General features: G+C 63.9%; 52 protein-coding genes (1 of these 52 cut by a window edge). 18 read left to right on the top strand and 34 right to left on the bottom strand.

Going from position 1 to position 56,914, the window contains the following annotated elements; translation table 11 throughout:
- The 10 genes from EPK82_RS10715 to EPK82_RS10670 form a co-directional block, all read left to right on the top strand.
- Positions 1 to 813 carry the 3' portion of a LysR substrate-binding domain-containing protein gene (locus tag EPK82_RS10715; RefSeq protein WP_134676554.1) on the top strand. 48 nt of this gene lie to the left of the window's left edge, so 813 of the gene's 861 nt are visible here — the last part of the coding sequence; its start codon lies off the left edge, out of view; the stop codon is at positions 811 to 813.
- A gap of 61 nt (positions 814 to 874) precedes the next feature.
- Positions 875 to 1,387, top strand: coding sequence for an RNA polymerase sigma factor (locus EPK82_RS10710; RefSeq protein ID WP_037055535.1), 513 nt, complete (start codon positions 875 to 877; stop codon positions 1,385 to 1,387).
- Between the two features lie 98 nt (positions 1,388 to 1,485).
- A complete protein-coding gene (locus tag EPK82_RS10705) occupies positions 1,486 to 2,454 on the top strand; it encodes a FecR family protein (protein ID WP_134676682.1) in 969 nt (322 codons plus the stop codon).
- A 179-nt stretch (positions 2,455 to 2,633) separates the two neighbouring features.
- Positions 2,634 to 5,351 carry a TonB-dependent receptor gene (locus tag EPK82_RS10700; protein ID WP_244229929.1) on the top strand — a complete coding sequence of 906 codons (2,718 nt, stop codon included), beginning with the start codon at positions 2,634 to 2,636 and terminating at the stop codon, positions 5,349 to 5,351.
- 53 nt (positions 5,352 to 5,404) lie between these two features.
- On the top strand, positions 5,405 to 6,079 hold the full coding sequence (locus EPK82_RS10695; RefSeq protein ID WP_341870005.1) for a heme acquisition protein HasA: 675 nt from the start codon (positions 5,405 to 5,407) through the stop codon (positions 6,077 to 6,079).
- A 166-nt stretch (positions 6,080 to 6,245) separates the two neighbouring features.
- On the top strand, positions 6,246 to 8,003 hold the full coding sequence (locus EPK82_RS10690; protein WP_134676680.1) for a type I secretion system permease/ATPase: 1,758 nt from the start codon (positions 6,246 to 6,248) through the stop codon (positions 8,001 to 8,003).
- Positions 8,000 to 9,316 (top strand): HlyD family type I secretion periplasmic adaptor subunit, encoded by a 1,317-nt coding sequence (locus EPK82_RS10685; RefSeq protein ID WP_134676552.1) that lies wholly within the window; start codon positions 8,000 to 8,002, stop codon positions 9,314 to 9,316. The genes EPK82_RS10690 and EPK82_RS10685 overlap by 4 nt, the downstream gene beginning before the upstream one ends.
- Before the next feature lie 2 nt (positions 9,317 to 9,318).
- On the top strand, positions 9,319 to 10,638 hold the full coding sequence (locus EPK82_RS10680; protein WP_134676551.1) for a TolC family outer membrane protein: 1,320 nt from the start codon (positions 9,319 to 9,321) through the stop codon (positions 10,636 to 10,638).
- A gap of 52 nt (positions 10,639 to 10,690) precedes the next feature.
- Positions 10,691 to 11,281, top strand: coding sequence for a biliverdin-producing heme oxygenase (locus tag EPK82_RS10675; protein WP_037055528.1), 591 nt, complete (start codon positions 10,691 to 10,693; stop codon positions 11,279 to 11,281).
- Entirely contained in the window at positions 11,274 to 11,669 is a 396-nt protein-coding gene (locus EPK82_RS10670; protein ID WP_134676550.1) for a YbaN family protein, read from the top strand. The genes EPK82_RS10675 and EPK82_RS10670 overlap by 8 nt, the downstream gene beginning before the upstream one ends.
- A gap of 159 nt (positions 11,670 to 11,828) precedes the next feature.
- Here the strand turns inward: EPK82_RS10670 and EPK82_RS10665 are convergent, their stop codons facing one another.
- From EPK82_RS10665 to zur, 7 genes are all read right to left on the bottom strand, one after another.
- Positions 11,829 to 12,599 (bottom strand): MetQ/NlpA family ABC transporter substrate-binding protein, encoded by a 771-nt coding sequence (locus tag EPK82_RS10665; protein WP_037055526.1) that lies wholly within the window; start codon positions 12,597 to 12,599, stop codon positions 11,829 to 11,831.
- 64 nt (positions 12,600 to 12,663) lie between these two features.
- Positions 12,664 to 13,332, bottom strand: a complete 669-nt coding sequence (locus EPK82_RS10660; RefSeq protein ID WP_037055525.1) for a methionine ABC transporter permease — start codon at positions 13,330 to 13,332, stop codon at positions 12,664 to 12,666.
- The gene (locus EPK82_RS10655; protein ID WP_134676549.1) at positions 13,332 to 14,339 is read right to left on the bottom strand and encodes a methionine ABC transporter ATP-binding protein; all 1,008 of its coding nucleotides are present in this window, start codon (positions 14,337 to 14,339) and stop codon (positions 13,332 to 13,334) included. Before EPK82_RS10655 ends, EPK82_RS10660 begins: the two co-directional genes overlap by 1 nt.
- A 181-nt stretch (positions 14,340 to 14,520) precedes the next feature.
- Positions 14,521 to 15,360, bottom strand: coding sequence for a PA5502 family lipoprotein (locus EPK82_RS10650; protein WP_134676548.1), 840 nt, complete (start codon positions 15,358 to 15,360; stop codon positions 14,521 to 14,523).
- Positions 15,361 to 15,477: 117 nt separating this feature from the next.
- Positions 15,478 to 16,266 (bottom strand): zinc ABC transporter permease subunit ZnuB, encoded by a 789-nt coding sequence (gene znuB / locus EPK82_RS10645; protein WP_037055522.1) that lies wholly within the window; start codon positions 16,264 to 16,266, stop codon positions 15,478 to 15,480.
- Positions 16,266 to 17,054: a zinc ABC transporter ATP-binding protein ZnuC gene (znuC, locus tag EPK82_RS10640; RefSeq protein WP_037055521.1), complete on the bottom strand. Its 789-nt coding sequence runs from the start codon at positions 17,052 to 17,054 to the stop codon at positions 16,266 to 16,268. The genes znuB and znuC overlap by 1 nt, the downstream gene beginning before the upstream one ends.
- Entirely contained in the window at positions 17,051 to 17,536 is a 486-nt protein-coding gene (gene zur / locus EPK82_RS10635) for a zinc uptake transcriptional repressor Zur (RefSeq protein WP_037055519.1), read from the bottom strand. The genes znuC and zur overlap by 4 nt, the downstream gene beginning before the upstream one ends.
- 266 nt (positions 17,537 to 17,802) lie before the next feature.
- Between zur and znuA the strand changes: the two genes are divergently transcribed.
- The 3 genes from znuA (at position 17,803) to EPK82_RS10620 (ending at position 21,416) form a co-directional block, all read left to right on the top strand.
- Positions 17,803 to 18,729: a zinc ABC transporter substrate-binding protein ZnuA gene (znuA, locus tag EPK82_RS10630; RefSeq protein WP_134676547.1), complete on the top strand. Its 927-nt coding sequence runs from the start codon at positions 17,803 to 17,805 to the stop codon at positions 18,727 to 18,729.
- 267 nt (positions 18,730 to 18,996) lie between these two features.
- Positions 18,997 to 20,250, top strand: coding sequence for an MFS transporter (locus EPK82_RS10625; protein ID WP_134676546.1), 1,254 nt, complete (start codon positions 18,997 to 18,999; stop codon positions 20,248 to 20,250).
- 173 nt (positions 20,251 to 20,423) lie between these two features.
- Positions 20,424 to 21,416, top strand: coding sequence for a formylglycine-generating enzyme family protein (locus EPK82_RS10620; protein WP_134676545.1), 993 nt, complete (start codon positions 20,424 to 20,426; stop codon positions 21,414 to 21,416).
- A gap of 254 nt (positions 21,417 to 21,670) precedes the next feature.
- On the opposite strand, the gene EPK82_RS10615 is transcribed toward EPK82_RS10620, so the two are convergent.
- The 13 genes from EPK82_RS10615 to zwf form a co-directional block, all read right to left on the bottom strand.
- The gene (locus EPK82_RS10615) at positions 21,671 to 22,831 is read right to left on the bottom strand and encodes a DUF6708 domain-containing protein (protein ID WP_134676544.1); all 1,161 of its coding nucleotides are present in this window, start codon (positions 22,829 to 22,831) and stop codon (positions 21,671 to 21,673) included.
- Positions 22,824 to 23,462, bottom strand: a complete 639-nt coding sequence (locus tag EPK82_RS10610) for a hypothetical protein (RefSeq protein WP_167494335.1) — start codon at positions 23,460 to 23,462, stop codon at positions 22,824 to 22,826. Before EPK82_RS10610 ends, EPK82_RS10615 begins: the two co-directional genes overlap by 8 nt.
- A 138-nt stretch (positions 23,463 to 23,600) precedes the next feature.
- Complete coding sequence (locus EPK82_RS10605) at positions 23,601 to 24,248, bottom strand: hypothetical protein (protein ID WP_134676542.1); 648 nt, start codon at positions 24,246 to 24,248, stop codon at positions 23,601 to 23,603.
- 100 nt (positions 24,249 to 24,348) lie between these two features.
- The gene (locus EPK82_RS10600; RefSeq protein ID WP_134676541.1) at positions 24,349 to 24,828 is read right to left on the bottom strand and encodes a hypothetical protein; all 480 of its coding nucleotides are present in this window, start codon (positions 24,826 to 24,828) and stop codon (positions 24,349 to 24,351) included.
- A 168-nt stretch (positions 24,829 to 24,996) separates the two neighbouring features.
- On the bottom strand, positions 24,997 to 25,746 hold the full coding sequence (locus EPK82_RS10595; RefSeq protein ID WP_134676540.1) for a hypothetical protein: 750 nt from the start codon (positions 25,744 to 25,746) through the stop codon (positions 24,997 to 24,999).
- Between the two features lies 1 nt (position 25,747).
- Positions 25,748 to 26,563, bottom strand: coding sequence for a hypothetical protein (locus EPK82_RS10590; protein WP_134676539.1), 816 nt, complete (start codon positions 26,561 to 26,563; stop codon positions 25,748 to 25,750).
- A 70-nt stretch (positions 26,564 to 26,633) separates the two neighbouring features.
- The gene (locus EPK82_RS10585) at positions 26,634 to 27,398 is read right to left on the bottom strand and encodes a hypothetical protein (protein ID WP_134676538.1); all 765 of its coding nucleotides are present in this window, start codon (positions 27,396 to 27,398) and stop codon (positions 26,634 to 26,636) included.
- Positions 27,399 to 27,510: 112 nt separating this feature from the next.
- A complete protein-coding gene (locus tag EPK82_RS10580) occupies positions 27,511 to 28,260 on the bottom strand; it encodes a hypothetical protein (protein WP_134676537.1) in 750 nt (249 codons plus the stop codon).
- 2 nt (positions 28,261 to 28,262) lie between these two features.
- The gene (locus EPK82_RS10575) at positions 28,263 to 31,685 is read right to left on the bottom strand and encodes a T6SS effector BTH_I2691 family protein (protein ID WP_134676536.1); all 3,423 of its coding nucleotides are present in this window, start codon (positions 31,683 to 31,685) and stop codon (positions 28,263 to 28,265) included.
- A gap of 18 nt (positions 31,686 to 31,703) precedes the next feature.
- Positions 31,704 to 32,537: a DUF4123 domain-containing protein gene (locus EPK82_RS10570; RefSeq protein WP_134676535.1), complete on the bottom strand. Its 834-nt coding sequence runs from the start codon at positions 32,535 to 32,537 to the stop codon at positions 31,704 to 31,706.
- Positions 32,537 to 34,579: a type VI secretion system Vgr family protein gene (gene tssI, locus EPK82_RS10565; protein ID WP_134676534.1), complete on the bottom strand. Its 2,043-nt coding sequence runs from the start codon at positions 34,577 to 34,579 to the stop codon at positions 32,537 to 32,539. Before tssI ends, EPK82_RS10570 begins: the two co-directional genes overlap by 1 nt.
- Before the next feature lie 188 nt (positions 34,580 to 34,767).
- Positions 34,768 to 35,286 carry an Hcp family type VI secretion system effector gene (locus tag EPK82_RS10560; RefSeq protein ID WP_003241180.1) on the bottom strand — a complete coding sequence of 173 codons (519 nt, stop codon included), beginning with the start codon at positions 35,284 to 35,286 and terminating at the stop codon, positions 34,768 to 34,770.
- Between the two features lie 283 nt (positions 35,287 to 35,569).
- Positions 35,570 to 37,012 (bottom strand): glucose-6-phosphate dehydrogenase, encoded by a 1,443-nt coding sequence (zwf, locus tag EPK82_RS10555; RefSeq protein WP_134676533.1) that lies wholly within the window; start codon positions 37,010 to 37,012, stop codon positions 35,570 to 35,572.
- Between the two features lie 202 nt (positions 37,013 to 37,214).
- Here zwf and hexR point away from each other — a divergent pair, with 202 nt between their 5' ends.
- The 3 genes from hexR (at position 37,215) to EPK82_RS10540 (ending at position 39,624) form a co-directional block, all read left to right on the top strand.
- Entirely contained in the window at positions 37,215 to 38,081 is an 867-nt protein-coding gene (hexR, locus tag EPK82_RS10550; RefSeq protein ID WP_037054469.1) for a transcriptional regulator HexR, read from the top strand.
- A gap of 247 nt (positions 38,082 to 38,328) precedes the next feature.
- Entirely contained in the window at positions 38,329 to 38,514 is a 186-nt protein-coding gene (locus EPK82_RS10545) for a PA3496 family putative envelope integrity protein (RefSeq protein ID WP_037054482.1), read from the top strand.
- A 102-nt stretch (positions 38,515 to 38,616) separates the two neighbouring features.
- A complete protein-coding gene (locus EPK82_RS10540) occupies positions 38,617 to 39,624 on the top strand; it encodes an Ldh family oxidoreductase (protein ID WP_134676532.1) in 1,008 nt (335 codons plus the stop codon).
- 89 nt (positions 39,625 to 39,713) lie between these two features.
- On the opposite strand, the gene EPK82_RS10535 is transcribed toward EPK82_RS10540, so the two are convergent.
- The 14 genes from EPK82_RS10535 to EPK82_RS10470 form a co-directional block, all read right to left on the bottom strand.
- On the bottom strand, positions 39,714 to 41,297 hold the full coding sequence (locus tag EPK82_RS10535; RefSeq protein ID WP_134676531.1) for an aldehyde dehydrogenase (NADP(+)): 1,584 nt from the start codon (positions 41,295 to 41,297) through the stop codon (positions 39,714 to 39,716).
- Positions 41,298 to 41,376: 79 nt separating this feature from the next.
- Positions 41,377 to 42,312 carry a dihydrodipicolinate synthase family protein gene (locus tag EPK82_RS10530; RefSeq protein ID WP_047587070.1) on the bottom strand — a complete coding sequence of 312 codons (936 nt, stop codon included), beginning with the start codon at positions 42,310 to 42,312 and terminating at the stop codon, positions 41,377 to 41,379.
- 141 nt (positions 42,313 to 42,453) lie between these two features.
- Positions 42,454 to 43,491 (bottom strand): trans-3-hydroxy-L-proline dehydratase, encoded by a 1,038-nt coding sequence (locus EPK82_RS10525; RefSeq protein WP_037054489.1) that lies wholly within the window; start codon positions 43,489 to 43,491, stop codon positions 42,454 to 42,456.
- A 12-nt stretch (positions 43,492 to 43,503) separates the two neighbouring features.
- Positions 43,504 to 44,226: an amino acid ABC transporter ATP-binding protein gene (locus EPK82_RS10520; RefSeq protein ID WP_037054492.1), complete on the bottom strand. Its 723-nt coding sequence runs from the start codon at positions 44,224 to 44,226 to the stop codon at positions 43,504 to 43,506.
- Positions 44,219 to 44,869: an amino acid ABC transporter permease gene (locus tag EPK82_RS10515; protein WP_037054493.1), complete on the bottom strand. Its 651-nt coding sequence runs from the start codon at positions 44,867 to 44,869 to the stop codon at positions 44,219 to 44,221. Before EPK82_RS10515 ends, EPK82_RS10520 begins: the two co-directional genes overlap by 8 nt.
- 13 nt (positions 44,870 to 44,882) lie before the next feature.
- Complete coding sequence (locus EPK82_RS10510) at positions 44,883 to 45,548, bottom strand: amino acid ABC transporter permease (RefSeq protein ID WP_037054495.1); 666 nt, start codon at positions 45,546 to 45,548, stop codon at positions 44,883 to 44,885.
- Between the two features lie 3 nt (positions 45,549 to 45,551).
- The gene (lhpI, locus tag EPK82_RS10505) at positions 45,552 to 47,327 is read right to left on the bottom strand and encodes a cis-3-hydroxy-L-proline dehydratase (RefSeq protein WP_394346198.1); all 1,776 of its coding nucleotides are present in this window, start codon (positions 47,325 to 47,327) and stop codon (positions 45,552 to 45,554) included.
- A gap of 22 nt (positions 47,328 to 47,349) precedes the next feature.
- Positions 47,350 to 48,168, bottom strand: a complete 819-nt coding sequence (locus EPK82_RS10500; protein ID WP_037054498.1) for an ABC transporter substrate-binding protein — start codon at positions 48,166 to 48,168, stop codon at positions 47,350 to 47,352.
- A 249-nt stretch (positions 48,169 to 48,417) separates the two neighbouring features.
- Positions 48,418 to 49,170, bottom strand: coding sequence for an AraC family transcriptional regulator (locus tag EPK82_RS10495; protein WP_051800625.1), 753 nt, complete (start codon positions 49,168 to 49,170; stop codon positions 48,418 to 48,420).
- Positions 49,171 to 49,240: 70 nt separating this feature from the next.
- Positions 49,241 to 50,476, bottom strand: a complete 1,236-nt coding sequence (locus EPK82_RS10490; RefSeq protein ID WP_134676529.1) for an NAD(P)/FAD-dependent oxidoreductase — start codon at positions 50,474 to 50,476, stop codon at positions 49,241 to 49,243.
- Positions 50,473 to 50,709, bottom strand: coding sequence for a (2Fe-2S)-binding protein (locus EPK82_RS10485; protein WP_037054509.1), 237 nt, complete (start codon positions 50,707 to 50,709; stop codon positions 50,473 to 50,475). Before EPK82_RS10485 ends, EPK82_RS10490 begins: the two co-directional genes overlap by 4 nt.
- Complete coding sequence (locus EPK82_RS10480) at positions 50,702 to 51,811, bottom strand: NAD(P)/FAD-dependent oxidoreductase (protein ID WP_134676528.1); 1,110 nt, start codon at positions 51,809 to 51,811, stop codon at positions 50,702 to 50,704. The genes EPK82_RS10485 and EPK82_RS10480 overlap by 8 nt, the downstream gene beginning before the upstream one ends.
- Entirely contained in the window at positions 51,808 to 52,743 is a 936-nt protein-coding gene (locus EPK82_RS10475; RefSeq protein ID WP_134676527.1) for a 4-hydroxyproline epimerase, read from the bottom strand. Before EPK82_RS10475 ends, EPK82_RS10480 begins: the two co-directional genes overlap by 4 nt.
- 133 nt (positions 52,744 to 52,876) lie before the next feature.
- Positions 52,877 to 53,548 (bottom strand): GntR family transcriptional regulator, encoded by a 672-nt coding sequence (locus EPK82_RS10470; RefSeq protein ID WP_037054516.1) that lies wholly within the window; start codon positions 53,546 to 53,548, stop codon positions 52,877 to 52,879.
- A 247-nt stretch (positions 53,549 to 53,795) separates the two neighbouring features.
- Here EPK82_RS10470 and EPK82_RS10465 point away from each other — a divergent pair, with 247 nt between their 5' ends.
- Both EPK82_RS10465 and EPK82_RS10460 read left to right on the top strand, forming a co-directional pair.
- A complete protein-coding gene (locus tag EPK82_RS10465; RefSeq protein ID WP_037054519.1) occupies positions 53,796 to 54,254 on the top strand; it encodes a (2Fe-2S)-binding protein in 459 nt (152 codons plus the stop codon).
- Between the two features lie 168 nt (positions 54,255 to 54,422).
- Positions 54,423 to 56,660 (top strand): xanthine dehydrogenase family protein molybdopterin-binding subunit, encoded by a 2,238-nt coding sequence (locus tag EPK82_RS10460; protein WP_134676526.1) that lies wholly within the window; start codon positions 54,423 to 54,425, stop codon positions 56,658 to 56,660.
- Positions 56,661 to 56,914: the final 254 nt, after the last annotated feature.

Here is a 56,914-nt window from a genome sequence, read left to right as displayed (position 1 = left end):
TTCGCCGCGGCCGGCCAGCAGGTCGGCCTCACCCAGTCGGCGGTCAGCGCCCAGATGCGTGTGCTCGAACAGCAGCTCGGCGTGCGCCTGTTCGACCGCAGCGGCCGCAGTGCGGTGCTCAATGCCGCCGGCCGGCATGCCTTGCCGTTGGCCGAGCAGATGCTCGCCCTGTACGGGCAGATGGCCCTGCCGCCAGGGGCTGGCGACTGTGTCGGCGAGTTGCGCGTCGGCGCCATCGCCACCCTGCAGACCGGCCTGCTGGCCGAGGCGCTGCCGCGTTTTCGCCAGCTGGCGCCACGGGTCGAGCTGAAGCTGGTGCCGGGTGTCTCGCTACAGCTGTTCAGTCAGCTCGATGCCGGCGAGCTGGACCTGGCCTTGCTGATCAGGCCGCCGTTCGCCTTGCCCAAGGAGATTCTCGAAGTGCCGCTGGCGCGCGAACCTTTCGTGCTCGTCGCCCCTTTGCACGTCGAGGGGGATGACCCGCTGCGGCTGCTGGCCGAGCAACCGTTCGTGCGTTACGACCGGACCTCGTTCGGCGGCCGCCAGGTCAGCCGCTTCCTGCGAGAGCAACGCCTGACGGTGCATGAGGCGCTGGAGCTGGACGAACTGGAAGCCATCGTGCGCCTGGTGGAAAACGGCATGGGGGTGTCGCTGGTGCCGCGTGCCGGCCTGTGGCTGCAGCGCCCGACCCGCCTGCGGGTGATCGAGCTGGGCGCGTTGACCTTCCACCGCGAACTGGTCGCCTTGTTGCGCCGGGCACAGCGCCAGCCGGCACTGGACTGTCTGCTGAGCTGCCTCGAGTCGATAAATTGAAAATGCTTCTCAATAAAAATAAGATGCCGCTTTCCTATCGCCCAAGACCAGGGATGCACGATTGTCGGACTTGGATCTCAAAGGCCTGTTCCAGAAGCACGCCAAGACCCTGCACAGCTTTCTGCTGCGCAAGAGTCGCGACCCGCAACTGGCCGCCGATCTCACTCAGGAGAGCTTTCTGCGTCTGGCCGAGCAGAGCGGCGGCGAGCGCATCGACAATTCGCCGGCCTACCTCTACCGTACGGCCAGCAACCTGCTGATCGACCACCAGCGCCAGCAGATTCGGCGCAGGACCGACCTGCTCGGTGATGACCTGTTGCATGAAATCGAGGCCGAAGGCAGCTCGCTGGACGACATCACCGCCGCGCGCCAGCGTATCGAGCGCCTGCAGGAGGCCGTCGCCGAGCTGCCGGCGCGGACTCAGGAGATCTTTCGCCTCAACCGCATCGAGGGCCTGACCCACGCCCAGGTGGCGCGTCAGCTGGAGATCTCCGACAGTTCGGTGCAGAAGCACCTGGCACGCGCCCTGGCGCATGTGATGGAGCGCGTGCTCGAGGTGGACGAACAGGCATGACGATGGTTTACGGTAAAACCCCGCGTCGCACGTCATTACTTGAAACGGGTATCAGCCGCCCGCTCCGCAGCGACCTATAACGAGAATCCAGAGTGAGCGTGATTAGCCAAGATCCGCAGCAGCGGAGCATCCGTGAGGCCGCCGCCGAATGGGCGGTGCTGCTCGCTGACGATGCACTCGACGACGCCCGGGCCGAGGCGCTGCAGCATTGGTTGCAGGCCGATGTCCGGCATGCCGAGGCGCTGGCGTTCGCCCAGCGTACCTGGGCGGCCCTGGCGGGTCTGCCGGTCGACAGGCCCCGGCAGCATCGGGCGCCGCCAGTAGCCTCTGCCAGGCCCCAGCATCCCGTGCGCAAGGCGCGCCTGCGGCGTTGGGGCGCGGCGGCCTGCCTGGCGCTGCTGCTCGGTGGCCTGGGGCTGAGCCAGCGCGACCGCCTGTTGCTGCCGCTCATGGCCGACCATCGCACCGCCAGCGGCGAGGTGCGCAGCCTGACATTGGCCGATGGCAGCGAGGTGATCCTCGACAGTGCCAGTGCCATCCGCCTGGACTACTCCGCGACCCGGCGGCGGGTGGAGCTGCTGGCCGGTGCCGCCATATTCCAGGTGGCGCCGCAGGCGGATCGGCCGTTCGTCGTCGAGGCGTCCGGCGGGACGGCACGCGCCCTGGGCACGCGCTTCCTGGTGCGGCGCGAGGCTGACGAAGGCGCTCTGGTCGGTGTGCTGGAGCACGCCGTGCAGGTCAGTGCCGGCGGCCAGCAGCAGCGTCTGGAAGAAGGGGACAGCGTGCATTACGACGCCTCGGGCATCAGCGACGTGGCGCTCGACCTGCAGCGTGTCACCAGCTGGCAGCGTGGCTTGCTGGTGTTCGACCGCGTGCCGCTGGCGCAAGTGGTCGAACAGCTCAACCGCTATCGCAGCGGACACATTCTCCTCGGCAGCGAGGCGCTGGCACAGCGCGAGGTGAGCGGGGTTTTCCGCCTGGACGCACTCGACGATGCCCTGGCCACCCTGGCGCGGGAAATGCACCTGCAGCGGGCAGAAATGCTGGGCATCAGCCTGATCTACTGAGGCGCAGCGAGGCGCTCCGACAGGTCCGGCAGAAAAATTTTCACGATTTCCTTACTGAGTTTCTCCGGGTTGCGCGTCTTTGTTGGTAGTGATTTTCATTATCAATAAAGAAAGCCCTGGGGTTAGTCGTGAGTCGTCGTCGTTCTGCAGCATCACCTGCTCTCCGTCATCCTTCATCCGTGTTGCTCAGTGGTGTCGCGCTGGGCGTGGCCCTGGCCTTGAACGGCGCCGCGCTGGCGGCCGAAGCCGTGGCCGAGGCGCGCTCGACCCAGCACGAGGTGATGGCATTCGACATCCCCGCGCAACCGCTGGACCGCGCTGCCCTGGCCTTCGCCGAGCAGGCGGGGGTGCAGGTGTTCTTCGACAGCGCACGCCTGCAGGGCTTCGCCAGTACCGCGCTGAGCGGGCGCTACCCGCTCGACGAGGCGCTGCGTCGCCTGCTCGGCAGTGCGCCGGTGGATTACCGCTTCGACGGCCTGCGTCAGGTCACCCTGACCCGCCGTGCGCTGCGCGATGAACAGACGCTGCAGCTGCAGTCGACCACGGTGCAGGGGCGCCAGCTCAGTCAGCGCCAGGAAACCTACCTGCAGCCACGCTCGGTCGCGGTGATCGACCGGCAGCAGATCGACAGCCGTCCGCCGCGTCATGCCGCCGACATGCTGGAAGAAACCTCCGGCGTCTACACCGCAGTCAGCCAGCGCGATCCGGGCCTCTCGGTGAATATCCGTGGCGTGCAGGACTACGGCAGGGTGAACATGAACATCGACGGCATGCGCCAGAACTTCAGCGTCAACGGCCATCAGCAACGCAACGGCGTGATGTTCATCGACCCCGAGCTGATCTCCAGCGTGGAGATCGACAAGGGCACCAGCGCGGGCATGGGCGGCGCCGGTGTGCTGGGCGGGATCGCCTCGTTCAGCACGGTCGATGCACGCGAATTCCTCGGTGAAGGCAAGGAGTTCGGTGGACGCCTGCGCGCCGGCCATGGCATCGGCGAACTGGGCAATGGTACCTATTTCAACGGCAGTGCCCTGTTCGCCTTCGGCAACGAGCTCGGCGATGTCCTGCTTGGCGTCAGTGAGCGTCACTTCGGTGATTACCGCGCCGGCACCAATGACAAGGACAACCTGGGCACCCAGATAAACCTGCGCCAATTCTATCCAACTGCCTGGGAGAATTGGCTGAACTCGGAGGTCGGTGAAATGGACAGCGTGACCCGCTCACGCCTGTTCAAGTTGGGCCTGAATCTGCCAGCAGATCAGCGTCTGCAACTGAGCTACATGGAGTACGACACCGACAGCAAGGATGCATGGGTCTACCGCAACAGCGATGGGCGGAGCATTTACTACCGTCGCAATGGCAAGAGCGATGTGATCGCCCGCAACACCGCCCTGGACTACAGCTACAACCCTGACGACGACCTGATCGACTTCAAGGCCAAGCTCTACTACGTCAGCACCCGCCAGGACCGCTGGAATGCCGCCAGTACGGCCAGCCAGAACAGCGGCAACTGGTACCCGGACTATACGGACAGCTACCGCACCGATACCTGGGGCCTGCAGTTGCAGAACACCTCGCGCTTCTACCTGGGGGACGCGCACCAGTTCGCCGTCACCTATGGCAGTGAAGCGTTCCGCGACACCTTCTCCCCCGAAACCACACGCACACCATCGACCTATGAGACGGCCTATCCCTATATCAAAGGGGCTACACCCGAGGGCGAGCGCACCATGGCCAGTCTGTTCGGCCAGGTGCTCTACGATTACGACGGCTGGCTGACTGTCGATGCCGGGTTGCGCTACGACCGCTATCGCCTCGAGGGCGATACCGGGCTGACGGTGTGGATGCTGCCCGATGGTCAGTTCACTGTCAGCAACAATGTCGAGCGCTCGCTGGTATTCGACGTGGATCGTGAGGAAGGACGCTTCTCGCCGACCTTGGGTGTCGCGATCAAGCCGGGGCTGGACTGGCTGCAGCTCTATACGCGCTGGGGCAAGGGCTGGCGTCCGCCGGCGGTGACCGAGGCTTTCATGTCTGGCCGTCCCCATGGTGGAGGTGGCTCGGAACAGGTATATCCCAATCCCTTCCTCGAGGCGGAGCGCTCTCACAACTGGGAAGTGGGTTTCAATGTATTCAAAGAGTCCCTGTTGCGTGATGGCGATCGTCTGGGCATCAAGGTGGCCTACTTCGATACCCGTATCGACAACTTTTCCTTCATGGATATCAACGTCAGCGTACCGGGCCGTACGGTTGGCGGTATCGGCCTTGGGCGCTCGGCCTATCAGAACAACCAGGAGCAAACCCGCTTTCGCGGTGTCGAGTACAACCTCGATTACGACGCTGGCAGCTACTACGGTCGCCTCAGCTACACCCACATGATCGGCAGCAACGACTTCTGCTCGAAGGAGTTCTACATGGGGGGCGCGCTAGAGCGTGTACAGATAGGTACTGTGCCCGGTTTCATTCAGGTCGGGCCGATTCAGATTCCGGTGCAGCTCCCGCTCTACGAGGCGCAGCCCAATGACGCGCTGAACGATCTGGTCACCTGTAGCCAGATCATGGGCAACGCGTCCTATATGCCAGCTGACCGCGGCTCGCTGACCCTGGGCATGCGCTTTCTCGACCAGCGTCTGGACGTAGGCGCGCGCCTGCGTTACAGCGCCGGCAATGGCGAAAACCTCACCAACCACACCTATGCGCAGATCGACCAGGCGCTCTGGCCGCAATACGAGGTTTATGACCTTTACGCCAGCTACTGGATGACCAGCAGTCTGAACCTGGCGCTGTCGATGGAAAACGTCACCGACCAGGCCTACTTCGTCGCCATGGGTGATGCCAACAACCTGTCCCTGGCACGTGGCCGCACCCTCACCGGGATGCTCGAGTACCGCTTCTGAACGGCTCCGGCCAGGGGGCCGGGGCAAGGCTTTGCCCGTTTTGGGCAAAGGCGATGGTGCCCCAGGCACCAGCGTCCATCACTCCATGTACAAGAGGATTTGTCATGAGCGTTTCCGTTACCTATGACCCGATTTTCGGTAGCTCCACCATTAGTGACTACTTGGCTTTTTGGGCGACAGGTTTTGATACTGGTGGCCACGGATATACCAATACTGGAGGTTTTAACGGTGGAAATGGTCTGCTTGAGGGTGATCAATATGCAGCTATTGGGTCTCTTGGCTCGGATTACGCTTTTGTAGCTAGCAGTAATGCCAGCGATGGCTTGCATTATGTATACGACACCTTTCTGCATCCAAGTGATAATGCAAACCACTACTTATGGGGGCAGTTGGACAATATCTCGCTGGGTGAGGTGCTCGGTGGTGGTTGGGGCAGCGACTTCAGCCTGAGCAACTACGTGGTCACCTTCAGCGGGCTGGACCTGTCCGCTGCATTCGGCGCCGGCCGCGTCGGCAACGAAGTACACGAAACGATCTTCGGCCTGATGCAGGGCGACACCGCGCCTCTGGAGTCGGTCCTGGACGATCTGTTCGCCGCTTACGGCGTCTCCACCGACGACACCTTCGACGTGGTCGCCGCTGCCCTGGCAGCCGGTCCGCTGAGCACTGGCTCGGCCGAAACGGTTGGCGTACCGGAGCTGGCCGACGACCTGGCCCTGGCGGCCTGATCGGGCGGAGATGAAAAAGGCGGCGGGGAGATCGCTCTCCCGGCCGCCGGCAACGACCGCCGTGGTGCTGGCCTGAACAACTCGCGCCACGGTGGTCGCACGAATTCTCGACAAGCGCGGCCTGCTGCGTCAATCACGGCAGGCGGCGTTCCTGGGGCTCGAAGGCATGCAACCCTCCAATGAAATCCTCGCCGCGCTGGCGTCCTGCCGGCGTGGCTTCGTCAGCATCGGCGCGTTCAGCGCGGTGATCAACCTGCTGATGCTGGCCCCGGCGTTGTACATGCTGCAGGTCTACGACCGCGTGCTGGCCTCGGGCAACCACATGACCCTGGCCATGCTGACGCTGATGGTGCTCGGCCTGTATGCCTTCATGGGCCTGCTGGAATGGGTGCGCAGCCTGGTGGTGATCCGTCTCGGCGCGCAGGTCGACCAGCAGCTGGGCGGTCGCGTCTACGACGCCACCTTCGATGCCAGCCTGCGGGTCGCGCGCGGCAGCAGCGCGCAGCCGCTGAACGATCTGACCAGCCTGCGCCAGTTCGCCACCGGCAATGCGCTGTTCGCCCTGTTCGATGCGCCCTGGTTCCCGCTCTATCTGGTGGTGCTGTTTCTCTTCCATCCCTGGCTCGGCTGGCTGGCGCTGGGCGGTGCCGCGCTGTTGCTGGTGCTGAGCTGGGCCAACCAGTGGCTGACCCGTGCGCCCCTGGCCGAGGCCGGGCAACTGGCGATCCATTCGACCCAGGCGGCCAGTGCCCATCTGCGCAACGCCGAAGCCACCGAAGCCATGGGCATGCTGACGCGCCTGCGCCAGCGCTGGCAGGCCGAGCACGGGCGCTTTCTGCAGTTGCAGAATCGCGCCAGCGAGCAGGGTTCGGTCTTTGCCGCGGCCTCGAAGGGCGTGCGCCTGGCCCTGCAATCGCTGATGCTCGGCCTGGGCGCGTTGCTCGCCGTGGATGGGCAGATCACGCCGGGGATGATGATCGCCGGCTCCATCCTCAGCGGCCGCGTGCTCGGTCCGCTGGATCAGCTGATCGGCGCCTGGAAGCAGTGGAGCGGTGCGCAGCAGGCCTACCAGCGCCTGCGTGACCTGCTCCAGGCGCAGCCGCCGCGTGCCAGCGGCATGAGCCTGCCGGCGCCGCGTGGCGAGCTGCGCGTGGAGCAGCTGTCGGCCTGTGCGCCGGGGGCGCGCACGCCGGTGCTGGCGGGGGTCAGCTTCGCCCTGGAGCCGGGCCAGCGTCTGGTCGTGCTGGGGCCGTCCGGTTGCGGCAAATCCAGCCTGGCGCGCCTGCTGGTGGCGGCGCAGGTGCCGCTGGCGGGCAAGGTGCGTCTGGACGGCGCCGACCTGCAGCAATGGGACAAGCAGGCGCTTGGCCCGTACCTCGGCTACCTGCCGCAGGACGTGCAGCTGTTCGCCGGCAGCATCGCCGAGAACATCGCCCGCTTCACCGAGGTCGAGGCGGACAAGGTGATCGCTGCCGCGCAGATGGCCGGCGTGCACGAACTGATCCTGCGCCTGCCGCAGGGTTACGACACACGCCTGGGCGAAGGTGGCGCCGGGCTGTCTGGTGGGCAGAAGCAACGCATCGGCCTGGCCCGGGCGGTTTACGGCCTGCCGGCGCTGATCGTCCTCGACGAACCCGACGCCAACCTCGACGAGGCCGGCGAGCAGTCGCTGCTGGCTGCGCTCGATCGCCTGCGCGAGCAGGGGCGCACGCTGGTGCTGGTCAGTCATCGCCAGGCGTTGCTCAAGGGCGCCGATCAGTTGCTGGTGCTGCGCGCCGGGCAGATGCAGGCCTTCGGCCCGGCCGCACGGGTGTTGCAGGATCTGCAGCAGAGCGCCCGTTCCGCCGCGCAGACCGCCCCGGTGCGGCGGGTCGCGCCGGCGCTGAGCATCAGCTACGGCGCCCAGCCGGGAGGCCAGCAATGAGTGCCCCGGCTCCTGTGCAGGGGTTGCATGCGGTCGATGCCGGGGCACCGACTCGCCTGGGCTGGTGGCTGTTGCTGGTCGGCTTCGGCGGCTTCCTCGCCTGGGCCGCGCTGGCGCCGCTGGATCGCGGCGTGCCGGTCAGTGGCACGGTGATGGTCAGCGGCAATCGCCAGGCGGTGCAGCACCCCGTCGGCGGTACGGTGCGGCGCATCCTGGCCCGCGACGGCGACTCGGTGCAGGCCGGCCAGGCGCTGCTGGAGCTGGACGACCAGGCATTGCGGGCCCAGGCCGAGGCATTGCGCGCGCAGCTGATCGGCAGTCGCGCCAGTGCCGACCGCCTGGCCGCCGAGCGTGACGCGGCCGAGCACATCGACTTCGATCCCTGGCTGCTGGCGCGCGGTGATGATGCGCTGGTCAGTGCCAGCCTGGAATTACAACGGCAGCTGTTCGCCAGCCGCCAGCAGGCGCTGCGCCTGGAGCTCGAGGGGCTGGCGCAGAACCTCGCCGGCAGCGAAGCGCAGCTGGGTGGCCTGCGCGCGCTGCGCAGCAGCAAGCAGGCGCAGTTGCAGGTACTCGACGAACAACTGCTGGGCCTGCGCGAGCTGGCTGCCGAGCAGTACATCCCGCGCAATCGCCTGCTCGATGTCGAGCGCCAGCGTGCCGAGCTGCTCGGGCTGGTGGCGGACGACAGCGGCCGTATCGGCCAGTTGCAGCGGCAGATCGCCGAGTTGCGCCTGCGCGCCGGCCAGCGCCGCGAAGCCTTCCAGGAGCAGGTCCGCAGTCAGCTGGCCGAGGCGCAGGTTCGCAGCGAAGAACTGCGTCATCGCCTGGCGGGCCTGGAGGTCGAACTGCAGCAGCTGGTGCTGCGTGCGCCGGCGGCGGGCCAGGTGGTGGGCCTCAGCGTGTTCACCGAGGGTGGCGTGGTGGCGCCGGGGCAGGCGCTGATGGAGATCGTCCCTGAGCATCAGCCACTGCTGGTCGAGGGCCGGCTGAGCCCGGCGCTGGTGGACAAGGTCCACGCCGGCCTGCCGGTGGAGCTGCTGTTCAGCGCCTTCGAGCAGAGCACCACGCCACGGGTGCCGGGCACGGTGCAACTGGTCTCGGCCGATCGCCTGGAGGACGAGCGCAGCGGCGATGCCTACTACGCCGTGCGCATCCGCGTGGATGACGCAGGCATGCAGCAGCTCGGCGGCCTGCGCATCCGTCCCGGCATGCCGGTGGAAGCCTTCGTACGCACGGGCGAGCGCTCGTTGCTCAACTACCTGTTCAAGCCGCTGCTCGATCGTACCCACCTGGCCCTGGCGGAAGACTGAGCATGCGCGTGATCTGTTTCCTGCTGCTGTCCTGCCTGGCGCTGCCGGTGCAGGCCCTGGCGCTGCTCGATGCCTACGCCCTGGCGCTGCGCAACGACCCGAGCTTCCAGGCGGCCATCGCCGAGCGTGACGCCGGCCTGGAGGAACGCGCGGTCGGTCGTGCCGGGCTGCTGCCCAGGTTGTCGTGGAGCTACAGCAACCAGCGCAACGAATCGGAGGTGAGTGCGGGTGGGCAGCGCGTCGACCGCGACTATCGCAGCTACGCCTCGGTGCTGAGTCTGCAGCAGCCGTTGTTCGACTACGCCGCCTGGGCCGACTATCGCCAGGGCGTGGCGCGCGCCCTGCTGGCCGATGAGCGCTTCCGTGCACGCAGCCAGGAGCTGGCGGTGCGCCTGTTCGAAGCCTACAGCCAGGCACAGCTCAGCGACGAGCGCATCCAGCTGGCGCGCGCCCAGCGCCGTGCACTGGTCGAGCGCCTGCGCCTCAATCGACACCTGCTCCAGGCCGGCGAGGGCACCCGGACCGATGAACTGGAAACCGAGGCGCGCCTGGCCCTGGCCGAGGCCGAGCTGATCCAGGCGCGGGATGACCTCGATGTCGCCTTGCGCACGCTGGAGAGCATCGTCGGCGAGCCTCTGGACCGTGCCGATCTGCTGCCACTGGCCGACGACTTCACCGTGCAACCGCTGCAACCGGCGCGCTTCGAGGCCTGGCGCGATCTGGCCATCGCCGGCAATGCCGAACTGGCGGCGCAGCGCCAGGCCGTCGAGGTGGCCGCAAGAACGATCGACAGGCAGCGTGCCGGGCACCTGCCGACCCTGAGCCTGGTGGCCAGCAACCGTCTGACCAGCTCCGACTCGGAGAGCAGCTACAACCAGAAGTACGACACCGACAGCATCGGCATCCAGGTCAGCTTGCCGCTGTTCGCCGGTGGCGGCGTGTCGGCGGCGACCCGCCAGGCGACGGCGGCTCACCTGCAGGCCGGCTTCGAATTGGATGCGCAGCGTGCCGACGTGCTGACGCGCCTGCGTCAGCAATTCAACCTGTGCAGCAGCGCGCAGGCGCGGTTGCGCGCCTACCGGCTGGCCGTGGCGTCTGCGCAGACCCTGGTCGAGGCCACGCGCAAGAGCGTGGCCGGTGGCGAGCGGGTAAACCTCGATGTGCTGGACGCCGAACAGCAGCTGTATGGCGCCCGGCGCGACCTGGCCGAAGCGCGTCATGGCTACCTGCGCGCCTGGTTGCAACTGCGCCAGTTGAGCGGCGTGCTGGCCGCCGCCGACCTGGAGCGCCTGGCCGGCTATTTCGTCGACGCCGATTACTGAATGAAACCGACTGATTCGTCTTTACCTAACCGAACCATTCAGGGCTACCGCCATGACCGCACCTTCGCAACTTTCCCACCCGCTGCGCTCGCAGCGTCTCAACGCCATCACCCACGAGCCGCACAGCCGCCTCGATCAGCTGGTCAAGAGTCATGATCCGTTCGCCAGCCCGGAGCGTTTCGCTCATTTCGTGGCGGCGCAGTACCTGTTCCAGCGCGACCTGCAGGCGCTCTACAGCGATCCCGAGCTGACCCGGCTGATCGCCGACCTGCCGCAGCGCTGCCGTGTCGAGCAGGCCAGGCTGGATCTCGCCGACCTGCAACGTGACCTGCCGCAGGGCGATGAGCGCATTCGTGGCCAGGCCATGGGCACCGGCGAGGCGCTGGCCTGGCTGTTCGTTTCCGAAGGCTCCAAGCTCGGTGCGGCCTTTCTGCTCAAGCGCATGCCGGCGCTGGGTCTGAGCGAGACCTTCGGCGCCCGTCACCTGGCCGAACCGGAAGGCGGCCGGGCGCAGGGCTGGAAGGCTTTCACGGCGGTGCTCGACAGCATCGAACTGGACGCCGAGCAGGAACGCCAGGCCGAAGTGGCGGCGATTGCGGCCTTCGAACGCTTCACCGAGCACCTGGAGCGCTGCTTTGCCTGACGCCAGCTTGCAGCCCGGCTGGCAGCGCTGGCTGTGGCTGCTGCTGGCCTACCTGAGCATCGGCATGGCCATGCTCGGGGTGATCCTGCCGGGGCTGCCGACCACCGAGTTCGTCCTGCTGGCGGCGTGGGCGGCCTCGCGCAGCTCGCCGCGCCTGGCCGCCTGGCTGGAGAACCATCGGGTGTTCGGCCCGCTGTTGCGCGACTGGAAGAACGGCGGCCTGGTCGCCCGGCGCACCAAGTGGCTGGCCAGCCTGAGCATGCTGGTAGCGCTGGGGATCATGATCCTGACGGTCGAGCACCGGCCTTCGGTGCTGTTCGCTGCGGCCGGCATGAGTTGCGGCGCGCTGTTCATCTGGACCCGCCCGGAGAAGCCCAGGGCTGCCTAGCGAGTAGCCCAGGTGCACTTCGGGTTGGCGGCGAGAAGGGCCCCGGATTTCATCCGGGCTACGCCGCTGGTACGGCGTCCCCCCTTCTGCTGACCCCAATAAAAATGCCGCGTGGCTGGACGGCCACGCGGCATCGGGTACGACGGGTACGATCAGCGATCAGAACGCCGGTACGACAGCGCCCTTGTACTTCTCTTCGATGAACTGCTTGACCTCGGCGCTGTGCAGGGCCTTGACCAGCTTCTGCACGGCCTCGGCGTCCTTGTTGTCGGCGCGGGTCACCAGGATGTTGACGTACGGCGAGTCGCTGCCTTCGATGGCCAGGGCGTCCTGGGTCGGGTTCAGCTTGGCTTCCAGGGCGTAGTTGGTGTTGATCAGGGCGAGGTCGACCTGGCTCAGCACGCGCGGCAGGGTGGCCGCTTCCAGTTCACGCACCTTGATCGCCTTCGGGTTCTCGACGATGTCCTTCGGCGTGGCGAGGATGCCGGCGTCCGCCTTGAGCTTGATCACACCGGCCTTCTGCAGCAGCAGCAGGGCACGGCCGCCGTTGGTGGCGTCGTTGGGGATGGCCACGGTGGCGCCCTGCGGCAGTTCGCTCAGATTCTTGATCTTGCTGGAGTAGGCGCCGAAGGGCTCTACGTGCACGCCGGCGACGCTGACCAGATCGGTCTTGCGGCTGGCATTGAACTCGTCCAGGTACGGCTGGTGCTGGAAGAAGTTGGCGTCCAGGTTGCCCTGCTGCACCTGCAGGTTGGGCTGCACGTAGTCGGTGAACACCCGCACCTTCAGCTCCACACCTTCTTTGGCCAGCGCCGGTTTGACGAACTCGAGGATCTCCGCGTGCGGCACCGGGGTGGCGGCGACGTTGAGGGTTTCGGCCTGGGCCGAGAAGGCCGCGCAGGCAGCCAGGGCAGTCAGCAGTTTCTTCATTTCGAGGTTCCTTTTGGGAAGGTTGGCGCGGGTCTCGCGGGTGGCGAGTCGCCGCTTTTCATCATTACTTGCGAGAAAAGTGCACCACCAGGCGGTCACCGACCATCTGCAGCACCTGCACCAGAATCAGCAGCAGTACCACGGTCACGGCCATCACGTCGGGCTGGTAGCGCTGGTAGCCGTAGCGCACGGCCAGGTCACCCAGGCCGCCGCCGCCGACCAGGCCGCTCATGGCGGTGTAGCCGACCAGGGTGATCGCGGTGACGGTGGTGGCGGCGAGCAGGCCGGGTAGGGCCTCGGGCAGCAGCGCGCGGGTGATGATCTGCCAGGTGCTGGCGCCCATGGCCTGGGTCGCCTCGATGATGCCGCGCTCCACTTCGCGCAGCGCGGTTTCCACCAGGCGGGCGAAGAACGGCGTGGCGCCGACCACCAGTGGCGGGATGGCCCCGGCGACCCCCAGCGAGGTGCCGACCACCAGCTCGGTGACGGGCAGCATCAGGATCAGCAGGATGACGAAGGGCACCGAGCGCAGGACGTTGACCACCAGCGACAGCACGCCATACAGGGCCTTCTGCTCGAACAGCTGGCGCGGGCCAGTGAGGAACAGCAGCACGCCGAGCGGCAGGCCGAGCAGCACGGTGAACAGCATCGAGCCGAGCAGCATGTTCAGGGTGTCGATACTGGCCTGCCAGATTTCCGGCCAGAAGACGTTGGGCAGCAGTTGTTCGAGCATCAGCGCAGTACCTCCAGATGCACATCGGCGGCTGCGAAGCGCGCCAGCGCGGCGTCGATGTCGCCACCGGTCAGGGCCAGGGTGAGCTGGCCGTAGGGGGTGTCCTTGATGCGGTCGATGCGCCCGGCGAGGATGCTGTAGTCCACCCCGGTCTCGCGGGCCACGGTGCCCAGCAGTGGCGCGTAGGTGGCGTCGCCCTGGAAGGTCAGGCGCAGGATGCGGCCTTCGACATGGGCGAAGTCATCGCGCTGTTCGGCCTCGTCGACATGCTCGGACTCCTGTACGAAGCGCCGTGTGGTCGAGTGCTGCGGGTGCAGGAACACCTCGGCCACCGGGCCTTCTTCGACGATGACGCCGGCATCCATCACCGCCACGCGGTCGCAGACGCGGCGAATCACGTCCATTTCATGGGTGATCAGCACGATGGTCAGGCCCAGCTCGCGGTTGATTTCGGCCAGCAGGTGCAGCACGGCGGTGGTGGTCTGCGGGTCGAGGGCGCTGGTGGCTTCGTCGCACAGCAGGATCTTCGGCCGGGTGCTCAGCGCGCGGGCGATGCCGACGCGCTGCTTCTGCCCGCCGGAGAGCTGCGCCGGGTATTTCTTCGCATGCTCCTGCAGGCCGACGCGGGCCAGCAGTTCGGCAACACGGGCATCGATCTCGGCACGGCTCAGCTCGCCGGCCAGGCGCAGCGGCATGGCGATGTTGTCGGCGACGGTCTTCGAGGACAGCAGGTTGAAGTGCTGGAAAATCATCCCGACCTGCTGGCGGAAGCGGCGCAGGCCATTGGCGTCGAGCGCAGTGACGTCGACATCGTCGATCTCGATGCGCCCGCCGGTGGGCTCCTCGAGGCGGTTGATCAGGCGCAGCAGGGTGCTCTTGCCGGCGCCGGAGTGGCCGATGATGCCGAACACCTGGCCGCGTCCGATCTGCAGCGTGGTGGGCTGCAACGCCGGAATCTCGCGGCCCGCGACGCGGTAAGCCTTGTGGACGGATTGAAACTGGATCACACGAACGACCTTTTGGGTGTGTTCAAGGGCGGGCTACGGGGTTGTCGAGCCGGCCGTCGGGCGCCGGGTGGGCGCAAAAGGGCGCTAGTTTACCCGGCGGTGTTTAGGCCGAGAAAATCTTTGTTGGCCTATGGTTATTACAAAATGGCATTACCTGCAGCGCAGAAGCCGGCGTGCGGCACTACTTGCGCTGCGGGCTCAACAGCAGACGCGGCACCTGCTGCGGCACGATCTTCTGGCTCAGTCGCGGGCGGAAGGTCGGGTCTAGCTTCTTGATCCGTGCCGAGAGCAGCGCCGCGACCCAGGGATAGTCCTTGGCCTCGCGTACTTCGATGCGCACCGCACAGTGAAAGGTCACGACATCGGCTGCGACGCTGTCGAGCAGGCGGCGCAGGTTTTCGTTGTCCTGGTTGTCCAGCATAGGCAGGGCGACGCTGCTGGTGGTGGCGTCGAGGTCGATCAGGCGTGCCTTGGGTGCGCGCTCGACGACCGGCTCCACGGCAGGTTCGGTGACTGCAGCGGCGGCGGCCTTGAGCTGACGCTCGGCCGTCAGGCGCTGCTGGCGCAGCTGTTCCTGACGCTGCGCATCGAGCCTGGCCGCCGCCTCCCGCGCCTGCTGTTCGGCGGCGTTCTGGCGGGCCTCTCGTGCGCGGTCGATGGCCTGGTTCAGGTCATGGCTCAGCGACGGTGCCTGCGGCAGCAGGCTGCGTGCCTGGCCCAGCGCCTGCGCGGCGCGATCCAGATCACCCTGTTGCAGCGCCTCGCGGCCCTGTTCCATGTAGGCATCGGCCAACTGGCGCTGGTATTGCTCCAGGCGCGTGTCACCGCTGGCGCGACGCTGCAGGGCATCGAGCTGGCTGCGCGCGTCGTCGAGCCGCTCCTCGGCCAGGCTCACGTCAAGCTGGCGGAAGGCGCTGACCAGTTCATCGACCGGCAGCACGTTGTGCGATGGCGTGTTCTGGCAGCCGGCCAGCAGCAGAACCAGAACCAGGGGAAGACCACGAAAAGCGAACGACTTCATGACTACGCGTCTCGAGTTGTGCAAAAAACGCGCAATCATACAGGTTTGCGGTGCCGATTTCACGCCGCTCGCTATACCGTTCCCCCGGATGGCGCTCTGCTTACGCGGCGCGCGCCATCATCCGTTGCGCTTGGGCAGGGCGAAGCTGGCCAGGAACAGTCCGGCAGCGCTGACCACGATGGACGGCCCGGCTGGCGTGTCCTGGTACCAGGACAGCGTCAGGCCGCAGCACACCGCCAGCAGGCCGAGCAGGCTGGCGCCGATGGCCATCTGTTCCGGCGTGCGCGCATGACGCTGGGCGGCGGCGGCGGGAATGATCAGCAGCGAGGTGATCAGCAGGACGCCGACGACCTTCATCGCCACGGCGATCACCACCGCGATCAGCAGCATCAGGGCCAGGCGAATCGCCGCCACCGGCAGGCCTTCGACGCGCGCCAGCTCTTCGTGCACGGTAATCGCCAGCAGGGGGCGCCACAGCCAGGCCAGCAGCGCCAGCACCAGTGCGCTGCCGCCGACGATCCAGGCCAGGTCGCTGTGGCTGACCGCCAGCAGGTCGCCGAACAGGTAGCTCATCAGGTCGATACGCACGTCATGCATGAAGCTCAGCGCCACCAGGCCCAGCGACAGGGTGCTGTGGGCGAGGATGCCGAGCAGGGTGTCGGAGGCCAGTGGCTGGCGCTGTTGCAGGGTGACCAGCAGCACGGCCAGCAGCACGCAGCCGACGGTCACCGTCAGGGTCGGGCTGACGTCGAGCATCAGGCCCAGCGCCACGCCGAGCAGGGCGGCATGGGACAGGGTGTCGCCAAAGTAGGCCATGCGCCGCCAGACCACGAAGGAGCCAAGCGGGCCGGCCACCAGGGCCAGCGCCAGGCCGGCGAGCAGGGCGTTGAGGAGGAAATCGGGCATCAGTGTTTGCAACCTGGACCGTGAACGTGAGCCGGGCCATGGATGGTCAGGCCCGCCTTGACCACGCCGCCATGCAGGTCGTGATCATGGTCGTGATGGTGGTGGTAGACGGCCAGGCTCTTGGCGTCCTGGCCGAACAGTTCGATGAAGGCCGGGTCGCCACTGACCTGTTCCGGGTGCCCGGAGCAGCATACGTGACGGTTGAGGCAGACCACCTGGTCGGTGGCGCTCATCACCAGGTGCAGGTCGTGCGAGACCATCAGCACGCCACAGCCATAGCGTTCACGCAGCTGCGAGATCAGCCGGTACAGCTCGGCCTGGCCGGCCACGTCGACACCCTGCACGGGCTCGTCGAGCACCAGCAGCTGTGGCTCGCGCAGCAGCGCCCGGGCCAGCAGCACGCGCTGCATCTCGCCGCCGGAGATGCTCTGCAGCGGGCTGTCGATCACCTGTTCGGCGCCGACCTCGGCCAGCGCCGCGAGGGCGCGCTTGCGGTCCACCCCCGGCACCAGGCGCAGGAAACGCAGCACTGACAGCGGCAGGGTGGCATCGACATGCAGCTTCTGCGGCATGTAGCCGATGCGCAGGCGTGGCGCACGGCGGACCTTGCCCCGGTCCGGCTGCAGAAGGCCGAGCACGACGCGCACCAGGGTGGTCTTGCCGGCGCCGTTGGGGCCGATCAGGGTGACGATCTCGCCAGGTCTAACGCTGAGCTGAACGTCGTCCAGCACGGCCTGGCCGTTGAAACCGACGGCCACGCCCTGCAGCTGGATCAGCGCGTCGCTCATCGTTCGTCCTTGCAGCCGGCGCAGAGGCCGACCACTTCCACGGTCTGGCTTTCCACCGCGAAACCGACGCCTGCGGCGCCGTCGACGATCGCCTGGCTGATGGCCGGCTGTTCCAGCTCGGTCGCGGCATGGCACACCCGGCAGATCAGGAACTGGCCCTGGTGGGCATGCTCAGGATGGCTGCAGCCGACGAAGGCGTTGAGCGACGCAATGCGATGCACCAGGCCGTTCTCCAGGAGGAAATCCAGCGCGCGATAAACGGTAGGCGGCGCGGCACGGCGGCCATCTTCCTCGCTGAGTACGCCGAGGATGTCGTAGGCGCCGAGAGGCTTGTGGCTGGCCCATACCAGCTCCAGCACGCGCTTGCGCAGGGTGGTGAGGCGCAGGCCCTGGCGGGCACAGATGGCTTCGGCCTCAGCCAGGGCATGACTGACGCAGCGGGAGTGATCATGGGGGCGCGAGGCCAGTGGCGTGTCGGTCATGGGCAAGGACGGCGCTGGTAGGAGACGTTATTATATTACTCGCTCAGTGCGTCTCTAAAAACCACCTGCGTTGCCATTGCTGCGTTGAAAACAGGCCCAGGATGCTCATTTACCGCAGGTAAACTGCATCTTCTCGCCTGCCGGATTCGCTGGCGCTCAGCCTTCGGGCCAGCCTTTGGCTGATACGTCCGTTGGTCTTGCGCCTTGCGCTGGCTACCGCGCTCAGGTTTGCAGAGATGTCCACCCATCCAATCCGAGTATGTCCCGTGTCGCGTCTTATCTGTCTTATCGCCCTGTTCTTCGTCGCCAGCGCCCAGGCCGAGGTGCGTGTCCTGACCAGCATCAAACCGCTGCAATTGATCGCAGCGGCCGTGCAGGATGGCGTTGGCGCGCCCGAGGTGCTGCTGCCGTCCGGCGCCTCGCCGCACCACTACGCGTTGCGTCCTTCCGACGTGCGCCGGGTGCGCGATGCCGATCTGCTCTACTGGGTGGGCGCGGACCTGGAGAATTTCCTGCCGCGCGTGCTGAACAATCGCCAGAAACCGCAGGTGGCCGTGCAGGATCTGCCAGGCATGGCCCTGCGTCACTTCGGCGACAGCCACGAGGAGCATGCTGGGCACGGGGAGGATCACGCCGATGAGGACCTCGGGCATGACCACGACCACCGTCCGGGCAGCCTGGATGCCCATCTGTGGCTGTCACCGGTCAATGCCAGGGTAATCGCGGCGCGCATGGCAGCCGACCTGAGCGCGCTGGACGCGGCCAATGCGGCGCGCTATGCCGCCAATCTGCAGGCATTCGAACAGCGCCTGGATGCGCTCGACGGGCGCATTCGTCCGCAACTGGCGGCGCTGCAGGGCAAGCCCTATTTCGTCTTCCACGAGGCCTTCGACTATTTCGAGGCAGCGTATGGCCTCAAGCATGCCGGCGTATTCAGCGTGCTGACCGAAGTGCAGCCAGGGGCGCGGCATGTCGCGGCGATGCGCGAGCGTCTGCAGGCTGCGGGGCCCAGTTGCGTGTTCAGCGAGCCACCGCTGCGCCCGCGCCTGGCGGAAACCCTCACCGCCGGCCTGCCGGTCAGACTGGCCGAGCTGGATGCACTGGGCGGCACCTTGCCGGTCGATGCCACGGCCTACCCACTGCTGCTGGAAAACCTGGCCAACGGCCTGAGCGAGTGCCTGAACAGCCTGTAGGGTGGAGCGCGCTGCAGCGCTCTACCGGATAAACGCCGGCCCGAGCCCTTGATGGTGGATGAAAAAGGCGTCATCCACCCTACGCACAGGAAGATCCGCCGGGGCTTGCGCGAGCGACGCCCCGGATTGCCTCCGGGCTGCGGGCTGGCAAGGCTGTTGTGGGAGGGGCTTCAGCCGCGACGCCCGCGCTACGAACTGTAACCACCGCTGCGTTGCCGCTCGCAGGCGCAAACCACTAGGCTTGCGCTTTTGCCGCGAGCGCCTGCCATGTCGCCATCCGCCCCTCGCCCTTCCAATGCCACGCTGGTGCTGCTGGCGTCGCTGTATTGCGCGCAGGGCCTGCCCTCCGGGCTGATCGCCCACTCGCTGCCGGTGCTGTTGCGTCAGCATGGTGTCGACCTGGCGCTGATCGGCCTGCTCAAGCTGCTGGCGTTGCCCTGGCTGCTCAAGGTGCTGTGGGCGCCCTGGGTCGACCGGCTGGCTTCACCCCGCCTCGGCCACCATCGTGGCTGGATCCTGCCACTGCAGAGCGCTGTCGTGGCCTGCCTGGCCGCGCTGGCGCTGCTCGCGCCGCAGACCCTGTTCGGCTCCGGCCTGTGGCTGTTGCTCGGCCTGCTCGTGCTGATCAACCTGCTGGCGGCTACCCAGGACGTCGCCACCGACGGCCTGACCGTGCGCCTGCTGCCGGAGCGCTGGCGCGGCCTGGGCAACAGCCTGCAGGTGGGCGGCTACAAGGTCGGCATGATCGTCAGCGGCAGCGGCCTGCTGCTGGTGATCGACCCGCTGGGCTGGAACCTGGCGCTCGGCCTGCTGGCCGGGCTGGTCCTGCTGATGAGTGTGCCGATCCTGCTGTTTCCCGAGCGTCGGCTCCTGCCTTTCCAGCCCGCCCTGGCAGAAAGCGCCCTCGGCCCGCGTCTGCTGTTGAACCATTATCGCGGCCTGCTGGCACAGCCCGGCATGCTGCTGTGGCTGGCGGTGGTGCTGACCTTCAAGCTGGGCGACTCGCTCGGCTCGCCGATGATCAAACCGATGCTGGTGGACCAGGGCTGGAGTACCGCCCAGCTGGGCCAGCTGACCCTGATCGGCAGCCTGGCTGGCATCGGTGGCGCCCTGCTCGGCGGCCTGCTCTACGCCCGCATCGGCGTGCTGCGGGCATTGATCCTGTTCGGCGCCCTGCAGGCGCTCGGCATCGCTGCGCTGGCCTTGCTGGTGGGGCAGGGCGCCAACACCGGGCTGGTGTATGCCGTGACCCTGTTCGAGCAGGTGGCCGACGGCATGTCCACCGTCGCCCTGTTCGCTGCCATGATGCGCATGTGCCGCCCCGAACACGAAGGCGCCGACTTCACCCTGCAGGCGTCGGCGCAGGTACTGCTGTCCGGTTTCGTCGGGGCCGGCAGTGGCGTGTTGGCCAAGGGAGTGGGGTATGAGGGGTTGTTTGTCGGCGCAGGCGGATTGGGATTGCTGGTTTTGCTCCTGGTATCCACGCTTGCCCGCCAGCAGACTCGGAAAGTTCAGAACTAGTTGGCATAGTTTCAGTCACAGGCTCGCTTACGTTTTGATATGACGAGCTCCTCATAGCTGAGACTTGAGCCTGGCGTCGCATGCCCTGCGCTAGGTAAGGTCGTACGCAGAGTTAGAAGTGTTTTCTGACGGGCCTGCCTGGTTGGCCAACGTAATCTGACAAGGACGTTGCCATGAACAAGCGACTGATACCCCTCCTTTTATCACCCATGTTGCTGGTTGGCTGCCAGGCGCAGTCGCAGTCCTTGCCCAAAAGCGAAAAGCTTAGCCCGGAAAAGGTTGCTGCCATCACCGAGCGCATCGATGCGCAGTATCCCAAGCTCTCGTCTGAAGTGCGCCGCCAGATTCTTGGGGCGGTGGTGCGCTCGCTGGATGAGATGGTGTTTATCGAGGGTGGTGAGTTCGAGATGGGCGACTTTGGCGCGCCCTGCGATTTCGACCAGACCAATATGGGTACCTGGCCCTATGGCTACGAGCCGGATGAGCTGTGCCCAATTACCCCCGCGTTCGACGATGACTATCTACATCAGGTGCGTTTGAGTAGCTACTACCTGGCGAGCTACCAGACTCGATTGGGGGATTTTGATTTGTTCCGCACCAGCCAGGGCTTACCTTTGTTCGATGCGGAGTATCGAAATAGGAAAGATCTAGCTGGTGAATTTGATCCGAACAAGCCTGCTCCACCCAAAGAATGGCAGGAGTCCAAAGACTATTGTCTGTGGTTGGGTCAGCTCAGTGGCTATCCAGTTGACTTGCCGACCGAGGCACAATGGGAATATGCCGCCCGTAATCGTGGGCAGTACGTGCAATTCCCTACGGATACAGGAAGCCTGGACTATGGGCGTAATATCCCTCGTGATGAAGACACAGATATACATCCCGTTGGACAGTTCTCCCCGAATCCACTGGGTCTATACGATATGGCTGGTAACGCCACCGACTGGGTCAATGACTGGTATGACCCTGATTACTACAGAAATTCGCCTGCTGATAATCCGCAAGGGCCAACTTCAGGCGCCCAGAAAATCCGTCGAGGGTCAAACTACTTTGAGTCAGGTTGGCAGTCTGCGAATACAGTTCGACGCTGGGCAGATAAGCCAGAGCAGGACGGATATTATCTAGGAACCAGTTTCCGTTGCGCTATTCAGTTCGACCAGAAACTTTAAGAGACAAGGGTTCCCTATTGGGAACTCTTGCTTTTTAGGCTAGCCCAGTCGAACTGCTTACTGGGTCTCGCTGCGATCAGAGCGTCACGCTTGTGCCACGCGTTGGTGAGTGTCCAAGCCAGCATCACAGTTGGGCTGGCGTCCATTGAGCCTGGAAGACCGCGTACCGCCAGTGGATTCCCCACTCCGGTAAACACTCGTATCGGCCGCTACTTGGGCTGATGGTATTCATCGGACCTGCCTAAATCAGGGATCTAGTGGTCTGGCCTTCCAGCTGACGCATCGCGGGCATTTCTGGGCTCTTGCGGGTCGCTTGCCCTGGTCTCGGCAGCAGCACGGCTGCGGGCTCTTTTGCCCTTGCCTTTGGTTTTTACCGGCGCGGCATCCGACGGGCTCTGGAACGCAACCAAAGGACTCTTGAAATATTCGGGGAAGCTCAAGCCTGTGGCGAACGCCGCCTCGATCGCGGCGCTTTGGCTTAGCAGTTCTTCGCTGGGCTTGGCCCATTGTTCGGTTGGGAGGTTTTTTGACCATTCACGCACGGCTTTGGGAAAGCCGGCCTTGGGCAGGTGCTCGAACCATTCGGCGATATGGCAGGGAATGGTCCAGCCAGTGAATAATTGCAACAGCCACCAACCGCCATAGCTGATAAAACCATGGCATTCCTTGTAGGTGTCGCGCGCGAAGTAGAAGTACTCCAGCGTGCCTTCTTCATGTTCCCGTTGTGGCGCTGGAGGCAATGCGGTGGGGCCCTGCTCCATATACACGCGCAGTGCTTCCCACTCGCTGACAGCGAGCATCAGGCTGGCATGAGCGTGTGTGACCCAATGCATCTGCTCGTTGGTCGTGTCATGGAAACCCAAGCGTAAACGGAACTGTTGAGTGGCCGAATACTGGGTAATGACCTGCTCGACGGCCACGCAGGCAATCACTTCTTCCCAAAGGATAAAGACCGGCTTGCCCTTGGCGGGCACATAGCAGACTTCGCGGCGTTGGCGGTTGAAGCGGATGGGAGGGGTACGGGTTTCTTTATATGCAGCGTAGACAATGATGCTGCCGAACATAGCGAAAAAAAATGATAGGAGTAGTAACGAGTAAACCAGATACTGCCCTGCATAGCTCCAGAAGCGCGAGCTCACTCCAACTTGTAACCATGCTCCGAGTAAGGCGCTGAATACGAGAACTAACGATAATAGGAGCAATGTTCCTATCGTCACTCTGACAGCAAACTCCCTGGTTCCACCGCCCGCTGCAAAATCCAGATAGCACTCATTGACTTCACGGTGCATCTGCTGGGCGCTAAAAGGTACCTGGCCAGCCGGTAATGGTTTGGGCGCCAGATACAGGGTTTCGAAGCCCAGTTGATGTTCGCTGTCGCCAGCTCTTGGCAGTCGCTCGTACTTGTCCTCAGCCATGTAGATGCTCCGGGGTAATGGGCGTCCAGCTCAATCGGGTAGCACTGGGCGCCGGGCTGGGGTGCGTGGCGGTGATGGGCTTGCTGCGTATGGCGATATCCAGCGGGACGCGGTAATGCAGATAGCCAGTGGCGGCATCGAGCGGTTGACTGGCCATTTCCGGCTGATAGACCAGACGCAGTTTCAATAGGCTTTGCCCATCCAGCCAGTCTTCCGGCAGGCGTAGATCCAGTGCCAGCGGCTCGGTTTCCGCCAGGCAGATACCCTCTCGCAGTTGCACGCCAGCATCCTCGGCGGGGGCATTGCCTTGTTGCAGTTCGACAGTCCAATGCAGTGGGTGGTTCTGCAAGCTGGTCAGACGACTGCCAGGCAAACTCAGGCGCAGGGTACGCCAGCTATCGCCCGTGCTGGCATCCTTGACCATGCCAAGGTCTTGTATCACAGGTTGCAGCGTGGCTTCGGCCAGTAATTGGTAATGGCGCTCAAGGTCCCACTGAGGGCTCTCCTCCACGCCCCAGCAACAGTGCAACATCCAGCGTTGCAGGCTATCAAGGTGGTGATAGTTGTAAACCGTCTCACCAACGATTTGCAGAGCCGTAAAGGCTAGCCCCCAAGGACTCAAACGTGCCATGTACGTCATGAAGCGCGGGCGCGGCCTGAGTAACAGCCTGCAGATGGGCGGGTACATCTTCAGCTGCAGCGGCCTGCTGCTGGTGATCGACCCGCAGGACTGGATCCTTTCCGTCGGCAGTTTTGTGTCCTTCAGTCATTACACTTCTCCGCGTAGGCGCCTCTCACGCTCTTCGAGCCGCTCGCGTCGTCTCGCTGGACTGAAGGGCGGGTCGCCAATAGTACTCATTGGTGGTATGAGAATGTGTTGTGTGGCAGGCAGTTTAGCGACCCTGTTCAAAACAGAGTACACCGACTCCGCACTGCGCTTGGTGTCGATAAGCAGGTGAGGCTTTTCGCCGTATGGCACTTTCATTTTGATGATGTACTTACGAACCCATGTGGTGCCGTATCGGCCCATATCTCGATAATGGTCACGAGTCACCAGTTCAGTGATCTCCTGGTAAGGAACGAAAATACTGGCATGGGCCGTCAGGTCTTGCGCATGGCCGATGGCCAGATGAAGCCCCTCAGCGTCGAAGTGGGCCTCGTAGGTGGTGTCGGGAAATATCCAGTTCGCGATTACCAACACAATGATCGGATATCCCCCCAGCAGGCAGAACAATGTGACCGTAAGCCCTGCAACGTCGACGTGGAGTGACGCGATAAAAGCCGGAAGAAGTACTAACCATCCCCATCTCAGCACGTGCGTCATGAACGTGGCAGAGTGGCGTTCGATCATTGAAACGCTGCCAGTGTCATCGACGGTAAAAATGCTATCCGGAAAAACCTTTATCAGTGCATTCATAGTGCTATGTGGCCGTGCAAGGTAGAGGCCTAAAAACGGTGTAGCCACACTGGTTGTGACTCTGAATTAGGTGATCTCTTGCGGTGCGGTGTTCGCTCGCCTATGCCTTTTGCAGGCCAGTTTGCGGGGCGTCACCCGTTGTTTGGTTGATGAGCGCATTGGCTTCCGTCAGAAAATTCTCTGTGAGAGATACATTGCTCAGAAAGAAGCGTTGATTGTCTTCCTTCATGTCGATCGTCAGCGACTTGAAGAATGGATTGCGTCGAACGCGGATCTTCTTGATATCACTGGCACGAAGCAGTTCGTTGCGACGGTAGGATTCGGATTCGTCAGCGTATCGAATTCCATCGGCTGTCAAGGAGACGCATACATATTGGTCGCGTCGTGCGAGTGAAGCAGCAATGAATAGAATGACATTCACGGTAATGGATAACCCGATGGGCCAGCCGGCTAGATAAGCGCCCAGATTAGTAAAGGGAAAGAAGATAAGCGCGAGTAGGATGCTCGTTATCGTTGTGCTGAACATAGCCCAGGACATGACGCTGAGGTATTGTGCAGGGTTCCAAGTTGCTTGTGGCATGATTCTTCCTTGTGATGATCTATTGGTTGGAGGAGTGAGGTTTGAAGGGTTTGGGGTGAAGGTTTATTTCGAATTATATATTTGGGTTGTAAATCAATTTATGCGAAGAGATGTTGTGATCATCACGCTGGTTTAGTTTGGCTTAAGAGGCATTTTTTGTGGATGAGCTTAATCGATACCTCTGTAATGAATTCGTCCTTCCTTTATTGGGGTGTTTGGACCTAATTTTTCTTTGAATATCTGAAGGATTTGCTCGGCCATTTTGGGGTGAAAATATATTCGCCCTCCATAGAAGTTCTCGTTTTCTTCTTTGAAACGAGCTATGTAAGGCTTTGCTTCGTTTACATTGAAGCCTATTGCATGGCTTTTGGGGTCGTATATGGCCTCATAAATTTCATCCCAAGAAAACGTCCAGTGTCTAAGAGTAAGCTGGTTTTTTTTGTAATCTTCTGATGTGAATACAGTTGCATAAAGTATTCCCATGCCACCGCCTCCTGCTAAAGCTCCAAGCCCCACCTCTGGGGAAAAGGTGAACCCCCATAGCACTAGTCCTGCGTAAATGGCTATAAGCCATGGCATACTTGCAAATATGAAGTTTGGAATTGCTCTCCACTTGAATACTTCTCCGCCTACTTCGTTTAGTCTTATTGCACATATTCGTTTTAAAAGAAATGTATTCATGACTGTAGCCCATACTAGGACTGAAATTAGCAAGGTGCCCCACCAGTCCATTGGTACTAGCCATAGCACTACGCTCATTACCAGACATAGCACTCCTGCGAAAAGGGTTGCCAAGAAAAGATTCCCGTCGAAGGCTTTGATAGTCCATTCTTTTAGAGCTGTTCTTTCTGGGTGCTTCCAATCCATCTTCAGGTGATGGTCTGGTACTAAAAATGTCGAAATTCTGAAGATATTCATTTCAAATCACTGTCAGGTAATGATAGTTGCGCTGATTCTCCGGTACTTTTTCCACCAGCATCAGGTCGTCGTTGTCGATAGGCTCGCAAACATGGCTTTTTTCCATAGCGTTTTCCTGCAGTTTACCGACAGCTATATCATCCAGTTCGATACTGAATCGGTACCCACGTCCGTCCTGGCGTGACACTAAGTCATCAGGGTAGTGAATCTCCAGTTCCAAGCGATCCATACCCTTGGAGTGGGGGAGGTTTACCTCCCAGGCTCGGGCTTCACCGGCCTTGTAGGGTGCAAAAGCTGTAGTTTTACGCTCGAAGTCTCCAAGTGTGGCTACGGGAGCCCATTGGCCTTCGGCGATATAGCTGCCGTACATGCCGGCGCGGTAGCCGGTTTGTTTGTCTGGCATCCAGAGCAGCCCGCTCTCGACCATTATCGGGTGCAAGCGTACTCGCTTGCCTGCCAGCTCTGCTGGCAGAGCGATCTGCAGGCGTACGTTGCTGCTTCCATATTGCCCTGTGGTTGTTTTTGCACAGATCGTTGGACGCAACAATACTTCGTGTAGCGCCTTGAGCTCGTCGCTGCGGCCTTGAGAGGTGTCCGGCCAGTACGACGCCTTGTCTTGCGTCCAGCAACACCGCCAGAGCCAGAGTTTCAAACCCTCTCGCTTGAGGTTGTTGGCAATGAAGGTGGCGGCCAGATAGATAACGCCGACGATAAAGAAGCTCCAGAGAGTCCATGAGGCAAAGACGAGTCCTACTGCCTTATAGCCAAACGCTGCTCCTGCACTGAAGAAGAGTTGTGCGGCCGAAAATACGGTCATACCAATTGCGGCGATATGTTTAGCTTTTCATTTTTCCCCAGAGCTGAGTCATGTGATGAACAGCTAAGGTCTAATCAATTGTTCTGTAATGAATGCGACCTTCTTTTATCGTAATGCTTGGGTCTAGTTTGTTTCTGAATATTTGGAGAATTTGCTCGGCCATTTTTGGATGGAAGTATATCCGGCCACCGTAGAAATTTTCGTTTTCCTCCTTGAAATTGGTAATGTACTGCTTTGAAGCGATGACGTTAAAGCCAATTGCATGGCCCTTGTGATCGTATATGGCCTCATAAATTTCGTCCCAAGAAAAAGACCAGTGCATAAGATCAAGCTGATTCTTCTTGTAGTCCTCTGATGTGAAGACGGTTGCGTATAGTATTCCCATTCCGCCGCCGCCAACGAGAGCTCCAAACCCTAATTCAGGGGACAAGGTAAATCCCAATAGCACCAGGCCTACGTAAATGGCTATCAGCCAAGGCATACTTGTAAATATAAAATTTGGGATGGCTCTCCAGTTAAATATTTCTCCCCCCCTTTCTGTTAGCCGAATTACGAATGCTCGCTTCTGAAGAAGCGTATTCATTGATGTTGTGATTACGAGAAGTGTCAGAAATACTACGCCCCACCATCCAAGAGTAGTAAGCTTCAGTATGAACAAGCATCCTAGAGCTAGAAATAGGCCTAGCCCACCGCAAAAAATTAATAGTGCTAAGGAAAGATTTCCATCGAATGCCCTGATCGTCCATTCTTTTACTGTGGGGGTCTCAGGATTTCGCCATTCAATTTTAATGTCGTGATAGGGCAGCCGGAGAGTGGAAATCCTGAATATATTCATGCGCTTTTGGGATGCGTGGATTTGTTATTGCCGGCTAAAGGCGTCTTCGCTATATGCTCCGCATGCATCTATAGAGGGCTTGTGGTTGAGCGTGAGTCGGGGTGAGTTTAATTTACTTGTCGGTCAAATAATAAATTCGACCTTCTTTGATTGGGGTGTCCGGCGTTAGCTTGCTACTGAATAGGTTAATAATTTCTTCGGCTATTTGGGGGGGGAAATAGATACGGCAGCAGTAGAAGTTTTCATGCTTTTCTTGAGTGCGGGTTATATAGTCTCTGATTTCTTCGACATTAAATCCGATGGCGTGGTTCTTGCGGTCGTAAATGGCCTCGTATATTTCATGCCACTTGAATTCCCAGTGATGAAGATCTAGTTGGCTGTCCTTGTAGTTTTTGGATGTGGCAAAAAATGCATATACAATACATATGCCTGCGCCTCCTGCTAAAGCGCCCAGAGCACCTCCGGGAGATTGAGCAAATCCCCACAGAGCTACTAGCAGATAAATACCAATTAGCCATGGCATACTGGAGAATATGAAATTAGGAACAGCTCTCCAGTCACAGACTTCTCCCCCCTCTTCGCTTAAGCGGATTACGAACACCCTTTTTTGGAAGGCTGCATTATAGGTAATGTATCCAGCGAAGGCTAAAGTTATCAGTGCTCCCCATATGTCACTATCCAATGCCCAGAATAAGAATAACATTAATAAAGTGGGGAGTAGAAATCCTATGCTTGCTCTTAAAATGCTTCCGTCCAACGCTTTTATAGTCCAGCTAATTTTCTCGACGTATTCCGGATGTTTCCAGTCCATTCTCAGGTGGTGGTCTTGTATCCAGAGCGTCGAGATTCTTAGGATGTTCATGATTAAGTCACATTCAAATAATGATAGTTACGCTGGTTTTCCGGCACTTTTTCCACCAGCATCTTGTCATCGCTATCGATAGGTTCGCAGACATGGCTCTTTTCCAGAGCGTTTTCTTGCAGTTTGCCAATAGCGATGTCATCCAGGTCGATGCTGAAGCGGTAGCCGCGTCCGTCATGACGTGACACTAGATCATCTGGGTAATGAATCTCCAGCTCCAGGCGATCCATATTTGGGGAGTGCGGCAGATTGACTTCCCAGACGCGGGCCTCTCCAGACTTATAGGGGGCAAAGGCTGAGGCCTTGCGCTCGAAGTTACCGAGAGCCGCTGTTGGCACCCACTGACCTTCGGCGATATAGCTGCCGTACATGCCGGCGCGGTATCCACTCTGCTTATCGGGCATCCAGAGCAGGCCATTCTCAACCATGATCGGGTGTAAGCGTACTTGCTTTCCCGCCAGTTCTGCGGGGAGGGCGATCTGCAACTGGACGCTGCTTGTGCCATAGGAGCCTGTGTTCGTTTTGGCGCAGATGGTTGGACGCATAAGTATTTCGTGCAGGGCCTTGAGCTCGTCGCTGTGGCCTTGAGAGGTGTCCGGCCAGTACGACGCCTTGTCTTGCGTCCAGCAACACCGCCAGAGCCAGAGTTTCAAACCCTCTCGCTTGAGGTTGTTGGCAATGAAGGTGGCGGCCAGATAGATGACGCCGACGATGAAAAAGCCCCATAGAATCCATGAAGCAAAGAAGAACCCCACTGCTGTATAGCCTAATGCTGCACGTACACCGAAGAAGAGTTGTGCCCCAGAGATCCCTGTCATACCAATGGCTGCAAACTGTTTGGTTTTCAATGCCAGCCTTTCATCGCTAGCACTGGCTTTATCAACTGCGTTCTCCAGCATCCACGCGTCTACGCCGTTGGCGATAACGCCCAGTGTTGCCATACCCGCAGCGCGTAGTGCAAAGGCACGTACCATTGCAGAGAGTTCAGCGTTGGCGCTGACCCAGCTTTGGATGGAAACTTCGGCGAGCTTGGTTGTAACGGGCGTTCTATTGACAATGGCTTCTACGCTCAACTTGCTGATCTTCGTCCAGCTTGGCATCAGAGCCAGTGCCATTATTGCGTTGCCAAGCTGGGCGCCCGCGCTGCTGAGTGCCTTCACATCATCCTGGCTCCAATGACCATCGGCTCGTGCCTGGTCCATGGTGTTCTTGAAGTTCCAGATATTCAGTGCGGCAACCAGCGAGGCCAAGCCCGTGCCCAGGCCGCTGGCCATCCACTTCTTCACGCGCTCCAGGTAGGCGGCATAGTTGCGCCCCTTGAGTTCCATCTGCGCGATGGCTTCGGATTTGCCGAGGCTGTGCAGAAACTCCACTCGTTGCTCGATCAAGGTAGTGCGTTGCTGTACACGGACTTCACCTCTGGCCAGGATGGCATCAGGCTCTGCAGCTTTCAGTAGCTGTTGTTCTTCATAGAGTTGGCTCAACTGGCGGTTTGCAGCCGCTTGTTCATGGCGGGCGCCGAAGGTGGCCGTACGCGTCTGGGCGCGAATCTTTTTCTGCAGCTGGGCGAACTTCATGTCCCAGGCTTGCTTCTTGGCGCGATAACCATGGTCATAGATCACATAGGGTTTGATCACTTCGGTATCTATGTGAGTAACCACTGTTACCAGTGCGTAGGCAATCGGCTTCCAGGTGGGGGCGAACTTCGGGCTGAGCGCAGGGAGGAGTTGGTAGGCCAGAAGCTGCCAAGCTTCGCTAGCGATGGTACGGGCCACTTTCTGTAGCGTGTCATACGCCTGGCGCGCGGGTTGGCTCATGGCCTGGAACAGCTTGCTGTTACGCACGCTGGTGTCGTCCAGCACGCTGAAAGTTTCATTGCTGCGGGTGATTACGCTGGTTGCCAAACCTGGGTCGAGGTTGCCGTTTTCGGCAAAGTTCGTCGCGATCCCTTCGAGCGCGCTTGCCAGTTCGCTGTTGAAGTTGTATATGGCCAGGCCCAGCAGAGTCTTGGGCTTGGCGTAATCCTGGCATAGCCAGTTTTTGCCGGCCTCGGTCTGGCCGAGCACGTCGAACAATCCCTGAGCGGTGTGTATGAGCAGCGACGATTGTTGTTCAGCGCAGGGGTCAAGGAAGACTTTGCCGGGGTCGGTGTGGATGTATTCCAGCCAGGGAATCAGGTCGTTGCGGGCCCTGTCGATATGGCGCATCAGGGTGATCAGTTCGACGTGACGATCACGGCGATAGTCGAGTGCTTCCTGATATTTGACCTGTTCACGCAGTGGCGCGCGATCCATCCACAGTTGGGCCTTTTTTTCCAACTTGGCGGCAGTGCCCGTGCCATACTTGGCGTCGAGTGCTTTGCCTTCCATACCCAGGGCTTGGGAGCGCCCGTAGCTGACGCCGGCGTCCAGCACAGGGAAACTGGGCCGGACCAGTTCTCGGTAGCTTTCCAAGTACTTCTGGGCGTCTCGGATGAACACCTGTCTTTTGGCTTCATCTTTGAGCACGCCGGTCGGCCAGTCACTTTCGTTGAACGGGTCGAGCGGAAGGCCGGCGAACATCTCGATATGGCCGGCAACTTCAAGGCGGTGATGGTGCTTCTCCTCGAACAGGTGTTGCTCGATATGGCGCCCGGTGAGCTGCATAGCAAGGTCATCGACCACGGCCAACGGATCTTGCAGGGCCAGGAGTAAGGCTGCGTCCTTGTCGGGTACGCTACCGATAATCTGGTCGCTACCTATGGCTGGTTTGCATGACTGCTCCGCAGTTTTTGCCTGGGTCGGCAGAGTCGAGGACATAAAGCGGCTATCGTTGCGGGCTGCGCCTGCGTCGATGTCGGCAACCAACTCGGCGAGGCGTGGCAAACGAGCAGAGTGAGGGGCAGTCAGATCCTTGCAGTATTGAGGCAGATCGATCTCGCGCATCCACTGGCGCTGCAGCTTGGGATTGGAACGCATGCGTTCACAGGTGCGCCACGTCCATTGCGCGGATGAATAGGCAATGAGCAGTGAGCTGGCTTTGGGGTACAGCAAAAAAGGCTTACTGTCGCCCGAGCCGGTGCGCGTGTCCTGGTTGAGCTGTTGGTCACCCCAAGTAATGCGGCTGAATTGGTGGCCGTTGAGTCGGTATTCGTGGAAGGTGTTTGCCGTGCGGTCGAATACATATACCCAGCCGTCGCGGAGCTGGCGAAGGGTATAGGTGCGAGTCTGCAGTCGTGGCATCTCGTCGAGACCTATCCAGTCCTTTGGCAGAGGATTCGGACCTAGCTGTCCAGCCTTCTTGGGGGACTCATCGATTGCGTAGCGTACGGGGAAGATAGCCACCTGCCCTTGCTTCATTGGGCACTGGCCAGTGCTTGTCGCTGAACTATTAGGGAATGTGGCGCGTAGGCTGTCTTTGGCCGCTTGCCTGTTTGAGTTGGTCATGGCGAATCCTTCGCGTCGTCAGGCGTGTTCATTGAAAAAAGTCTGTAGATTCACTTCAGCAGGCAGGCCTTTAGCCTCTGGCGTGCCAGCTTGCCATTGGCTGTAGGCGCTGGTTGGGACACTGAAGAAGTCGTTACCTTGCTCAAGACTCAGCAAGGCCCAGATGGCAATACTGCGCTCACTGACCAGTCCGACCTGTTCTGCACTGTGCAAGCGGTTGTATAGCCAGGAATCAACTGCAGCTTGTTGCTGCAAAAGATCTGGTACGTGCATCTCTAGCCAGTCGTACAGGCGTGTTTTCAACTGCCGGTGATAAGCCTTTTGCAGAGCCTGCTCTTGATGCTCATCCAGGAATGCACGGTCAAACGCGACAGGAGGATGATTGGCCGCTGTATAAGCGTTCCTCTGGAGTTCTGTGTGGGGCTCCCATTTAGTCGAAGGGAGCGCCACTTCCCAGCTTGTAATGGGGCCAAGCAAATGTGGGTATTGCGAGGGGGAATAACTGGCCAGCCAGTACCAAGCTACTAGCGGGTCGGCAAAGCGCAGCAGACTCTGGCTGCCCCCCTGGCTGCGCACGCAAATGAACTCACGAAGATGATCGGCAACCTCTTTCAGGTTGGCGTTGCTCGACAGGCGACAGCTGCATGCTAGCCAGTCAAAATCTGACTGAGCATCTGATAGGAGCTTGGACGGTGGCGAGGTAGCAACAAGAATTGGGCCTAGATCGTGTGCTTCTTGCCAGCGTGTACCTACGTACAGGGGTTCGATTTCCATCTCTTCACCACGCCCATACAGTTCGGTAATCACACCCTGGCGAAGTACACCATCAATGAGCAGGTAGTGATTGGTCATCAGGGTTTCTCGCCGTTTTGCATTTTCATTTGCTCACAGATTTCACAGCGTGGTGTCGCTCGCATTAGTGCTTGCCGCTGTGCCTGAATCAGCAACTCCCCCGCCTTATCCGCATCCGCTGGCCTCACCGCGCCAGGCAACACTGGCGCTGCCCCCGAACCGCTGCCCGCTGCGCCGCCGGAATTGATCTTGATCACCGGTCCGACCAGGGTCACGCCGCCGCCGTCGAGCTTGATGAAGCTGCCGCCGCCCTTGAGGGTCAGTTCGCTGCCGGCTTCGAGCACGACCTTGAGGCCGCTGCTGAGGTGAATTTCCTGGCCGGCCTGGATGAACTGGCCGTTGCCCAGCTTGATGTGCTGGCTGTCGCCGACGGTGAGGTGGTCGTTGGCCTTGATCTCGGTCTTGCGATCGGCGTGAGTGGTGCGGTGTTCTTCGGCCTTGAAGTGGCTGTAGGCATTGGCCTCGACGGTGTCGTGGCGCTCGTTGCCGACGCGGATCTTCTGGTCGTGTTCGATGTTCTCGTCCCAGTCGCGCTGGGCGTGGACGTAGATCTGCTCGGCGCCCTTGCGGTCCTCGATGCGCAGCTCGTTGTAGCCGCCGCCACCGGGGCTGCTCAGGGTCTTGAACACGCTGCGGGTCTTGTTCGCCGGCAGGTCGTAGGGCACCACGTGCTCGGCGTGGTACAGGCAGCCGGTGACCAGTGGTTGGTCGGGGTCGCCTTCGAGGAAGGTGACCAGCACTTCCATGCCGATGCGCGGGATGGTGATGGCGCCATAGCGATCGCCGGCCCAGCTGGAGCTGACGCGCAGCCAGCAGCTGGTTTTGTCGTCGGCTTGGCCTTCGCGGTCCCAGAAGAATTGCACCTTCACCCGGCCGTATTCGTCGCAGTGGATCTCTTCGCCGGCCGGGCCGGTGACGACAGCGCTCTGACTGCCCAAGATGCGCGGCTTCGGGTGCTCCAGCGGCGGGCGATACGGGACGTCCCACGGGGTGGCGACGAACTGGTTGCGATAGCCCTGGGTAAAGCCGTCGTCGGCTCGGGTGTCGCTGATGACCGACTCTTCCAGCACCTGCGGCTGCTTGCCTTCGTGCAGCACCTCGGTGAGCAGCCAGAGCTGGTTCCAGGCGTCGCGCGGGTGGTCGGTCAGGTCGAGGAAGTGGCCACTGACCAGGATTGGCGAGTCGCCATCGCCCTGGGCCTGCGCGAAGTCGTGGCGATGGCGTTCCAGGGCGCGCGTGGCCAGGTGCTTGCCGCGCTCGCGGTCGGTGTAGCGGCCGGGGTAGTCGTAGTCCTCCAGCTTGGGCTGGGCGTCGCCATCGGCCTTGGCTTCCAGTTGCAGGCGTGGCTTCTCGAAGTCGTAGTCACGGCGCGTGACCTGGCTGGTGCGGGTCTCCACGCGGACGCCGAAGTGCTTGATCACCGGGTCGTCGGCCACCAGGCCGGTGTCCTGCTGGTAGGCCAGCGGTGCCAGGCGCGGGAAGACGGTCTGGTCGTCGCCGAAGGTCAGGACGTGGCCGTCGCTGCTGTGCTGGAAGTGGTAGTGAATGCCTTCCTCTTCGCACAGGCGCTGGACGAAGTGCAGGTCGCTCTCGTCGTACTGCACGCAATATTCGCGCTCGGGGTAGATCGAACCGAGCTGGAACTGATACGCATCGGCCTGGATGCCGTGTTCTTCGAGCACCTGGCTGATGATCTTCTCCACCGTCAGGTGCTGGAAGATGCGCTGGTTGGTGCGGTGTTTCAGATAGGTCAGCTGAGGCACCAGGGTCAGGCGGTAGCGGGTCATGCGCTTGCCCGATTCGCCCTGGGCGATACGATGGATCAGGCCGTGGATGCCCGCTCCCTTCTGGTCGAACGCGAGAAAGGCACGTTGATGCAGCAGGCTTTCCAGGTCCAGGTCGGGCCTGTCGCTGATCAGTTCCACGGCGAACGCATACGGCTGGCTGACCGCCTCGCGCCCGCTGAACTCGAGCACCTGCAGGTCGTGTTCGACACCTTCGATGCTGAGACTGAAATGGGTCTGGTTGGCCTGGGCGAACATTCGTTGTTCCTCTCGATCATTCCATGATGGGCGCGTGGCGCGCTCCAGGTTGTAACCGATTCGGCCGCGTGCTGCTGGCAGCGGTCGAGGTTTTCGGCAACTGCCGCGCCTGTCCGACGCGTTTTGCCGAAACGCAACGGCCAGGACGATGCCTGGCCGCTGCGGTGACGCACGAACTCAGCCTGCGATTAGGCGGAGATCGGGGTACGCCAGTCGTCGGAGCCGGAAGTACCGGAGACTTCGTGGGTCCAGACGATTTTGCGGTAGGTGAAGTAGACGTCTTCCAGGTGAGTGAAGTGCGCCATGTTCGGGTCCTGGCAGTTCGGCATGCGCGACTGAACGTCGACGATCACGGCGTCTTCCAGTTCGATGGTGAAGTAGTGCTCCTGGGTACCGGTGGAGGAGGTGCGGTACCACTCCAGACGGCACTTGTTCAGACGCTCACCGGAGGTCAGGGCGTTGAAGATCAGCGGCGAGGACTTGTCGAAGACCTTGGTGATCATCAGCGGCTTGTGTACGCGCTGGCCGGTCGGTTGGCCGGACTGCGGGTCACGCGGGATGATGACCTGGTGGTTGTACGCCTGAACCAGAATCTGGTCTTCATGACCTTCCTGGAAGATGTTGCCGACCGAGTCCTCGGTGAAGGTGCCAGCGGTGATCAGACCTTGTTTGGTGCCTTCGAGGGACAGATACGCGGGTGTTGGCATGAGTGCTCTCCTTGCCTGGGTCATGGATCATGATCGATCCGGGAGCCCTGTCTAAAGCGAGCGGCATGCCAGATAAAATAAATCCAATAAAAACAATCAGTTAGCGTGACTGCGTGGCAATGGTTCGTCACCTTGAGCGCTGGATCACGTTAATCTGCGCAACTTGTTGCGCAGTGCTGTGCAGCTTGTTGCGCAGCGCGCTGAAGGCCCCGTGTTTGCTGGTTTTCAGGCGATCCGGCAGTGCTTTGTCCGGCGGGCGCTGCGCAAGAAGCTGCCGCTCGGCTCATTCGGCCCAGTGCCGGCCATGGCGCTCCAGCAGGTGCTGCAGTTGCTCCGGGCCGTCGCTGCCGGCCGGGTAGGGGCGCGGGCTCTGGTAGTGCTGGTGCCAGCCCTGCAGGATCGGGTCGACCCACTGCCAGGCGGCCTCGACTTCGTCGCGGCGCATGAACAGCGTGGAGTCGCCTTCGATCACGTCCAGCAGCAGGCGCTCGTAGGCGTCCCAGCGGCGTTGCTGGCTGAAGGCGTTGGCCAGGTTGAGGTCCAGTTCCACGGGTTTGAGGCGCATGCCCTTGCCCGGGTTCTTGGCCATCAGCTGCAGGCTGATGCGTTCTTCCGGCTGCAGGCGAATCAGCAGCTGGTTGGCCTCGCCATCGTTGAACAGGCGGTGTGGCACCGGCTTGAACTGGATGAGAATCTCCGAGGCTTTCTTCGCCAGGCGTTTGCCGGTGCGCAGGTAGAAAGGCACGCCGGCCCAGCGCCAGTTGTCGATCTCCGCCTGTACGGCGACGAAGGTCTCGGTGTCGCTGTCGTTGTCGACGTTTTTCTCGAAGTAGTAGGCCTGCACGTCATGGCCACCGATCTGGCCGGCGGTGTACTGGCCGCGCACGGTCTTGTCCTGCACGTCGAGGCCGCTGATGGGCTTGAGCGCTTCGAGAATCTTCACCTTCTCATTGCGCACGGCCTCGGCGTCGAAGCGTACCGGCGCTTCCATGGCCACCAGGCAGAGCAGCTGCAGCAGGTGGTTCTGGATCATGTCGCGCATGGCGCCGGCCTTGTCATAGTAGGCACCGCGGTTTTCCACACCGAGCGTCTCGCAGACGCTGATCTGCACGTGGTCGATATGCCCGGCACGCCAGACCGGCTCGAACAGGGCATTGGCGAAGCGCAGCGCCATGAGGTTCTGCACGGTTTCCTTGCCCAGGTAGTGATCGATGCGGAACACCCGAGCTTCGTCGAATACCGCACCGATGGCCGCGTTGATCGCACGGGCCGAATCCAGCGAGTGGCCGATGGGCTTTTCCAGCACGATGCGGGCGGCCGGGCCTGCCAGGCCGGCGTTGGCCAGGTGGGTGGCGATGTCTTCGAACAGATTCGGCGCAGTGGCGAGGTAGTAGACCCGCACGCGGTCCTCGGCGCGCCCCAGGTACTTGGCCAGGCGGCCGAAGTCGGCGCTCTGCGCGGCGTCCATGGCGAAGTAGTCGAGGCGCGCGGCGAAGCTGGCCCAGGTTTCGGTAGTGAAGTCCGCGCGCGCTACCTGCGCCCGGCAATGGCGCTCGGCCAGCGCCTGGTAGGCCTCGCGGCTGTGACTGCTGCGGGCCAGGGCGAGGATGCGCACGTCGGCATGCAAGCGTCCTTCGCGATGCAGGTGGTAGAGCGCTGGCAGCAGCTTGTGCAGGGCCAGGTCGCCGGTGCCGCCGAAGACCAGCATGTCGCAGGGGATGCTCAAGAGAAGACTCCGACTCGATTCTGACAGGCTGTTGGAAACTACCCGTGTTGGTAATACGACGTCAAAAACGGGCTGTTGGCCGTGCGCCAGTGCCACTCATGTAGTATAACTACAAGGTCACTACAACCCCGGCGATGGATCATAACCGAGTCATGATCGATCGAGTGCCCGTGGTAGACCCTTTTCTCATAGAGCCAAGCCCGTGAATCTGTTGCAACACATCGCCCAGTCGCGCCACCTGCTGCGCAAGTCAGAACTGAAGGTGGCCGACCACGTCCTGCTCGATCCCGCATCGGTGATGCACAGCTCGATGGCCGAGCTGGCGCACAGCGTGGGTATCAGCGAGCCGACCATCGTGCGTTTCTGCCGTGCCATCGGCTGCAGTGGTTTCCAGGATCTCAAGCTCAAGCTGGCGCAAAGCCTGGCGGCGGGTGCGAGTTTCGGTCAGTTCGCCATTCACGAGGACGACTCGGTCGCGGACTTCAGCCTGAAGATCTTCGACACCACCCTGCACACCCTGATGGAAGTGCGCGAGAAGCTCGACCCCGAGGCGCTGCAGCGTGCCATCGCCGCCTGCTCGCAGGCGCAGCGCGTGGAGTTCTACGGCTTCGGTGCATCCGGTGCCGTGGCGGCGGATGCCCAGCACAAGTTCTTCCGCCTGTTGCTCAATGCCGCCGCCTACTCCGACCCGCACATGCAGGCGATGAGCGCGGTCACGCTCAAGCCGGGTGATGTCGCCGTGTGCATTTCCCAGTCCGGCCGTTCCAAGGACCTGCTGATCACCGCCAACCTGGTGCGTGAGTCCGGTGCCAGCCTGATTACCCTGTGCCCGAGCCAGACCCCCCTGGCCGAACTGGCCACCGTCAACCTGGCCATCGATGTGCAGGAAGACACCGAGATCTACACCCCGCTGACCTCACGTATCGCTCACCTGGTGGTGATCGACGTGCTGGCCATGGGCGTGGCCATGGCGCGCGGGCCGAGCCTGGTCAACCACCTCAAGAGCGTCAAGCGCAGCTTGCGCAGCCTGCGTCTGTCACCGAAGTCGATCAAGGCTTCCGAGGATTAGAGAGTTGGGTCTTCAAGGACGAAGATGCCAGCAAGGCATGCGCTACTGACTGCGCTGGTCGTTTTCTTGGCAGGGTGCAGTACTGTTTCCGCTCGATGCTGTTCGCGTGCACGAGCGTGACGAAGCCCTGCACGAGATTCGAGCGACCGAGGCGGTCGACGTCACCGAGCATTCATGACGTCGCCGTCAAAGCGTCATCTGCCCGGAGCAAGCTGAGGCCTCCAGTCCTCGTTCCGGGAGTACCGAGATGTCTCGTATCTTCGATGACGCGCTGCTGCAGACCCAACCCGACGCCAAGACCCGTCGCAAGCTGCAGGACCAACGGCGCATGGCCTATCGCCGGGCCATCGAGCACTACGCCGAGCAGTGCCAGCTGCAGCGTGAGCTGGCGGACTTCCCGGATCTGCAGACGAACCAACGCCACGCCGCCTGACGCCGCGCGGTGTGCCGAATTCGGCATGCTGCCTGGGTAAAGCGATCAAGCGGGCGGGGCCTGTTCGGGCCACTGTAACGGGCTGACTGCCAGGAGCCCGATATGACCCGACTGACCCTTGCCGAGGCCCATGAGCTGGCCGCCGATATCCTTCGCCATGCCGGTTTCAGCGCCGCCTTCGTTCAGGCCATCGCCGCCACGGTGACTGCCGGCGAGCGCGATGGCTGCACGTCCCATGGCCTGTGGCGCCTGCTGGGCATCGTGCGCACGCTGAAATCAGGCAAGGCGGTGGCCGATGCCGAACCCGAGGTGTTCGAGCCGGCGCCTGCGCTGGTGCGCGTCGATGCCCATGGCGGCTTCTCGCAACTGGCGTTCGCCGCCGGCCTGCCGCTGCTGGCCGAGAAGGCGCGGCGCAATGGCATCGCCGCCATGGCGATCAATCGCTGCGTACATTTCTCCGCGCTGTGGGTGGAGATGGAGGCGCTTACCGATCTGGGCCTGGTCGCGCTGGCCTGCAACCCGACTCAGGCCTACGTCGCGCCCACCGGGGGCAGTCGCCCACTGTTCGGCACCAATCCCATCGCGTTCGGCTGGCCACGTCCTGGCGGCCACCCGTTCGTCTTTGACTTCGCCACCAGTGCCGTGGCCCGTGGCGAGATCGAGCTGCATCGCCGTTCCGGCAAGCCGTTGCCGAGCGGCTGGGGCGTGGATCGCCAGGGACGGCCCAGCGATGACGCCGCCGAGGTGCTCGACCATGGCGCCATGCTGACCTTCGGCGAGCACAAGGGCTCGGCGCTGTCGGCCATGATCGAGCTGATCGCCGGGCCACTGATCGGTGACCTCACCAGCGTCGAGTCCACCGCGTTCGATGCGGGGCACAACGCCTTGCCGTATCACGGCGAGCTGATCATCGCGCTCGATCCGCAGCGCTTCCTCGGTGAGCAGGCCGACGCGCAGCTGGCCCGTGCCGAAGCGCTGTTCGAGGCGATCCAGGGCCAGGGCGCACGGCTGCCGTCGCAGCGCCGCTACGCAGCGCGGGCGAAAAGCCTGGTCGAGGGTGTGGAGATCGCCGACAGCCTGTATCAGGACCTGATCGCGCTGCGTGGCTGAGTGTGGCGGGGCCAGGGGCCAACGCAAAAAAAGCCCCGGCAAGCCGGGGCTGAGGGTGGGATGCGCCGGTTACCGCGCCGACACGGATTTCAGTCCAGCGCATCCCGCGTGGTGACGCCGTCGACCAGCCGCGCCAGGCCGAGCGGGTTGGCATTCTGCAAGGCTTCTGGCAGCAGGGCGTCCGGGCAGTTCTGGTAGCACACTGGGCGCAGGAAACGCTCGATGGCGAGGCTGCCGACCGAGGTGCCGCGCGCGTCCGAGGTGGCCGGGTAAGGGCCGCCATGCACCATGGCATCGCCCACCTCGACCCCGGTCGGGTAGCCATTGAACAGCACTCGGCCGACCTTCTGTTCCAGCACCGCCAGCAGATCGCCATGGGCCTGCAGGTCATCCGCCTCGGCCGTCAGCGTGGCGGTCAGCTGGCCGCGCAGGCCGTGCAGGGCCCCCAGCAGCTCGGCCTTGTCGGCCACCTCGACGATCACCGTCGCCGGGCCGAAGACCTCCTCTTGGAGCAACGCGTCACCGTCGATCAGCAGGCCGGCATCGGCCTGGAACAGCTGTGGACGCGCCTGCCGGCCCTCCTGCGGCTGGCCGGCCAGGTGACGAATGCGCGGGTGCGCGTGCAGCGCTGCCAGGCCCTTCTCGTAGCTGCGCAGCGTGCCGTCATTGAGCATGGTCTGCGCCGGACGCTGGCCGATCTCGGCGATCAGGTTGGCGGTGAACAGGCTGAACTCCGGCGAGGCGATGCCGATCACCAGGCCGGGGTTGGTGCAGAACTGGCCGCAACCGAGCACCACCGAATCGGCCAGTTCGCGGGCGATCCGCTCGCCACGGCTGGCCAGGGCGCCGGGCAGCACCAGCACCGGGTTGATCGAGCTCATCTCGGCGAACACCGGAATCGGCTGCGGGCGGGCCGCGGCCATGTCGCACAGGGCACGGCCGCCCTTGAGCGATCCGGTGAAGCCGACGGCCTGGATCGCCGGGTGCTTGACCAGCACCTCGCCGACGCCGCTGCCGTAGATCAAGCTGAACACGCCGGCGGGCATGCCGGTCGCGCGGGCGGCACGCAGGATCGCCTCGGCGACGAAGGCGGCGGTGGCCATGTGGCCGCTGTGCGCCTTGAACACCACCGGGCAGCCGGCAGCCAGGGCGGACGCGGTATCGCCACCGGCGGTGGAGAAGGCCAGGGGGAAGTTGCTGGCGCCGAACACGGCAACCGGCCCGACGCCGATGCGGTACTGGCGCAGGTCTGCCCGTGGCAGCGGCTGCCGCTCCGGCTGGGCACGGTCGATGCGCGCCGCGTAGAAGTCGCCCCGGCGCAGGACGCGGGCGAACAGGCGCATCTGGCCGCTGGTGCGGCTGCGCTCGCCCTGGATGCGCGCCGCCGGCAAGGCGGTTTCGCGGCAGACGATGGCGACGAAGTCGTCACCCAGTGCGTCGATCTCGTCGGCGATGGCGTCGAGGAAGGTGGCGCGCTGCGTGGCTGGCAGGCTGCGGTAGGCCGGGTAGGCTTCGGCAGCGGCCTTGGCGGCGGCGTCGACTTCTTCGGCGCTGGCCTGGATGAAGGCGTAGGGCAGGGGTTCGCCCGTGGTGGCGTCATGACTGCTGTGAACCACGCTGCCGGCGGCGCTGAATACGCCGCCGATGATGTTGTGGCCGATGGTGGAGGGCATTGCGGGCTCCTGTGTTTGCAGCGGTTCGGGAAGGCCCTGCGCTCGGCTGCGCAGGCGGCAGCCGAGCGAGGTGCAGCGGTCAGGCGGCGGCCGACCAGTTGGCGTACCACTGGCGGAACAGCTGGTACTGGGTCTCGGCGTAGCGGCGCTGGGCGTCGCTGAGCGCGTCGCTCTCGTTGAAGTGCAGGCGGTATTCCTGGTCGCCGTTGAGCACCATCAGGTGCTTGTAATAGAGCACCAGGTCGGTGCCTTCGTCGAAGGACGACAGCACGTTCAGCGCTTCGGAAAGCTCCCAGGCCCGGCGGCGCGCAACGGCATCGCCCTTGGCGGCCTGCCTGCTCAGCTCGACCAGTTGCAGCACTTCGCGTGGCAGGGCATTGCCGATGCCGGTGATGGCGCCGGTGGCGCCGCAGTTGACGAAGCCGTGCACCACCTGGGTATCCACGCCAGCCATGAGGATCACGCTGTCGTCCTGCGAGGTGATGTGTTCGGCGGCGTAGCGCATGTCGGCGGCGCCACCGAATTCCTTGAAGCCGACCAGGTTGGGGTACTGGCGGCGCAGCTTGAAGAACAGCTCGGCGCGGGTGGCGAAGCCGTAGTAGGGGCTGTTGTAGATCACCGCAGGCAGGTTCGGCGCGGCGGCGAGAATGGCGGAGAAGTGCGCCTCCTGGGCGGCCGGCGAGGCGCCACGGGACAGCACGCGGGGAATGACCATCAGGCCGTGAGCGCCGACCTTGGCGGCGTGCGCGGCGTGCGCCACGGCCTCACGGCTGTTCACGGCGCCGGTGCCGACGATGGTCGGCACGCCGGCTGCGACCAGGCGTGCCACGCCTTCCTGGCGCTCGGCCTCGGTGAGCAGCGGCCAGTCGCCCATGGAGCCGCAGTAGACCACCGCGCTCATGCCGATTTCGATCAGTTCCTTGCCCTTGCGCACCAGGGCGTCGAAGTCCGGCTTGCGCTCGGCGGTGCAGGGGGTCATCAGGGCGGGGATGGTGCCGATGAAGATGTTGCTCATGCTGTAGCCTCTTGGATAGATGCAGGGTATTTCGTATACGAAAATAAGCGTGCGAAGCGCACCATTCATTTCCAGGGTCTGGGCCGTAGCCCGGTTCACTGCGTCGGCGAGCCGGCGCTTGTCAATCTGCTGAACGCCGCGTTACAGCTGCACGTCCACCGGCCAGGTGTCCGACAGACGATAGCCGGTTGGCCAGGGGTCGTCCGGGTCGAGCATGTGCTGGTGGGTGCCGGTGATCCAGGCGCGCCCGGACAGGCAGGGGTAGATGGCCGTGCGCCCGGCGACCTCGGTCAGCGAGTCGATGCGGCAGTGGAACGCCGAGCCGATGATCGAGCGGCCGATGAAGCGCTCGCCCACCGCCAGCTGGCCCTTGGCATGCAGCACGGCCATGCGCGCCGAGCAGCCGGTGCCGCAGGGGGAGCGGTCGATCTTGCCGGGGCGGATGACCACCGCGTTGGCGCCAGTGGCCACGGCGTTCTCGTGCACCACCGGCGCGGCGATCTGGCAGAAGGAGAGGTGGTTCCAGTCCGGATTCAGCGGGTGGCTGAAGCCGAGCTGCTGGTTGGCCGCCTGGGTGATCTTCAGGCCGATGGCGACCAGGTCCGCGGCTTCGTCCGGGGTGATGGCGAAGCCCAGCCTGTGCGCGTCGGCGATGACGAAACTGTCGCCACCGTAGGCGGTGTCCACCTGCAGCGACCCGATGCCCTCGACCTCGATCCAGGCGTCGAGCCGGTCGGCGAAGGACGGCACGTTCTTCACTTCGACGCGCTCGGCCTTGCCGTTCTTGCAGTCGGCGAGCACTTCCACCAGGCCGCCGGGGGCTTCCAGGGTCAGCCGGGTCTGCGGTTCGCTCATCGGCAGGATGCCGCTGTCGAGCAGCACGGTGGCCACGCACAGCGAGTTGGAACCGGACATCGGCGGCACGTCGGCCGGCTCCATGATGATCCAGCCCATCTGCGCGGCGGGGTTCTTCGCCGGCACCAGCAGGTTGACGTGGCGGAACACGCCACCGCGCGGCTCGTTGAGCACGAAGTTGCGCAGGAAGTCGTCCTGCGCGACCCAGCGCGACTGCTGCCAGAGGGTCTCGCCGGGAGGCGGGGTGACGCCGCCGACGATGACGTCACCGACCTCGCCTTCGGCGTGGCAACTGACGACATGGATGAGTTTGCTGCTGCGCATGCTGCGGCTCTCCTAGTTGACCGACTTGAGGAAGTCGGCGGTTTCCGGGCGCTGCGGATTGCCGATCACCTGGTCGGGCGTGCCGATCTCGTGCACCAGGCCGTTGCGGAAGAACGCCACGCGGTCGGAGACGTCCCGGGCGAAGCGGATCTCGTGCGTCACCAGGACCATGGTCATGCCGTCTTCGGCGAGCATGCGCATGGTGTCCAGCACCTCGCCGACCAACTGCGGGTCGAGGGCGCTGGTGGCTTCGTCGAACAGCATGTAGTCGGGGCTCATGGCCAGTGCGCGGGCAATCGCCATGCGCTGTTGCTGGCCGCCGGAGAGCTTGCTGGGAAACACCTTGAGCTTCTCCGCCAGGCCGACGTGAGTCAGCTGCCTGACCGCCATCGCCTCGGCTTCCTCCTTGCTCAGGCCGAGCACCTTGCGCGGCGCCAGCATGACGTTCTCCAGCACCGTCAGGTGCGGGAAGGCGTTCCACTGCTGGAAGACGATGCCGATCTTCTGCCGCAGCCTGTTCAGGTCGGTGCCGGCGGCATGCACCTCGGTGCCATCGACGCGGATGCTGCCCTGCTGGATCGGCTCCAGGCCGTTGATGCACATCAGCAGGGTCGACTTGCCGGAGCCGGAGCCGCCGATGATCGACACAACCTCGCCCTTGTTCACCGTCAGGCTGACGCCCTTGATGACCTCGAGGTCGCCGAAGGATTTGTGGACGTTGTCGATCTCAATCATTTTCCTGCCACCTTTTTTCCAGCCGGGCGCCGAGTTGGGCGACGACCAGGCTCATGACGTAATAGATGATGCCGGCGATGCACAGCACCAGCAGCGGCTCCTGAATGCGCGTGACGATGGTCTGCGAGGCTCGCAGCAGCTCGACGATGCCGATCCACATGACCAGGGCGCTGTCCTTCATCACGCTCAGCACCAGGTTGAGCCAGCCGGGGAAGGCCACGCGGGTGGCGATCGGCAGCACGATGTAGCGCAGGTCCTGCAGGTAGCTCATGCCCAGCGAGCGCGAGGCGCGACGCAGGTTCGGCGGCACCGCGAGGACGCCACTGCGGACGATCTCGGTGCAGAAGGCCGCGGCGTAGACACCGAGCACGATGCAGCCGACGGCGAAGGCGCTGATGTTCAGCCCGGCGATGCTCTTCATGGCATTGAACAGCACGAACTGGATCAGCAACGGGACGCTGCGGAACACGTCCAGCACCCAGGCCAGCGGCAGGCTGGCGCGTGGCAGGGTGGCGCGCAGCAGGCCGAAGACGACGCCGGAGAGGGTGCCGATGAGCATGGCGCCGACGGTCAGCTGCAGGGTCACCCAGGCGCCGTCGAGCATGAACATCAGGTCGGTGGAGGTCAGGCTGGTTTCGAACATGTGCAGTCCTCCCTCAGTAGCGGAACAGACGCCAGGCCATCAGCCGTGCGACGAGCACGATGGTCTTGGCGATCAGGTAATAGAGCAGCGCCGCGAGGGCGAAGTACTCGAAGGTGCGGAAGGTCTTCACGTTGTAGTCCTGGGTCACGCCGGTGAGGTCGTTGTTCAGGCCCACGACCACGCCCAGCGAGGTCATCAGCACGGCCCAGACCATCTGGTTGGACAGCGGGTGGAAGACGATGCGCAGCAGCTGCGGCACGATGATCATGCGGTACGCCTGGAAGGCGTTCATGCCCAGCGAGCGGGCGGCCTTCATCTGGGTTTCCGGCACGGCCTTGAGGCCGCCACGGAAGTTCTCCGCCAGGTAGCCGGCGTTGTTGAAGGTGATGCCGGCGAGCAGGGCAACCCAGGAGCTGACGTGCAGCCCGAAACTGCCCAGCCCGAAGTAGAGGATGTAGATCTGGAACAGCGACGGCGTGTTGCGGGCGATGGACACCCAGGTATTGGCGAAATGCCGCAACGCCGGGTTCTTCATCTGCCGCATCACGGTCAGCAACAGGGCGATGAGCGTGCCGAGAAGCATCGACAGCGCGGCGGTCTCCAGCGTGACCCAGGCGCCGGCCAGCATGTCCGGCAGGGCCTTGAACGCTGAGCGCCAGTGGAAGGAATAATCGAACATCGATCAATGGGTTCCTTGCGGTTGAGGTTGTCCCAGCCAGGCCGGGAGTTGTCCCTGGTTCTGCCCGCTGCAGGCCGCGTCGACACACGCGGCAAGACTGCCGAAATGCACCTGGCGTCCGGCCAGCCCGGGGGCGTAGTGGGCGTACTTGCCCGAATTGGTCATCAGGTTGCGGCTGTCCGGCGGCACCACCGGCTCACCGAGCATGCACCAGCAGGTGTCCGTCAGCAGGCGCACGCCGAAGGCCTGCAGGGTGGCGACATGGCCGCTGGCGCTGGCCTGGTCGTGCACGGCACGCCCGCAGGTCACCACCACGGCGGTATGCGGATGGCGCGTGCGCCCGGCGCAGAGTTCGGCCAGCCTGGCCAGCTCGCTGGCCGAGGCGTGCGGGTTGCCGAGGGCGACCAGGCTGACCTCGCTCGAGTCGGCGCTGTTGAGCTCGGCCCAGCTGCTGCGCAGGTCCGCCAGCGTCACCTGCAGGGTGCGCCGTGGTGCCTGGCCGGCGAGGGCGCGGGTCACGTCCGGCGCCTCCGGGGTGATGCCGGCGATATGGAACATCGGCGCTGCCGAGGTGGTGGCGAAGGCCGCGCTGAAGGCCTTGAGGTCATCGCGGCTCGGCTGGCTGTGCTCGAGGCCGGCGAGTACCGGGATGTCGACGGTGGCGAGCAGCCCGACGTGGTAGCCCAGCAGCGGCCAGAAGCTGTCGTCGGCCTGCGCGGGCGCCTCGACCTCGAGCAACAGGCGCGCCTGGCGGCCCGCGTCGAGATGGCTGCCGGTGCGCGGCGCGCGGCCGGTGAGGGCGATGCAGATGTCGAGGAAGTCCGGGTACTTTAGCGTGCGCGCGCCGATCACGCTGTTGGCATAGGCCACTGCGTTGGATTCGGCCCAGACGATCTGCTCGCCGAACGTCGGTGCGCTGTCGAGCAGGTAGGGCGCGCAGGTGAAGCTGAGCTGCGCGCCCATCGCCATGTACACGTCGCCCAGGCGGCTGGCCGGTTCGCCGAACGTCGGATCGACGCCCAGGGCGCGCCACTGGCGCTGGTCCACCGAGATGGCGTTGAGGGTGGTCGGCACGCGCACCCTGGCGCCCCAGTCCAGCAACTGCTGGGCGAAGCGCAGGCTGGCCGAGCCGGTGTAGATGCAGCCATCGATATGCGCCTGGCTGATGTCGAGCAGTGCGCTGGCGCCCTGCAGTTCGGCCATGCGCACCAGCAATTGCATGGCGACCTGGGCGGCGCGGCCCTGTTCACCGGCGAGCAGGGCGCGGTCGCCGGCGTTGAGTTCGAGCGTGCTCGCCTGGGTTTCGACCGGCTCGAGCGGGCTGGCTTGCCAGCCATCGTCGGGTGCGTGGGCAAACAGCTGCAGGTTCGCCCCGTCGACGCGAGCGAAGCTGCCGTGGTGCGCGGCCAGCTGGGCGAACGCCGCATGACCGATGCACAGCACGGGTAGCTGGATGCCGAAGATGTGTTCGGCGACCAGGGCGCCGAGGCTGAGAATTTCGTCGGGTTCGGCCAGCACCAGCGCCGCTGGCGCCGGGCCTGACAGGATCAGCTCCAGCAGGACGCTGCTGCCGGTGCAGGAGCCGCGTCCACTGGGAATGGCCAGTACGCGCCCGGCCAGGGATTGCCCGCTCAGCGGGTGATGGCGGTCGATCACCTCGCCGTTGCTCGGGTCGACGCCGCCCCAGAAGCTCAGGCCGAGCGTGGCGTGCAGCAGTGGCCCCTGGCCTCGGCCGGCGACCAGGCAGCGACCGTCGATAGTAGTTGCAGGCATCGTCATCATCCCCACCAGGCGCGGCCGATCAGTAGTACACGGCGGGAACGGTCAGGTTGGCCGGCTTGATCTCCTCGCCCACCCACTTTTTCCACAGCTCGTCGTAGCGGCCGTTGCGCACCTGCTGGTTGACGAACAGGTTGAGGTAGTTGAGCAGGCCGTACTCGCTGCGCTTGGCGGCCAGGGACACGTAGTCGACGACGTAGGGGGCGTCGCCCGCGACCTTCAGGCCCTTGTACTTGCCGGACTTGAGGGTGGCGGCGGCCACGGTATTGGTCACCACGGTGGCGTCGATATGGCCCTGGCTCAGGGCGAGGATGGTGTCGTTCTGCGACTGGTAGGCGCGGAAGCTGCCTTCACCCCAGGCCTTCTGATCCTTCTCCAGGGCGATGGCCTCGTAGGTGCCGCTGGTGTTGCCGAGCTTCTTGCCTTTCAGGTCGGCGTAGCCGTTCACGCCGGTGTCTTCGCGGGTCAGCACGACCATCTGGAAGGCGAAGTAGGGCACGGTCATGCCAACCGTCTTGGCGCGCTCGAGGGTGTCGGAGGTGGAGGCGACGATGACGTCGGCCCGGCCGGAAACCAGCGCGGGAATGCGATCCGGGAAGGGGGTCTCGACCACTTCGGCCTCGACGCCGAGGATCTTCGCCAGATCGCTGCAGTAGTCGACGTCGAAACCGGCCGGCTTGTTCTGCTCATCGCGGAAGCCCATGGGCGGGAAGTCCAGGGTCACGGCGCAACGCAGTTTGCCGGATTCGATGATGTCGTCGAGCTTGTCGGCCTGGGCGTTGCCGATCAGCGAAGCGCTCAATGCGGCGCCGAGGGCGAGGGTGAGGGTCTTTCTGTTCATGTGCAGCCTCATGATGGGTGATGGTTGGCAGATGAATCGAGTATCAAGGATTTCGTATACGATATTTGATTAGCAAGGCCTGTGCCGATTTTCACCGACAGCCTGCTGCGAGGTGCCAGCCATTGTCTGGCAAGGGCTGCAGAGGGGAAGGCGAGCAAGGTGACGCAGCGCGCGGCGCTGGCGAACTGTCACCGTGTTACATAACGAAGCATGACGGCGCACGTTTGCCCCGAAGCGGAACACGCTTGCTCAGAGCTGGCGCCGGGCGTCGCGATACTGGCTGGGAGAGAGGCCGGTCAGGGCCTTGAACTGGCGGCTGAAGGCGCTGTGATCGGTGTAGCCGCAGCGCAGGGCGACCTCGGTGATCGGCAGTTCGCCCTGCAGCAGCTGGCTGGCCGAGCCGAGCCGCGCCTTGTGGATCATCTGCCGTGGCGTGAGCTGGAAGATGCGCTTGCACAGGCGCTCCAGCTGCGCCACCGAGAGCCCGGCCAGTTCGGTCAGCTCGGCCAGGCTGATCGGGCGCGCGTGGTGCTGGCGAATGTAGTCGTCCACCGCAGCCAGCTTCTGGTAGGCCGGGTGGGTGTCCTGCGCGGCCTGCAGGTCACACGACACGCCAGCCATGCCGATCACGTTGCCGGCGACATCGTGCAGCGCCAGCTTGTGGGTCAGGCACCAGCCGGTGAGGTGTCCGGGGTACAGGTGCAGTTCGAGCTGATCCTCCAGCCGCGCCCCAGCCTGCAGGACCTGCAGGTCCTGGGCGGTGTACTGCGGGCCCAGGTGCGACGGGAAGACCGCCTCGGCGGTGCGGCCGAGCAGCGCCTGCTTGTCCTTGCAGCCGCAGCGCCGGACCAGCGTCTGGTTGACCATCATGTAGCGCGCCTGCGGGTCCTTGATGAAGAACACCACGCCGGGCATTGCGTCCAGCAACGGCGCGACCGCCGCAAGGCTGTCGAGCAGCGCGGGCAGGTCGGTGAGCGTGGAACGTGGCAGCAGGTCTAACATCGTGCGACTGACAGGTGGCGGCCCCTGAGCATACGGCTCGCGGGGCCGCCTGGGTAGTGCTCGAACGGCGCTATTGCAGGTGCAGCAGGGTGTCGATGCGCGCCGGGCTGAGCGGCGAGCGGGGCGCCGGCTGTGGCCAGTCGAACAGCACCTGCGCGGCGGCTGCGCAGACGCGTCCCTGGCAGGCGCCCATGCCGCAGCGGCTGGCCATCTTGGCCTGGCTCCAGCCAGCCTGGTCGCGGACGGCCGCCAGCGGCACGTCTTCGCAGCGGCAGAGCAGGGTCTCGGGCCTGGCGAGGTGCTTGACCTCGTCACGCAAGGCGAACGCTGCGTTCAACGCCTTGGCGAACCCCTGCCAGTGGTGCCGTCGTGGCCACAGGCGCCGCGCTGCGTCGTGCTCGCCGACTGCCGCATGGCCGGCGATGGCGCCTTCCACCAGGGCTTTCTCGCTGCCGCCGAAGCCGGTGCTTTCGCCGGCGGCGTAGTGGTCGGCGAGGCTGGTGGCCTGCCAGTCATCCACGGCCAGTGCATTGAGTTCGATGCGGCAGCCCAGGGCCTGGCCAAGTTGCAGGTTGGCTATCAGGCCGAAGCCACATGCCAGGCGGTCACAGGCGACTTCGCGGATGCGCCCGCCGATGCTCAGGCGCACGGCTTGCAGGCGCCCGTCACCGAGTGCTTCGACGACATGGCTGTTCGCCCTGTAGCCCGGATGGAACAGCGTGCAGGCCTGCAGCAGCTTGCCTGGCCAGCGCGGCAGTTGCGCGGCGAAACCGGCGACGGCTGACCAGTGTGCCTGCTCGGTGATGTTCAGCACCTGCGCGCCGTTGTCCTGCGCCGTGGCGGCGCTGGCGAGCAGCAGCGGGCCGCTGCCGGCGACGACGATGCGCTCGCCGGCGACCGGCAGGCCGCCCTTGATCAGTGCCTGCAGGCCACCCGCGCCGGTGACCCCGGGCAACGTCCAGCCGGGAAACGGCAGCAGCAGCTCCCGCGCGCCGGTGCAGAGAATCAGCTTGTCGTAGTGGATGATCCATCCGCGCGTGGGGTCCTCCAGCAACAGCGCCTTGGGGCCGGCCAGGGCGACCACGCGGGTGCACGGCAGCCACTCGACATTCGCCAGCGCCTCCAGCTGTTGCCGGTAGGCGCGCGCCTGCGCCGGCAGGTGCGCCTGCGGGCCGTCGCGCCAGATCTGTCCGCCCGCGGCGGGATTGTCGTCGACTATGGCGATGCGCGCGCCGCTGGGGGCCGCGGCCAGAGCTGCCGCCATGCCGGCGGGGCCGGCGCCGACGATGAGCAGGTCCACCTTCATGCTCGGGTCTCCACGTGCATGCCGTCCTGGCACAGGGTCTGGCAGGCCAGGCGCCGCTGGCCATCGATGTTCACGCGACACTCCTGGCAGATGCCCATGCCGCACAGCGGGGCGCGGCGCTCGCCACTGACCGAGGTGCGGCTGCTGCCGTCGCCACCGAGCGCGAGCGCGGCGGCGACCGTGGTGCCGGGGGCCACCCGCAATGGGCTGCCGTCGAGAGTCAGTTCAGGCATGCGCGCGTACTCCTGGGAAGCGTTGTGGCAGGTAGGCATCCACCTGCAAGGGGGCGGGTTCGCCGAGCAACTGGGCGATCAGCAGATCGGCGCTGCCCGGTGCAGTGGTCACGCCCAGCCCTTCATGGCCGACGGCCAGCCACAGGCCCTGGCGTTGCGGGTGCGCGCCGAGCAGCGGCAGGCCGTCCGGGCTGGCGGCGCGAAAGCCGGTCCAGGCGCGGATGGCGTTGAGCCGGGCCAGCCCCGGCACGTAATCGACGGCGCGCTGCAGCATCTTCGCCAGCATCCATGGCTCGACGGTGGGGTCGCTGGTGTTGAACTGCCGCGATGCGCCGATGAACAGCTGTCCGGTCGGGCGCGGCTGGACATTGGCGGCGGTCGAAGGGCCGCTGGCGTTGTGCGCGCTGGTGACGTAGCCCAGCTCCACCAGGGTGTGGCTGATGCGTCCGGGGTAGCGGTCGGTGATCAGCAGGTGGCCCTTCTTCGGTTCGATCGGCAGCTCCGGGCAGAGGGTGCTGGCGTGGGTGCCGCCGGCGAGAATCAGCGCCTGGGCGCTGAGCCAGCTGCCGTCCTCCAGGCGCACGCGCTGGCCGTCCACCTCGACGACGTGCGCCTGGCGTTGTTCGATCAGCGGGTGGTCGAGCAGCCAGCGCGCGACGTTGGGCGCATAGAGGATGCCGTCACCGATCACGCGCAGACCGCCGTGCAGGCCGTCGCGCAGCTCAGGTTCGGCCCGTTGCAGGGCCGTGGCGCCGAACAGCTCGCAGTCCAGCCCGTGATCACGCAGCACCTGATACTTGGCCTCGGCCACGGCCATTTCCTCGGCATTGGCGGCCAGCCACAGGGTGCCGTTCTGCCGGTAGGCGCAGTCCTCCGGCATGTCCCGCGACCAGTCGCGCCAGCGTTGCACCGAGTATTGGCTGAGGGCCAGCTCGGCCGGGTTGTCGTCGAGCACGATCAGGTGGCCCATGCCGGCAGCGGTGGCGGCGCGCAGGCCGGCATCCAGCACCAGCACGCGGTGCCCGCGCCGGGCCAGTTCGTGGGCGCAGGTGGCGCCGACGATGCCGGCGCCGATGACGATGAAGTCGGCGCCGTCGCTCACAGCACGATGCCCCAGGCGAAGGGGTCGTCGTCCTCGATCAGCAGGGTAGCCTCGGCACTGACGTTGGCCCGGCCGCGAATGGTCGGGATGATGCGGCCACCTTCGGCGGTCTCGTAGCGGCCTTCGAACTGGCTGCCGATCACGCTGGCCTGGCGCCAGGTCGTGCCGGGTTGCAGCTTGCCGTCGGCGGCGAGGCAGGCCAGCTTGGCGCTGGTGCCGGTGCCGCAGGGCGAACGGTCGTAGGCTTTGCCGGGGCAGAGCACGAAGTTGCGGCTGTCGGCTTCGGCGTCATCGGCGAACAGCTCGATGTGGTCGATCAGGCCGCCGTCCTCACCGCGAATGCCCTGGTCTTCCAGCGCCTGCTGCACGGCCGCGCTGTAGCGGGTCAGGGCCTCGAGGTTGTCGCCCGCCACGCGCAGGCCGTGGTCGCTGATCAGGAAGAACCAGTTGCCGCCCCAGGCGATGTCGCCGGTGACGTCACCCTGTCCGGGCACGCCCAGGGTGACCGCCTTGCGGTAGCGGTAGGCCGGCACGTTGCGCACGCTGACCGAGCGATCCTCATGCAGGGTCGCCTCGACGGTGCCGACAGGCGTCTCGATCTTGTGCACGCCGGGCCCGATCCGCCCCAGGTGGGCCAGGGAGGCCACCAGGCCGATGGTGCCGTGCCCGCACATGCCGAGGTAGCCGGTGTTGTTGAAGAAGATGACACCGGCACAGGCCTGGGGATCGACCGGGGTACACAGCAGGGCGCCCACCAGGACGTCGCTGCCGCGTGGCTCCAGCACGCTGGTCGCCCGCCACTGGTCGTGCTGGCTGGCCAGGCGTTGCCGGCGCTCGGCCATGCTGCCGCTGCCCAGGTCAGGAAAACCGCTGATGATCAGGCGGGTCGGTTCACCGCCGGTGTGGGAGTCGATTACCTCGATACGTTTCATGTGGCCATGCCTGCAGTCGTGTTGAGTGACTACAGGGTGACGCGAGGCGCAGCGTCCGGCTTGAGGGATTTGCCTGGGGCGAATGACGAAATCGGCACAGCCTCGGGGCGACTGAATAGGCCGGGGGCGGACCTCAGCGGTGGCCCGGCAAATGCGCGAAGAGGCTGCTGCAGACACCGGTGATGTGTTCCTCGAGCAGCGCCACCGCATGCTCCGTGTCGCGGCTGCGACAGGCGTCGATGATCGCGCGGTGCTCGTGGTCGGCGCGGTCCTTGCCCTCCGACAGGCTCATCTGCATGCGCAGGTAGCGCTCCAGCTTGTCGTGGATCGAGCGGATCAGGCTGACCAGGAAAGGCCGCTGCGCCGGCTCGTACAGGCAGGCATGCAGCTTCCAGTTGAGTTCGGCCCAGCGCCCCACGTTTTCCTCGCCGACGAACTCCTCGCAGATGCGCTCGGCGCGGGCGAAGGTCTCCTCGGTCATGTTCGGAATGGCCAGGCGCAGCACCTTGTTCTCGAGGAGGATGCGCACCTCGAACATCTGCGCCAGCTCCGGCTCGGAGATCCGTGTCACCACGGCGCCCTTGTTGCGCTGGAACAGGACCAGGCCCTCGGCCTCCAGGCGCTTGAGTGCCTCGCGCACGGGAATCTTGCTGACGTTGAACAGCTGCGCCACGTCGTCCTGGCGAATCGGCTCGCCTTCGGCGATATCGCCCGCGACGATGGCGTCACGCAGGTGCGTGGTGATGACCTCCGATGCCGTTGGCGTGAGGCCGAGGTTGGGGGCGTTGACACGGGCAAGGGGCAAGGGGGCGGTACTCTCTTCAGCTATCGCGGATATTTTATACGAAATTTCTCGAGCGGATCGTAGGGGTATTTCGCAGCTTGCCCGATTCTACGGACTTGTTGCCCGGTTCTGCCGATCTCGTTGGCGGGCAACGACACCGTGCTGTTCGCCCACTACAGTGATGGTCTGGCTCCCTGTGGGCCTGACCGTGAACGCCGGCGAGCCTGGCGAGACTATTCAGACACCATCAAGTCAAGGTGGGCAGACCATGATTACCCTGAATCTCAATGGCAAGGACCATGAGCTGGACGTGGCCGACGACATGCCGCTGCTCTGGGCCCTGCGTGACGTCGCCAATCTCACCGGCACCAAGTATGGCTGCGGCATGGCGCTGTGCGGTGCCTGCACGGTGAATGTCGAGGGACAGCCGACCCGCTCCTGCGTCACCCCGGTATCGGCCGTGGTCGGCAAGCGCATCAGCACCATCGAAGCGGTCGCCGAGGACAGCGTCGGCAAGGTCGTGCAGGAGGCCTGGCGTGAGCTCGACGTGGTGCAGTGCGGCTACTGCCAGTCTGGCCAGATCATGGCGGCCACGGCACTGCTCAGCAGCAACAAGGCGCCGAGCGATGCCGATATCGACGCGGCCATGAGCGGCAACATCTGCCGTTGCGCCACCTATGTGCGGATTCGTGCGGCCATCCATCAAGCCGCCGAGCAACTGGCCTAAGACCTCTCCAGGGTCTGCTGCGCGTCGCGCGTGCGGGGCTTAGAACCGATTCGGAATGCATGCAGCACATCAACGCATGTGCGAACCCAGTCCGTCGTCGATCGGTTGTTGCCTTGCCCGCCTCTGGCTCGCGAGACCCTGAACAGGTTTTCTTCGGAGAACTGAATCATGGGCAAGATCGAAACCCCCGATAGCGCCGCTCGCGGCATCCTCAACGTCAGCCGTCGCTCGCTGCTCAAGGGCACGGGCGGGCTGGCGCTGGGCATCTTCTTCGCGCCGCTGATCCGCGGCATGGATGCACTGGCCGCAGGTGGCCCGCTGGAGCCGAACGCCTTCGTGCGGATCGACCTGGATGGCAGCGTGACCGTGCTGGCCAAACACCTGGAGATGGGCCAGGGCAGCTACACCGGCCTGGCCACGTTGCTGGCCGAAGAGCTGGACGCCGATTGGGAAACGGTGCGCGTCGAAGGCGCGCCGGCCGATGTGAAACGCTACAACAACCTCGCCTTCGGCCCGATGCAGGGCACGGGCGGCAGTACCGCCATGGCCAACTCCTGGGAGCAGATGCGCAACGCCGGGGCCACGGCCAAGGCCATGCTGGTGGCTGCGGCGGCGCAGCGCTGGGCAGTGCCGGCCAGTGAAATCAGCGTCAGCAAGGGGGTGGTCAGTCACCCCGGCTCGGGGCGCAGTGCCGGTTTCGGCGAACTGGTCGAGGCGGCTGCGGCGTTGCCGGTGCCCGAGCAGGTGCAGCTCAAGCAGCCGCAGGACTTCAAGCTGATCGGCAAGGTGGAGCTGCGCCGCAAGGACAGCCCGGGCAAGACCGACGGCAGTGCCGTGTTCACCCAGGACTTCAAGCTGCCGGGCATGCTGGTGGCGATGGTCGCCTATCCGCCGCGTTTCGGTGGCGTGCCGCGTTCCGTCGACAGCAGCAAGGCCAAGGCCGTGCGCGACGTGGTCGACGTGGTGGAGTTTCGCGACCTGCCGCACGGCCGTGCCGGCGTCGCCGTGCTGGCGAAGAACACCTGGGCCGCGCGCCAGGGGCGTGATGCCCTGGTGATCGACTGGGACGAGAGCCAGGCGTTCACCCTCGGCAGCGAGGAAATCCTCGCCCAGTACCGCGAGAGTGCCGGCAAGCCCGGCCTGCCGGCTGCCGCCCGTGGCGACGCCGATGCGGCGCTGGCCAAGGCGGCGAAAACCATCGAGGCCGACTACGAGTTCCCGTACCTGGCGCATGCGGCGATGGAGCCGATGAACTGCCTGGTGAAGCTCTCCGCCGATCGCTGCGAGATCTGGAACGGCGAGCAGTTCCAGACCGTCGACCAGGCGATCATCAGCGGCTACCTGGGCTTCAAGCCGGAACAGGTGTCGCTGACCCAGCTGTATGCCGGCGGCAGTTTCGGGCGCCGTGCCAGCTCGCGTTCGGATTACCTGCTGGAGGCCGTGGCGATCACCAAGGCCGCGCGCGACAAGGGCGTGGACGCACCGGTGAAGATGGTCTGGGCGCGTGAGGACGATACCCGTGGCGGCTTTTTCCGCCCGATGTACCTGCACCGTGCGCGCATCGGCCTGGATGAGGCCGGCAAGTTGCAGGCCTGGCACAACCGCATCGTCGGCCAGTCGATCATCGCCGGCACCTCGATGGAGCCGTTCCTGGTCAAGGAGGGCATCGACCATACCTCGGTCGAAGGTGTTTCCAACCTGTCCTATGCGGTGCCCAACCTCAAGGTGGAGCTGAGTACGCCGAGCAACATCAAGGTGCCGGTGCTGTGGTGGCGCTCGGTCGGGCATACCCATACCGGCTATGTGGCCGAGACCATGATCGACGAAGCCGCGGTGGCGGCCGGCCAGGACCCCTATGCCTTCCGCCATGCGCTGCTGGAAAACCATCCGCGTCACCGTGGCGCGCTGGAGCTGGCGGCCAGGCAGGCGGGCTGGGACAAGCCGCTGGCCGCCGGTGCGGCGGGCGAGAAGCGTGGACGCGGCATCGCCGTGCACGAGTCGTTCGGCTCGTTCGTGGCGCAGGTCGCCGAGGTGACGGTGAAGGCCGACGGCAGCTATCGCCTGGATCGCGTGGTGTGTGCGGTGGACTGCGGTATCGCCATCAACCCGGACGTGATCAAGGCACAGATGGAGGGTGGGATCGGCTTCGCCCTGGCGGCGGCCCGGCACAGTGCGATCACCTTGAAGGATGGACGGGTCGAGCAATCGAACTTCCACGACTTCCAGGTGCTGCGCATGAACGAGATGCCCAGGGTCGACGTGCATATCGTGCCCTCTGCGCAGAACCCGACCGGTGTCGGCGAGCCCGGCGTGCCGCCCCTGGCGCCGGCGCTGGCCAATGCACTGTTCGCGGCCACCGGCGTACGCCTGCGCAAGCTGCCGTTCCCGACGCAGATCAAGGCCTGACCGAGAGCAGGCGCTGGACACAAGACGCCCGGGCAGGTTGCCCGGGCGTTTTTGTGTGGGGTGTTTGCGTGGCTGATTCGTGAGTGGCTGATCGCGGCTGAAGCCGTTCTTACAGGGGCGTGGCGTAGCCCGGATGCAATCCGGGGTAGGGGTTGCCCTGCGTGGGGGCGTGGTCGTGCTGGACTTTTCGAGGGGCGTCGCGGCTGAAGCCCCTCCCACAAGGCTGGGGCCGGCGGATGTGATGGGTGCTCGAG

It is taken from the genome of Ectopseudomonas khazarica (assembly GCF_004521985.1).
In the GTDB taxonomy this organism is placed as follows: Bacteria; Pseudomonadota; Gammaproteobacteria; order Pseudomonadales; family Pseudomonadaceae; genus Aquipseudomonas; species Aquipseudomonas khazarica.
This window is presented reverse-complemented; position numbering and strand designations above follow the sequence as displayed.

Excerpts from the sequence above, each read along its gene's own strand:
- EPK82_RS10695 (WP_341870005.1), top strand. The coding sequence starts at position 5,405 with ATGGTGCCCCAGGCACCAGCGTCCATCACTCCATGTACAAGAGGATTT.
- EPK82_RS10690 (WP_134676680.1), top strand. The coding sequence starts at position 6,246 with ATGCAACCCTCCAATGAAATCCTCGCCGCGCTGGCGTCCTGCCGGCGT.
- EPK82_RS10685 (WP_134676552.1), top strand. The coding sequence starts at position 8,000 with ATGAGTGCCCCGGCTCCTGTGCAGGGGTTGCATGCGGTCGATGCCGGG.
- EPK82_RS10680 (WP_134676551.1), top strand. The coding sequence starts at position 9,319 with ATGCGCGTGATCTGTTTCCTGCTGCTGTCCTGCCTGGCGCTGCCGGTG.
- EPK82_RS10675 (WP_037055528.1), top strand. The coding sequence starts at position 10,691 with ATGACCGCACCTTCGCAACTTTCCCACCCGCTGCGCTCGCAGCGTCTC.
- EPK82_RS10665 (WP_037055526.1), bottom strand. The coding sequence starts at position 12,599 with ATGAAGAAACTGCTGACTGCCCTGGCTGCCTGCGCGGCCTTCTCGGCC.
- EPK82_RS10660 (WP_037055525.1), bottom strand. The coding sequence starts at position 13,332 with ATGCTCGAACAACTGCTGCCCAACGTCTTCTGGCCGGAAATCTGGCAG.
- EPK82_RS10650 (WP_134676548.1), bottom strand. The coding sequence starts at position 15,360 with ATGAAGTCGTTCGCTTTTCGTGGTCTTCCCCTGGTTCTGGTTCTGCTG.
- znuB (WP_037055522.1), bottom strand. The coding sequence starts at position 16,266 with ATGCCCGATTTCCTCCTCAACGCCCTGCTCGCCGGCCTGGCGCTGGCC.
- znuC (WP_037055521.1), bottom strand. The coding sequence starts at position 17,054 with ATGAGCGACGCGCTGATCCAGCTGCAGGGCGTGGCCGTCGGTTTCAAC.
- zur (WP_037055519.1), bottom strand. The coding sequence starts at position 17,536 with ATGACCGACACGCCACTGGCCTCGCGCCCCCATGATCACTCCCGCTGC.
- EPK82_RS10625 (WP_134676546.1), top strand. The coding sequence starts at position 18,997 with ATGTCGCCATCCGCCCCTCGCCCTTCCAATGCCACGCTGGTGCTGCTG.
- EPK82_RS10620 (WP_134676545.1), top strand. The coding sequence starts at position 20,424 with ATGAACAAGCGACTGATACCCCTCCTTTTATCACCCATGTTGCTGGTT.
- EPK82_RS10615 (WP_134676544.1), bottom strand. The coding sequence starts at position 22,831 with ATGGCTGAGGACAAGTACGAGCGACTGCCAAGAGCTGGCGACAGCGAA.
- EPK82_RS10610 (WP_167494335.1), bottom strand. The coding sequence starts at position 23,462 with ATGGCACGTTTGAGTCCTTGGGGGCTAGCCTTTACGGCTCTGCAAATC.
- EPK82_RS10605 (WP_134676542.1), bottom strand. The coding sequence starts at position 24,248 with ATGAATGCACTGATAAAGGTTTTTCCGGATAGCATTTTTACCGTCGAT.
- EPK82_RS10600 (WP_134676541.1), bottom strand. The coding sequence starts at position 24,828 with ATGCCACAAGCAACTTGGAACCCTGCACAATACCTCAGCGTCATGTCC.
- EPK82_RS10595 (WP_134676540.1), bottom strand. The coding sequence starts at position 25,746 with ATGAATATCTTCAGAATTTCGACATTTTTAGTACCAGACCATCACCTG.
- EPK82_RS10590 (WP_134676539.1), bottom strand. The coding sequence starts at position 26,563 with ATGACCGTATTTTCGGCCGCACAACTCTTCTTCAGTGCAGGAGCAGCG.
- EPK82_RS10585 (WP_134676538.1), bottom strand. The coding sequence starts at position 27,398 with ATGAATATATTCAGGATTTCCACTCTCCGGCTGCCCTATCACGACATT.
- EPK82_RS10580 (WP_134676537.1), bottom strand. The coding sequence starts at position 28,260 with ATGAACATCCTAAGAATCTCGACGCTCTGGATACAAGACCACCACCTG.
- EPK82_RS10575 (WP_134676536.1), bottom strand. The coding sequence starts at position 31,685 with ATGACCAACTCAAACAGGCAAGCGGCCAAAGACAGCCTACGCGCCACA.
- EPK82_RS10570 (WP_134676535.1), bottom strand. The coding sequence starts at position 32,537 with ATGACCAATCACTACCTGCTCATTGATGGTGTACTTCGCCAGGGTGTG.
- tssI (WP_134676534.1), bottom strand. The coding sequence starts at position 34,579 with ATGTTCGCCCAGGCCAACCAGACCCATTTCAGTCTCAGCATCGAAGGT.
- EPK82_RS10560 (WP_003241180.1), bottom strand. The coding sequence starts at position 35,286 with ATGCCAACACCCGCGTATCTGTCCCTCGAAGGCACCAAACAAGGTCTG.
- EPK82_RS10545 (WP_037054482.1), top strand. The coding sequence starts at position 38,329 with ATGTCTCGTATCTTCGATGACGCGCTGCTGCAGACCCAACCCGACGCC.
- EPK82_RS10540 (WP_134676532.1), top strand. The coding sequence starts at position 38,617 with ATGACCCGACTGACCCTTGCCGAGGCCCATGAGCTGGCCGCCGATATC.
- EPK82_RS10535 (WP_134676531.1), bottom strand. The coding sequence starts at position 41,297 with ATGCCCTCCACCATCGGCCACAACATCATCGGCGGCGTATTCAGCGCC.
- EPK82_RS10530 (WP_047587070.1), bottom strand. The coding sequence starts at position 42,312 with ATGAGCAACATCTTCATCGGCACCATCCCCGCCCTGATGACCCCCTGC.
- EPK82_RS10525 (WP_037054489.1), bottom strand. The coding sequence starts at position 43,491 with ATGCGCAGCAGCAAACTCATCCATGTCGTCAGTTGCCACGCCGAAGGC.
- EPK82_RS10520 (WP_037054492.1), bottom strand. The coding sequence starts at position 44,226 with ATGATTGAGATCGACAACGTCCACAAATCCTTCGGCGACCTCGAGGTC.
- EPK82_RS10515 (WP_037054493.1), bottom strand. The coding sequence starts at position 44,869 with ATGTTCGAAACCAGCCTGACCTCCACCGACCTGATGTTCATGCTCGAC.
- EPK82_RS10510 (WP_037054495.1), bottom strand. The coding sequence starts at position 45,548 with ATGTTCGATTATTCCTTCCACTGGCGCTCAGCGTTCAAGGCCCTGCCG.
- lhpI (WP_394346198.1), bottom strand. The coding sequence starts at position 47,327 with ATGACGATGCCTGCAACTACTATCGACGGTCGCTGCCTGGTCGCCGGC.
- EPK82_RS10500 (WP_037054498.1), bottom strand. The coding sequence starts at position 48,168 with ATGAACAGAAAGACCCTCACCCTCGCCCTCGGCGCCGCATTGAGCGCT.
- EPK82_RS10495 (WP_051800625.1), bottom strand. The coding sequence starts at position 49,170 with ATGTTAGACCTGCTGCCACGTTCCACGCTCACCGACCTGCCCGCGCTG.
- EPK82_RS10490 (WP_134676529.1), bottom strand. The coding sequence starts at position 50,476 with ATGAAGGTGGACCTGCTCATCGTCGGCGCCGGCCCCGCCGGCATGGCG.
- EPK82_RS10485 (WP_037054509.1), bottom strand. The coding sequence starts at position 50,709 with ATGCCTGAACTGACTCTCGACGGCAGCCCATTGCGGGTGGCCCCCGGC.
- EPK82_RS10475 (WP_134676527.1), bottom strand. The coding sequence starts at position 52,743 with ATGAAACGTATCGAGGTAATCGACTCCCACACCGGCGGTGAACCGACC.
- EPK82_RS10465 (WP_037054519.1), top strand. The coding sequence starts at position 53,796 with ATGATTACCCTGAATCTCAATGGCAAGGACCATGAGCTGGACGTGGCC.
- EPK82_RS10460 (WP_134676526.1), top strand. The coding sequence starts at position 54,423 with ATGGGCAAGATCGAAACCCCCGATAGCGCCGCTCGCGGCATCCTCAAC.